Raw genomic sequence first — 57,671 nt, 5'->3', positions numbered from 1 at the left:
ACATATTAAGCTAACAAAGTATGTTTTTTATAATATCTAAGTGGAATGAATATAAGGAAAATATGAAAAGATAGAGATTGAATACGTATACTTGATGAAGAAAAAGTTTACATTATATTCAATTATCGAAATATTACTTAGAAATCAAAAAAATGTAAGTTAAAAAATATGTTCTTGCAACTTTCGACATAATCTGCTATTATATTCATAAATATAACTTCATAAGTGAATAAATAATAGTATTAAAAATTCAATAAGGAGGGAAATAAAATGGCTAAAAGAGAGAATTGGGGATCTAAATTAGGACTTATTCTTGCAATGGCAGGTAATGCTGTAGGTCTTGGAAATTTTTGGAGATTTCCTTATCAAGCAGCTAAACACGGTGGGGGAGCTTTTATGGTTCCATACATTGCTGCATTACTTCTATTAGGTATTCCAATAATTATAATAGAATGGATGCAAGGACGTTATGGAGGTAAAATTGGGCGTGGAACAGTAGGACATATGATTTATCTTCAATCAAAAGAAAAGTTGGGACCTAAGGGGTCTGCAATATTAGGTTCAATATGTGGGGCTATTATCATAGGTGTTGTTACCTTAGTTAATTCTTATTATCTGCACATTATAGGTTGGTCTTTAGGATACAGTGTACTTTCAATTACAGGCGGATATATGGATAAGAGTGTGTCTACAGGACAATTTTTTGTAAATTATATTCAATCACCAGAAAAAGTTATAGTATTTTGGGTTATATCAGTAGCATTCTTAGGGTTTGCTTTAGCAAGAGGAGTACAAAAAGGAATAGAAGCATGGGCGAAAGTATTAATGCCGCTATTATATATATTTGGATTTTTATTAATTTTCAAAGCTATTACTTTAGGTTCTCCAGTTAAACCAGAATGGTCATCTCTAAAAGGACTTAGTTATATATGGACACCAAGGTGGAGTGAGCTAAATTTTAAAACAGTGCTAGCAGCTTGCGGTCAGATATTCTTTACTTTATCTATAGGTATGGGTATAGTTCAAAATTATGCTTCATATTTAAAAGAAGATGATGATTTAGTTGTTTCAGGATTATGTACAGTATCATTAAATGAATTTGCAGAAGTTATATTAGGTGGTACTATAGTTATACCAATAACTTATGCATTTATGGGTATGGATGGATTGCAATCAGGAGTAGGACTTACTTTTATAGCTCTTCCAAATATATTTAGAGCTATGGGTGGAGGGCAATTCATGGGAACAATGTGGTTCTTTATGTTCTTCTTTGCCGGTGTAACATCTGCTATAGCAATGTATAATTATGTTGTTGCTATATTAGAAGAAGAAATGAATGTGTCAAGAAAAAATGCATCAATTGCGGTATTCTTTTTATACATGATAGTTGGTCTCCCTGTAATGTTAGAACCAATTTTAACTAAAACTTCTGAACTTGTATATCTATCAGAGTTAGATAACTGGGTTGGTAGCTATTTATTAATAGTTGTTGGGCTCATAGAGGTTATAGTTGCAGGTTGGTTATTTGGAACAGAAAAATCTTTAGAAGAAACTAATAGAGGGGCTTATATAAAGGTACCAAGATGGTTCTATTCTGTTATAGTTAAATTTGTAACTCCAATTATAATGATAGTTGTATTAATAGGGTCTACTATGGACTATATAAAGGAAGGATATTTTAAAGTAGTGCCATCCTTTGTTGAAAAATTCCCAAATTTAATTCCTTGGGTTAATGGTGCAAGGGTAGTATTGGTTACAGTGCTTGTTATAGGTTTTGTTATAACATATAATGCTATAATGAAAGCTCACAAACAGGATTTTGTATAATATAAATAATATTATATAAGGGTGTAAAAACCCTTATAAGGAGGTATAATATGTCTAGTTCAGGATTAATATTTATGATAACTGTATGGTTAATTATATTTATTTCAGCAATAAGTACTTTAAGGATTATAGCTAAAAATCAAAAATAAGTGTGGTGATTAAATGAAACAGGCTAAGATAGTTAGAAAAGATAAAATGGCTAGAGAAAGTAAAATAGTCAAAGATGATAAAATATTGAAAGACGTTAAAGTGATTAGAGAAGTATCATTTTACTATGCTTTAGTTAGTGCATTGTTTTTAGGGTTGGCTCCTCAATTTTTAGGATATATGTTTCCTATATTATTTATACTTCCTATATACTTAGGGCTTACAGGAATAAAAAGCAGGAAGAAAGTGGGTTACTATATAGCAATGGGATTAGTTCCACTATCAACTTCTGTAGCAGTACTTTGGATTAGATATGTATATTCTATAAAAGAAAATTTCAAAGGAGAATTTCTATCTATTGCCAGTAAATTTAGTATAGATATTTCTATGATAAAGACGATTACATTCATAGGCACTGTTTTTAGCTTTATACTTTTGATTTTAGCAATAATTCTGTTCGTAAAATTAATAAAAAATAGGCAAGTATTCGTAAATTATAAATAGAATATAAAAATAAAAAATGGACAAAATAATTCTATAACTTCCTCTGAAGGGAGATGAAAGTTATGGGAAGAAAAATGAAAAAAAGAACAGTAGAAAAAGCAGTAAACAATATGATGGATAGTGTAGAAAAAGGTTTCAAGAAAATTAATAAAGAAATGAAGAAGAAATAGAAAGAGTGTAGTACCAAGTAGATATTATATATTTGCTTGGTATATTTTTATGAGTTTAATAGAAATAATTTTGAAAATATAAATATAATGATAATGATTATTAAATAATTTAGTTGAAAAATAAAAAAACTCTTTTAAAAAACTTTGTTTAAGGGTACAATTAGAACAGAGGAAAAAAGGAGGTGAAGATCCTGGTAATTATTATCAGGAGATTTTATGAAAGATGAAAAAATAAATAGTTGTGGTTGCGGTTGTGGCCACGAAGAAGAAATAGAAAAAGATACTTGCGGTTGTGGTTGTGGTGATAACCATGAAGATCACTGCGGTTGCGGTTGTACAGATAGCCATGAGGATAATTGTGGTTGCGGATGCGAAGATGAAGAATGCGGTGATACAATTCTTGTAGACTTACAAGATGAAAATGGAAATGCTGTTACTTGTGAAGTAATAGAAGAATTTGAATATAAAGACAGCGTATATGCATTAGTACAAAATCCAGAAAATAATTCAGTATACTTATTCAGAGAAGAAGGTCAAGGGGATGAAGTTGAACTTGTTAACCCAGATGAAAAAGAATTTGAAGAAGTAACTGCTTACTACGAAAATTTACAATAATATTATAAAGGGAGTCTCTGTTATTTCAGAGACTCTTTTTAGATTTAGTAGTTTTTATTGTAATGCATATAATATAAGCAAATGATTAATTTGCATGAAGTTTATATTTACTATATTTAGGTAATTGTTATTAGGTATATGATTAAAAACATAATGGATTTTAGCTATATAACTAATAATAATTTTACAAATGATTATATACATATGTTTGTAATTATTTAAAATAAAGTTAAATTATTTTAAATTTTATATAGTTAATAATGTAATTTATAAGATTATAATAAATAAAAAGTGAATATATTATAAAAAATCACAAAATATATAGTATAATATAATAATACAGCTTATAAAAGAGGTGGTATATTGGAAAAGTTGGCAATATTTGATGTTGATTATACACTTACAAAGAAAGAAACGCTAATACAATTTTATAAATTTATGATTAAGAAGAAACCCTCTCTTATATTTCATGCTCCTAAAATAGTTATATCTGGACTTTTTTATGCTTTAAAAATATTTCAGGCAGGAAAGGCTAAAGAAATATTTATAGGGTTCATAGATGGCATAACTGAGGATGAAATGCAGAAATATGTAAAAGAGTTTTATGACCAAAAGTTAAGTAAAATACTATACAAAGATGCAATAAATACAATGAAAAAATTAAAGAATGAAGGATATAAGGTATATCTTATATCTGCATCTGCAGAATTTTATTTAAAAGAACTTTATAATATAAAAGAAGTAGATAAAGTAATTGGAACTGTATTTACACTTAAACAAGGAGCCTATAGACGAAAAATAATCGGGCAAAATTGTAAGGGAGAAGAAAAGGTAAGGAGACTTATGGAAGTTTTAAAAGAAGAAAATATAAAAGTAGACTTTAAGGCGTCTTATATGTTTTCAGATTCTTTAGCTGATTTACCCTTATTTAAATTGGTAGGTAAGCCTTATCTTATAAATGCAAAGAAAAAGTATAATAATATAGAAATACTTAATTGGAAGTAAAGTAAGCATTAATTTACAATGGATTTTTACTCCCTGTGGATTTAACATAAAAATATTTAAACAATTAATTTAATAGATAACATAAATATTATGCTATTTATAATAGATATAAATAGGGGGATGTATTAATGGAATGTTTTAATAATTTTTTTATAGAAGATAATAAAATAAAAGAAAGTAATTTATTTGAAGAAAAATGGATTAAAGAAGGTAAGTCTCTTTATGAAGTAATAAGAATAATAGATGGAGCGCCTTTATTTTTGAAAAGTCATCTAACTAGATTTTATAATTCTGCTAAGTTAGAGGGATTAAGTCTATGGTTAGATGAAAAAGACATAAGAGAAAAAATAAATAAGCTTATAGAAGTAAATAAAGTATCTATAGGCAACATAAAACTAATATTCAATTTTAATAAAACTAATAAATTTTTATGCTATTTTTTAAAACATAATTATCCAAAAGAATTAGATTATAAGGAGGGAGTAAAAACTATACTTTATCATGGAGAAAGAGAAAATCCAAATGCAAAAGTTATTAATATGGATTTTAGAAAAGTTGTAGGAGAAAAGATAAAAGAAGAAAAGGTATATGAAGCAATACTAGTTGATAGAAATGGATACATAACAGAAGGAAGTAAATCTAATATATTTATGATAAAAGATGGTAAGGTAATAACAGCCCCAGTAGAAAAAGTATTACCAGGAATAACAAGACAAAATATAATAGATGTATGCAAAAAATTGAATTTAAAAATTAAGGAAGAAAAAGTTTATTATAAAGACATAGATAAATTAGATGGATTATTCATATCAGGAACATCACCAAAAGTTTTACCTATAAAGTCTGTAGATAACATACAGTTTAAATCTTCAGAAAACCAACTAATAGTAAGAATTATGAAAGGCTACAATGATGCTATGGAGAAGGATGTAAAAGATTACAAAAAATAAATGGTACTAATTAAAAATTAAATTGATATTAATATTTTGTTAGTAAAATAATATAAAAAAACATGAATATATTGATAAAATATTTAATAGAAAATATAATTCTAAATTAGAATACATTATATTTGAAGATTTTGTAGTATATAAGCAAATAAATTATAAATTACAACATAGAATTAGGAGTAGAAAGTTTAAGATTATGTTAAATATAAGTTTGGAAAGAATAAGGTTTGGAGTGTTAAGATTTGGAGAACTATACAGTAAAAAAGGTTCTTAATAATAATGTAATAATAGCAAATTGGCGAGATGAAGATGCAATACTAGTAGGAAAAGGTATAGGTTTTAATTGTAAAAAAGGAGAAATACTTTCTAAGGACAAAATAGAAAAGGTTTATATAAAAACTACTTCAAAAATGGCAGAAAACTATAATAAAGTTTTAGATAACATAGATAATAAAATAGTTGGTATTTCCGAAGAAATAATAAGTTTTTCCGAAAAATATTTAAATACAAAATTAAATGAAGGAGTCCATATCTCTTTACCAGATCATATAAATTTTGCATTAAGAAGAATAGAAAAAGGAATAAACATAGAAAATCCTTTTTTAGAAGAGTTAGGTATAATTTATCCTAAAGAATATAAAATAGCTATGAAAGCTCTTCAAATGATAAATAACAGATTAAGTGTTAATCTCCCTAAAGATGAAGCTGGTTTTATATGTCTTCATATAAGGGCCGGTATTACCAAACAACAAGTTTCAGAATCATTAGCATATACTAAAAAAATAAGTAAAGTAATGGAACTTATCTCTAAGTTAAAGGGTAGACCTTTAGACAAAAACTCACTTTCTTATGTAAGAACTTTAACTCATTTAAACTTTATGATAGAAAGAGTTAAAGAAAATAAAACTATAAAAAATGAACTATTAGATAGTATAAAAGAAGAGATGAAAAGTGAGTTTGGTATTGCAATAAAAGTAGCCATGCTTATAGAAAAATTATTTCAGATAAACATACCAGAAGACGAAATAGGATATATTGCATTGCATTTAAAAAGGATAGGGCAATATTAATATATATTAAATATATAGTTTAAAAACCTTGCAAAAGCAAGGTTTTTAAACTATAAGCTGGCTTAAGGATGGTGTATAAAGATGAAAAATGTTTTAACTATTCTTCAAAAGATAGGCAAGTCTTTAATGCTTCCAGTATCTGTACTACCTGCAGCAGCTTTGCTTTTAAGATTAGGGTATCCAGATCTTTTAAATAATTTATATATGTTAAAAGCTGGGGATGCTATATTTAGCAATCTTCCCTTAATATTTGCTATAGGAGTTGCTATAGGAATTTCAGATGGAGAAGGAATAGCTGCATTAGCTGCAGTAGTAGGTCAATTAATATTACAAGGCATATTAAATGTGGGAAGCTCAAAGGCAGCTAAAGAAGTAGCTTCAAGAATAGCAGCTGATAGAAATATGACCTTACAAAGTTTTATGAATACTAAATACTATGAAGAAGTATTAAGAAATACTAATATAGACCTGGGGGTTTTTGGTGGTATAGTAATAGGAATAATAGCAGCTATAATATACAATAAATATAAAAATATAAAATTACCTAATACTATAGGATTTTTTGGTGGGAAAAGATTTGTTCTTATTTTTACAGCAATAATATCCTTTGCTTTTGGCATGATGAATTTAGTAATATGGCCAGAGATACAAAAAAATATTGATACTTTTGCTAGGTTTGCGACTACGTCTCCGCTAGGACCAGCATTTTATGCGGCGGGAAAAAGACTTTTAATTCCACTGGGACTGCATCATATGTATTATCCACCTTTCTTGTATCAATTCGGAAACTATGTAGACCCTAGTGGAGTTAAATATTTTGGGGATTTTTCAAGGTATTTTCATGGAGACCCTACTGCAGGAGTTTTTATGGCATCAGAATTTCCCATATTAATGTTTGGACTTCCAGGAGCGGCAATAGCTATGATTTTTGCAGCAAAAAAAGAAAATAGAAGAAAAACTTGCAGTATAATGTTATCTGCTGCGTTAGTATCATTTCTTACAGGAATTACAGAGCCTATAGAATTTGCTTTTATATTTGTAGCGCCTATGTTATTTGTATTTCATGTTGTGGCTGCTTTTACTTCTGGAATCATAACAAGTATTTTTAATATAAGATTAGGATACACTTTTTCTGCTTCTTTTATAGACTATGTTTTAGGATATAAATTTTCACACAATGGTATTTTAATATTTCCTATTGGTTTATTTTATTTTTTTATATATTTCATAGTATTTAATTATGTGATAAATAAAAGAGATATAAAGACTCTAGGTAGAGATGGTATAATATTGAAAGAAAATAAGGAAATAAAAAGTAATGAGAAAGCAGCTATGATATTACAAGCATTAGGAGGAGAAAAAAATATAAAAAACTTGGACTGTTGCATAACTAGACTTAGAATAGCTTTAAATAATGAAAAAAAATTAGATAGGACATATTTAGAAAAAATAAATTTACCGGGACTGGTACAAACAGGCAGTGTAGTACAAATAATATTAGGTACAGAAGCTGAAAATATAAAATATAATATAGAACAAATAATTAAAAATGGAGTAAATCCTAAACAAGTAATAGAATATGAGAGAGCACTTAAATTAATAAACCCAATTGATGGAGAAATACTTCCTTTAGAGCAAGTTCCAGATGAAGTTTTTTCAGAAAGGCTTTTAGGAGATGGATTTGCTATAAGACCGTGTAAAAATAAAGTGTATGCTCCTATTGATGGGACTATAAAATTTTTATTTCCTAGTAATCATGCTATTGTAATAGAAAATGAAGAAGGTATAGAAATTTTACTACATATAGGTATAGATACAGTAGATCTTAATGGAAAGGGATTTAAAGCTTATATAGAAGAAAAACAAAAGGTTAAAAAAGGAGAACTTTTATTAAGCTATGATAAAGATTTTTTAGAAAGAGAAGCCAAGAGTTTAATATCTCCTATAATAATAACAAATTTGAATGAAAATGGAGAAATAAAAATAGAGTATGGTTATAAAAAAGAAAAAGAAATAGTAGCTTATATTAAAAATTAACATAAAAATTATTAAATTTATATACAATATAATAATTATTTTATAATTATTGTCTATATTATTTATTAAATATTACGAAAATAATAAAAGAATACATTTGAGACGCAGGTATATTATTGTCATTGTAAATAATTGAAATAAATTGTAATAAATTATTACATGATATAAAATATAGATATATAACTGTATTTTAAATCTTTATATTCCTTAAAATAGGGGGCGGATAATAAATTTAAGGGGGATTATTATGAAAAAGACAATCTACAGTTGTTCCACATTGGATAAATGTATAAACAAAGCTTGTAAGGAATTAGGAATAGAAGAAGAAAATTTAAATTATGAAATTATAGAAGAGAAGCAAGGATTTTTCATGAAGAAGACAACCATATTAGTTGATGGAAAAGAAGAAGTGATTAATGAAAAACATATGAATTCTCATATAGAAAATAATGAACAAGAAGATATAAAAGTTAACGAAATAGAAAAAAATGAAGAAGTGAAGAAAAATAATGGGAAGGTAAAAGTAGTTCATAACAAAGTGATAGTTACCAACCCTAAAGATGGCGGGAACCCAGCAGTTATAGCTCCAGGAGATAATATAATAATATTAGTGGATGGAGAAAGAATAAAATCTAAGGAAGCAGTATTTGAACAAAATAAAATAGAATTGATTTTTGAAGAAATTAAAGCTCATAGAGAACTAAATATTGAAACAAATAAAGATAATATGGAAGCTTATATTTCAGTAACTTATAGACCAGAGATAAAGTATGAAGTAAAGGATATAGAGGAAAAAGATTATTTAATATTAAGTTCTTTTAAGATAGAAGAAAATGATCCGCCACATTATACAAAAGAAGAAATTAAAGAAGCTTTGGGGAAAATGGGTATAGTTTATGGAATAGTAGAAGAGAACTTACAACAATGTACAAAAAATAATTGTATAGAATTATTAATAGCTAGAGGAAAAGAAACTATTAATGAAGAGGACGAAATTATAGAGATAAAATTCACCACAGACAGTAAAGAATTAAAATTAGAAGAGGATAAAACCGGAAATGTAGATTTTAAAAGTATAGGATCTATAGAATCTGTTAAACCAGGAGATGTATTGGCTGTAAGAAAAAAAGGTAAAGAAGGACAAGATGGAATTGATATAAAAGGCATAATAAAAAAATATAAACCAGGAAAGAGAATTATATTAAAGCCTGGTCAAGGCAGTACTTTAATAGACCAGGATACCATAGTAGCTGTTATAGAAGGAAAGCCCTGCGTAAAATCTAATGTATTTTATGTATATCAAGTTCATGAAGTTAAAGGTGATGTAGATATAAGTACAGGAAATATAAAATTTATAGGAGATGTAGTGGTACAAGGCTCCGTAAAAGAAGGCATGAAAGTAGAAGCAGGGAACTCTGTAGAAATAAAGAAACATGTAGAAAGAGCAGAAATTATTTCTAAGAGTAATTTAAATATACAAGGTAATATAATAAATTCTAATATATATGGTGGTGGAGAAGATACCGTAAAAGTAATGGTGGTAAATAAATTAGAAAAACTAAGAGGAATTCTTACAGAATTAATTTCAGCTGTGGAGGAAATAAAAAGATTTAATCTACTTGGAGAAGGAAAAAAAGATGGAGAGATAATAAAAATATTAATAGAGAATAAATTTAAGGGATTAACTAAGGTATGTATAGCCATAATGGCTAATATAAACATGTGTAGAATTGATGATAAAGAAGATGAAATCGTAGGAGTCATAAGAAAAAAATTAATAGGACTAGGTCCTGTTCATATAAAGAATTATGGAGAATTAGAAAAAATAGTAAGTCTTATAGATGAAAAAATAAAGATGTGTAAAGAAAGAATATCATTACCTGTTAATGTTAACATTAGTTATTGCCAAGATTCTAAGATACAAAGTACAGGAGATATTTACATAACAGGTAAGGGTGAATATATATCGAAACTAACAAGTAATAATAATATTTACTTTACTAAAGAGGATAGTGTAGCAAGAGGCGGGCACATAATAGCTAGAAATGAAATAAGATGTAAAGAGGTAGGTAGCGAAGCTGGAGTTATTACCAAACTACAAACTTTACAAAAGGGACATATATATGTGGATGTAGCATATCAAAATACCATATTTATTATATGGGATAGAGAGTATTTGTTAGAGACACCAAGCAGAAATATACACGCTTATTTAGATAAAAAAGGAGAGATTCTAGTAGAAAAGTTTGTATTATAGGAGGTTATTTTAGTAATGGATATAAATGAAGCTAAAGTATTAATATTTAAAGTAAATAAAGAATATTATGCAGCAGATATAATGGAGATAGAAAGAATACTAGGTTATGAAGAACCTACAAATTTGCCTGATGCTGCAAGTTTTGTTAAGGGAGTTATAAACTATGAGGGCAAAATATTACCTGTAGTTTCTCTTAGTAGAAAATTTAATTTAAAAGAAGAAGAAATTAAAAATGAAGCTAAAATAATAGTAGTTAAAGAAGAAGAAAATAAATTAGGCATAATAGTTGATGTAGTTTCAGAGGTTAAAGATATAAAAGCTGATAATATAGAGGAACCACCAGAAATTGTATCAGATATATCAAGGAGATATATAAAAGGATTAATAAAAATAGAAAATCAAATAATAATATTTTTAAATTTATCAACTATACTAACAGAAGAAGAAAAATCAATGATATAGTTGAGGGAGTAATTGTATGGATATGAAAGATATAAAAGTGGGTATTGCAGATTTAAATGTAGGTAAGAATCCAGATAAGATAATAACTGTAGGACTAGGTTCCTGCATAGGCATAGCCTTATATGATGGGGGAAAATGTGTAGGAGGACTTTCACATATAATGCTACCAGACAGTACCCAGTTTAATAAGGTTACAAACCCTATGAAATTCGCAGATTTAGCCATACCTATATTGATAGAGAAAATGACAAAATTAGGAGCAAGGAAAAATGGATTAAAAGCTAAAATATGTGGTGGAGCTTCTATGTTTAATTTTTCAGATAAAAGTATGGTTATGGATATAGGAAATAGAAATGGTAAAGCAGTAAAAGAAAAATTAAAAGAGCTATCTATACCTTTGATGGGGGAAGATATAGGAGGTAACAAAGGAAGAACCATGATATTTGATACCTCTACGGGAAAAGTATATATAAAAACTGTAGGCTTAGGAACAAAGGAAATATAGATAAGTTATTGGAGTGATTCATTTGAATAAAATTAGAGTTTTAGTTGTAGATGACTCAGCTTTAATGAGAAAAATAATATCAGATATGATAAATGAAGAGAATGATTTGGAAGTAATAGATACTGCCAAGAATGGAGAGGATCTTTTAGAAAAACTAAAAAAAATAGAACCAGATGTAATAACATTAGATGTAGAAATGCCTAAAATGGATGGAATAGAAGCTTTAGTAAACATTAAAAAACTTTATAAAGATATACCAGTAATTATGCTTAGTAGTTTATCTAAAAAAGGTGCAGGTTTAACTATGGATTGTCTTCAAAGGGGAGCTTTTGATTTTGTCCCTAAGCCATCAGGCGTTATATCATTAGATATAAATAAAGTAAAAGAAGAGTTAATAGAGAAAATAAGAGCAGCTAATAATATTATAAAAAATAATTATACTTCAGATATATTAAAAGTAGACGAAAAAAATAATGTTAAAAAAGAGGAAGAAAAAAGATATTCTATAAAAAATATTTCTTCTTCAAAAAAAATAGAAGCTGTAGTTATAGGAGCTTCCACAGGTGGACCCAAAGCTCTATATTCTGTAATAACAGCTTTGCCGGAAAAAATAGATGTTCCAGTGTTTGTAGTTCAACATATGCCAAAAGGATTTACAAAAGCTTTTTCAGAAAGGTTGAATTCTAATAGTAAATTGAAAGTTGTAGAAGCAGAGGATTTACAAACTATAGAAAAAAACACTGTTTATGTAGCTCCAGGAGGCTTCCACATGGAAGTAGGAAAAGATAAAAGAATTCATTTAAATTTAGAACCAACCCTTTGGGGTGTAAGACCTGCTGTGGATAAGTTGTTTAAGTCAGCATCTAAGGTTTATGGCAGTGCCCTAATAAGTGTAGTTTTAACTGGTATGGGAAGAGACGGAGCAGATGGGACAGCCTACATAAAAGATAGAGGGGGTATAACTATATCAGAGGATGAATCTACTTGCACTATATATGGTATGCCTAAAGCAACTTATGAAACAGGAAAGGTGGATTTTGTGGTACCACTTTATGATGTTGCAGATACAATACTGAAAAATATTTAATTTTGGAGGTAACTATGGATTTAGAATATTTTCAAGAGTGGGTATTAAAGGATTTTGGAATAAATCTAAAGGCTTATAAGCAAAATCAACTTCAAAGAAGAATATTGAGTTTAATGTCAAGGGTTGGAGTGAATTCTGTAGAAGAATATATCAGTCTTTTAAAAAAAGATAAAGATCAAAGAATAAAATTCTTAGATTTTATTACTATAAATGTATCTGAATTTTTTAGAAATCCAGAAATATTCGATGAATTAGAGAAAAAAATAAAGTCAGAACTTTTAAATAAAACATCAGGAACTTTAAAAATCTGGAGTGCAGCTTGCTCTATTGGTGCAGAGCCTTATTCTTTAGCTATGATAATGGATGAACTATCACCTAGTAAAAAGCATAAAATAATAGCTACAGACTTAGATATGACTATACTTAAAAGGGCCAAAGAAGGTATATACACTCAGGCTGAAATTAAGAATGTAAAACGAGAAAGATTAGAAAAGTACTTTGAAAAAGCAGAAGAAAAATATAAAATAAAATCATCTGTAAAAAGTGTGGTTACATTTAAAAAACATGACTTAATATTGGACAATTATGAAAGAGATTTTGATCTCATAGTTTGTAGAAATGTAGTTATATATTTTAATCAAGATATAAAGGATGATATATATAGGAAGTTTTCAGAGTCACTAAAAAAGGGAGGATTACTTTTTGTAGGAGCCACAGAAAGTATATATAACTATAAAGACTATGGTTTTGACAAGGTATCTACATTTATATATAGAAAAATATAAGGGGGAGATAACATGGATACATCACAATATATGTCAATGTTCTTAGAAGAATCTATGGACAATTTACAAACATTAAATGACTCCTTACTTCAGTTAGAACAAGAGCCTGATGATATAGATAAGTTAAATGAAATATTTAGAGTTGCTCACACAATAAAAGGAATGGCAGCTACTATGGGTTTTAATGAAATGGCAGAGTTAACTCATAAAATGGAAGATGTACTTTCTAATTTTAGAGAGGGAGATTTAAAAGTAACTCAAGATGTAGTTACTGTACTTTTTAAATGCCTAGACACTTTAGAACAAATGGTAAATAATATATCAGAAGAAGTAGATGAAAAAGTGCCTATAGATCATATAATAGAAGAATTAGAAAGGGCAGCAAATGGAGATATAGCTACAGATGAGCAAAAAAAAGAATCTGTAGAAGAAAAAGAACTTGAAAAAAATATAATTATACCACTTAATGAGTATGACTTAAATGTAATAAAACAAGCAGAAGATAAGGGATTTAATGCTTATGAAATAAAAATAGTACTAAGTGAAGCTACACTTTTAAAATCTGCCAGAGCTTTTTTAATATTTAAAAACTTAGAAGAATATGGAGAAATAATAAAATCTATACCTGGAGCAGAAGATATAGAAAATGAAAACTTTGATTTTGAAATAGATTTAGTATATTTAACTACTAAAGATAAGCAGGAAATTTATGATATTTTAACAAATATATCTGAAGTAGATAATATTATGATCGATAATGTAAATATGCAATCAAAAAGAGAAGAAAAAATAGAAAGTAAAGAAGTAGAAGAAAAAGTAAAGGAACAAATAAATAATATAAATACAAAAAAGAGAGAAGAAGATATTGTAAATAGAAATGATAAAGCAGATGGAAATAAATTAAAAGCTAATAAAAACACAGAAAAACCAAGGGAAAATAATCATAAGAAGGCTCATCAATCTGTAAGAGTAGATTTAGAAAGACTAGATAAATTTATGAATATGGTTTCAGAACTTGTAATCCATAGAACTAGATTGGAGCAAATAAGTACTAATCATAAATTAACAGATTTAAATGAAACCTTGGAACAAGTAGCAAGAACTACTTCAGATTTACAAGATCTAGTTATGAAAATAAGAATGCTTCCTTTAGATATAGTATTTAACAGATTCCCAAGAATGGTTAGAGACCTTTCTGTGGAATTAGATAAAGAAATGGAACTTATAGTACAAGGAGCAGACACAGAACTAGACAGAACAGTAATAGATGAAATTGGAGAACCTCTAATTCATTTAATAAGAAATGCAGCGGATCATGGTGTAGAACCAAGAGAAGAGAGAATAAAAAAAGGAAAAGATCCTGTAGGTAAAATAAGATTAATAGCCTATCAAGAAGGAACAAAGGCTGTTATAAAAGTAGAAGATGATGGTAGCGGAATACCTTTAGAAAAAGTCAAAGCTAAAGCAGAAAAAGTAGGTATAAATACTGAAGGAATGTCAGATAATGATATAAAAAATTTAATATTTGCCCAAGGATTTAGCACCAACGAAGCTGTAACAGACATATCCGGCAGAGGAGTTGGTATGGATGTAGTTAAAACTAAGATTACTGCTTTAGGTGGTACTGTAGATCTTATAAGTGAAGAAGGAAAAGGATCTTCTTTTATCATAAGACTCCCTTTAACATTACAAATAATACAAGCCCTTTTAGTTAAAGTAGGTAGTGAAACTATGGCTATATCCTTAGGATATATAGATAGAGTAATAGATTATGATAAAGATATAGTAAAGAAAACCAATAATAAGGAAGTTATAATATATAGAGGTAATGTTATACCTTTTGTTAGAGTAAATGAAAAATTAGGTTTAGAAGAATCACAGGATGATAAAAAGTATATAGTAATAGTTAAATCTGGTGAAAAAACTGTAGGACTTTTAGTAGATGGTCTTTTAGGTCAAAAAGAAATAGTTATAAAGCCATTTGGAAAGACATTACAAGGTCTGAAAGAATATATAGGAGCAACTATATTAGGAGATGGACTTGTAACATTAATCTTAGACGTGGCAGCGTTAGTATGATAAAATCTCATAGGAGGGCTTATATATATGGATTACAATAGTATGACTCCTCTTCAGTTAGATGCACTTAAGGAAGTATCTAATATAGGTACAGGAAATGCGGCTACAGCATTATCACAACTTTTAGGTAGAAAGATAGATATGAATGTACCTGATATAAATATAGTTCCTTTTGAAGAGGTAATGTCAGAAATAGGAGATGAGAAAGTAGCTGTAGGGGTATTAGTAAGAGTATTAGGGGATACTCCAGGCAATATATTATTTGTATTTGAAAAAAGTACAGCATTAGATTTAGTTCATAGATTAACTGGCATGCAAGAAGAAGAATTAAGTGAGATGGGAAATTCAGTAATGTGTGAAATAGGAAATATAATATCCGCTTCATATATGAATGCTATATCCAAATTCACTAATTTAACCATAACACCATCCGTTCCAGCAATATCCTATGATATGCTAGGGGCAATATTGTCCACTACTTTTATAGAAGCAGGACAATACAATGAGCATGTTTTGGATATTGAAACTGTATTCAAAGAGGACGGCTCAGAAATAAGTGGGCATTTTTATTATATACCAATGCCTGGTTCATTAGAAAAAATATTAAATACATTAGGAGTAAGTTAATTTGTATTAATTTGGAGGGAAAAGAAAGATGGCAAAAGTATTAATCGTTGATGACGCTGCATTTATGAGAATGATGATAAAAGATATATTAGAGAAAAATGGATTTGAAGTGGTAGGAGAAGCTAATAATGGATTAAAAGCTGTAGAACTATATAAAAAAGAGCAACCAGATGTAGTAACTATGGATATAACTATGCCAGATATGGATGGAATAGAAGCAGTAAAGGCCATAAGAGAATTTGATGCTTCTGCAAAAATAATAATGTGTAGTGCTATGGGACAACAAACTATGGTTATGGATGCAATAAAGGCAGGAGCAAAAGATTTTATAGTAAAACCATTCCAAGCAGATAGAGTTTTAGAAGCTATAAAAAAGGTTGTAGGATAGTATATTAAATTAAACAGATATAATTTTTTAGGAATTTAAAATTATAAGTGCATTAGGCCAGTATCTTAATGCACTAATAATTTATTTTGAAAGGAGGATTTCCTTTGCAAGTTGTAATATTTAAATTAAATAATGAACAGTTTGCAGTTCAAACTGATAAAATTCAAAGTATAAATGATTCTATGGAAATAACCAAGGTTCCTAAGGCTCCAAGTCATATAAAGGGTCTTATAAATTTAAGAGGGAATATTATATCACTTTTGGATATAAATCTTTTATTGGATATACCAAAGGAAGATGAGGGACAAAATAATATAATAATATTAGAAATGGAAGATGAATTAGTAGGAATATCTGTAGATGATGTATACGAAGTTTTAGATGTGGAAGAGAATTTAATAGAAAGATCCTCAGATGAAAGAAAAAAAGAATATATAGAAGGAATAATTAATTTTCAAGATAGAATAGTAACATTAATAGATATAGATAAACTATTATAATTCTGAAAAAGGAAATGAGGGAAATATATGGCAGAAGTATTATCCCAGGGTGAAATAGATGCCCTTTTATCTGCTCTATCTTCAGGAGAAATAACACCAGACGAGGTTCCCAAAGAAGAGGAAAAACAAAAAGTAAAACCTTATGATTTTAAAAGGCCTCAAAAGTTCTCAAAGGATCACATAAGAACTTTAGAGCTTATACATGATAATTATGCAAGAATAATATCAAATTATTTAACAGCTCAAGTTAGAAGTAATGTGAAAGTTAAGATAGAATCAGTTCAGCAGATAACTTATGAAGAATTTATTCACTCTGTGCCAAATCCAACAATTTTAACTATATTTAAGATGCCACCTTTAAATGGTTCTATATTATTTGAGACAAATCCCCAATTTGTATTTCAAATGATAGATGTACTTTTAGGCGGTACTGGTAATGGAAACTACAAAATGAGAGAGTTTACAGATATAGATAAAAATATAATGAAACAAATAAACACAGGACTTATAACAAATTTAAAATTAGCTTGGGAAGATGTAATGGAAGTAGATGTTGAAATAGAAAGCTTAGAAACCAATCCAGCTTTAAATCAAACATTAGCTCCAACAGAACCTGTAGCTTTAATAACTTTCTCTGTAGAAATGGGAAAAAGCAATACGTTTATAAATATTTGTATACCATATTTGAGCATAGAAAAAGTTTTAGATAAGCTAGTAGTTCAATACTGGTTTAGAGAAAATGATGAAGAATCCATGGAAGAATCTTCATCTAAAATAAAAGAAAGAATAAATATAGTTAATATGGAACTAACTGCTGAGCTAGGAAGAGCTTTAGTTACAGTAGAAGAATTTTTAAGATTGTCTGTAGGAGATGTGGTAACCTTAGATAGCAAGGCTGAGGAACCTGTCCGCTTATTAATAGAAAAAGAACCAGCGTATTATGCTAAACCAGGAATTGTAGGCAAGAATATAGGGCTACAGATACTAGATCAAATAGATAAGGATGTGGAAAGTTATGAGTAACGGGTTTCTTTCACAGGAAGAAATAAATGCTCTTCTAAATGGAGAGGGAAGCCAAGAGGAGGAAGAAAAAAAAGAAACAACAGATAATGAATTACCTGATCTTACAGATCTTGAAAAGGATCTTTTAGGAGAAGTAGGAAATATATCTATGGGTTCAGCCTCCACAGCGCTTTCAACTATAATAAATCAGCAGGTAAATATAACAACACCTGTAGTAAGTGTAACAACTTTAAAAAAATTAAAAAATTCTTTTGAAATTCCTAATATAGCCTTAGAAGTTAAATATACTAGTGGTATAGTAGGAGAAAACCTATTAGTCATGAAAATTGACGATGCCTCAGTAATATCAAACTTAATGATGGGTGGAAATGGGATTGTTGAAGGAGAAATAAAAGAACTATCAGAAATAGAAATAAGTGCTGTATCAGAAGCTATGAACCAAATGATAGGTTCAGCAGCTACATCTATGGCTACTATGTTTGCAAGAGAAGTTAATATATCACCACCACTATCAAAGATTTGGTCAGATTTAACAGCCCCTCTAGCTGAGGGAATAAGCGATGATGAACCGGTGGTTCTAGTATCTTTTTCTTTAAATATAGGAGAATTAGTAGATAGTAATATAATGCAACTATTACCTATGAAAACAGCTAAAAAAATAGTTGGAATTATGATGGGAGAAGAAGACATCGAAGAATCAGAAGAACAAAATAACCCAACTCCAGCACCAGCTGTAGAAGAAAAAAAATCCACTAAAGTAGAGGCGGCAACAAAATCAGCTCCAAAACAAGAAATTGTATATGAAAAACCAATAGAAAGAGAAGCACCAAAGGTAGAAGTAAAGCAAGCTTCTTTTGAACCGTTATCTACAATGGAATCTGCAACTACTATGCCTAATAACATAGACTTAATACTAGATGTACCACTTCAAATATCTGTGGTATTAGGAAGAACAAAAATGAATGTAAAAGATATATTAAATTTAGGTAATGGCTCACTAATAGAATTAGATAAATTGGCAGAGGAACCAGTAGAAATACAAGTCAATGGTAAAAAAGTAGCCTATGGAGAAGTGGTTGTAGTAGATGAAAACTTTGGTGTAAGAATAACTAGTATAGTTAGTAATAAAGAAAGAATAAAATCTTTAGGAAAATAAAAAAATATAAATTATTCTAGTTAAGAGAAAGTATTATTAAAATAATTGGAATATAAAAGCTATGAATTTATAAATATTATATTTGTAAATTCATAGCTTTTTTATTTAAATAAGAGTGCAAATTATATTAAATTTTTATGTTTGTTTATTCATTAATCTATACTTTGGCATAAAAAATATAATATAATAAGCTGTGTGTTTGTAGGAGTTTCATTAGAAATAAATTTGTATATAATGATAATAATATAAATGAAAGATAGATAGAGTATATTACTGAAATTTTAATACGATTAATTTTACAATTAAAGCAGAAAAATAGAGGGACATTGATGAATAAAAAGCCAATTTATTAGATCTAAAGGGTATAAACCTTAATACAACCTTTTCGATAATAGTAATACAACAAGGGAGACGCATAATAAAACCACAGTTGATTGTAGGTTAAAAATATATTTGGGAGTGTATATATATGAAAATAAAGGGTGTAGGTATAACAAATAGTATAAATGCTTACAATGCTAACAAAAAAATAAATGGAAAAGAAGAAGTAAAAGCAATAAAAGATAAAATAGAAATATCAAAACTGGGTAAAAGTCTAATTACTTATTCTTTAAATGATAAATTTTTAAATGAAAAGGAAAGATTAGATAGAATAAATGAAATAAAACATAAAATACAAAAGGGTACTTATAAAGTTGATTCAAAACTAGTAGCAGAAAAATTATTAAAGAATATTAAGGAGAAGCTTTGATGGAAGATAAAATAAAAGAGTCATTAATAGAAGAAATAAAAGTGCTAAAGGAACTTTTATTTCTTCTAGAGGATCAACATAAATTTGTTTCATATAAGAAAACTTTTGAAATGGACAAAATAGCTATAGATATAGAAGAAAAATGCAAAGAATTAGCTAAAAAAGAAATGAATAGACGTAATCTAATAGGAGATAAATCTATGAAGGAAATTATAACTAATACAAAAGATGAAGAGTTAAAAGGTGTATATAAAGAAGCTACAAATATATTAGATGAGATAAAACTTCAAAAAGATAGTAATGATATGTTAATAAGGCAGGCTATATCATTAACCACTAATATATTAACTATACTGAATCCAGATAGGACACCTAAAACCTATGGACCCTATGGGACACGATAAAATAGGCAGGACAAAAGGCTATAAGCCTTAAATAGTCTTTGCCTATTTTTATACAAAATATTAATAAATATTAATTCCCTATAGATAGTTATTATACATTAACTTTCCATAAAGATTTACAAATATTCACCACATATAATTAATAGATATATGGCACATATGTAGAAGTTTTAATTTTTGTTAAAGTATTTTGAACTAAATAATTATGAATAGATAATATTAAAGCTTTTACAGTGCAATTACGAAAATAAAGATAGAAAGAAATAGACAGGGAGATGAGAGAAATGTCCGGATTATTCGGAACTTTGAATATAGGTAAAAGTGGTATGTTTGCACAACAAGGAGCAATAAATACCACATCCCATAATATAGCTAATGCAAACACAGAAGGATACTCAAGACAAAGGGTAGAACTTCAAACCACAAGACCTTATTGTAAACCAAGCATGAATAGTGCTGCAGGCCCAGGACAAGTAGGTACAGGAGTTCAAATTGCAGCCATAAATAGAGTGAGAGATAGCTTTTTAGATTATCAAACAAGAGTAGAGTTAGGAATACAAGGTCACTTTTCAAGCAGAAACAAATTTTTATCTCAAATAGAGAATATATTAAAAGAACCCACAGATGTAGGGATATCAACCCTATTTGGAAAGTTTTTTAGTTCATGGTATGATTTAGGGATTAATGCTCAAACTTCTAATGCCAGATCTGTAGTAATGGAGCAAGCATCAGCTTTAGCCAATGAATTAAACCATACTTTTAATGAGCTTTCACAATTAAAAGGAAATACTCAAATGGAAATACAACAAACAACATTTGAGATTAACAGTATGATAGATCAAATAAATCAAATAAATCAGGAAATAACACAGGTTAAAGTAGCTGGACAGCAACCAAATGATCTAATGGATAGAAGAGATTTATTATTAGACAAGTTAAGTGAAAAGTTTGGTATAGAAATAGAAAAAGAAAACTTTCAAGGAATAGATTTAACTACTTCAAACCATGCAATGGACTATCAAGATAGAACATCTACATATGGTGGTGAACCACCTATAGTAGATGGGAGTAGTGCTAATCTAGTACAAAGAATGAATCCAGAAAGCGTGTACAGATTTTCTTATATAAAAGATATTAAACCAAGTGCATCAAATCCAAATCCTATTAAATTAGGTGAGCCAGGTAAATATGAAATAACATATTATGTGGGAGCAGATACAAAATCTGAAAGTAATAAGAGGACAATTACAGTTGAAATAGGAGGAAAACTTTCAAACCCACCAACTGATGGAGAATTGGAAGAAGCACAGAAACAATATAGAAGATTAGATGAAGGAAGAGTTCTTTGGACAGATAAAGATGGCAATCCTATAGTTGTTAATAATAAAAATGAATTAGAAAAAAAATGTACCACAGATAAAACTACAGGAAATGTTAGTTGGACTGGAGGGACAATATATCTAGACAAAGATTCGGGCTTAAAATTATTTGAACCACCTTCAGGAGAATTAAGAGGGCAAATGTCTGTACAGCAGGACATAGATGCTTATCAAGATCAATTAAATAGACTTGCAAAAGGCTTAGCTCTTTCTGTAAATGCTATTTATACCCAAAGCTTAGATGCCAATGCTCCTAAAGATGGAACAGTTAATTTCTTTGTCAATAATAATGATAGTGATCAAAAGAATCCAACAACCAGTGAAATGGAAATTGAAGCAGGAAATATAACAGTAAATAAAATTATAAAAGAAGATCCTATGAAAATAATTACAGGAGTATCTCCAACTTCTGGAGAGGGAGACGGAAATAGAGCTTTAGCAATAGCACAACTAAAAGATATATTTATGGGTATACAAGGAATAGATAAAAATACAGATAGACAAAGTTTCTTAAAAAATGGAAATGAAAGTTTATTTAAAGAAAATGAAGAATTTCAGTTTAATGGAAAGAATTTATACACAATACAGAAAAACACCAAAGGAATGACCATAGATACTTATTTTAATGATATTATAGGTGGCCTTGGAGTAGATGAAGGAGAGGCTCAAAGAATGGTTAAAAATCAAGCAGTAGTATTAGCTGGATTTCAACAATCTAGAGATTCTGTATCAGGTGTATCTTTAGATGAAGAGTTCTCTAATTTAGTACAGTTTAATCATTGTTATCAAGCAAATGCAAAAATAATAAGTACTGTAGATCAATTGTTAGATGTAGTAATAAATGGATTGAAAAGATAAAGGGGAAGGTGTTAAGTTTTGAGAATAACAAATAGAATGATGGCAAATTCATTTTTAACAGATATGAATAATAATTTGCAAAATCTAGATAAAATTAGAAAGCAATCTACTTCAGGTAAGAACTTTTCTAAGCCATCTGATGATCCATCAGGAGTTATAAGGAGTATGCAACTCTATACAGGTATAGATGCTAATAAGCAATATAATAAAAATATAAATAATGTAATAAATTGGTTGGATGTTACGGATACAGCACTAGGGCAAGTAGAAAACCAAATAGGGTCAATAAGAGATAAATTATTTGGTGGAGGTAATCCAGGATATGGACCAACAGAAAGAAAAGCTTTGAAAGACGAGATAAATGGGATTATAGGCAGTATGTCTCAAAGCTTAAATACTACATTTGATGGTAAATATATATTTTCAGGCACAAGAGTTACAGCAAAACCTACAAATATACAGCAGAATGGCGGAAATAATGAAATAATATATTTGAGTAAAGATGGTAAGACTGAGATAAAAAAAGGTGATAATGAATATATTCAAATACAAGCCGATTTAAAGACTGAAATATCCGAAGGGGTAATTATGGAATATAATGTAGGGGCTACAGAAATTCTAGAAGGTGGAGGCGTAAATTTAATACAAGTCTTAAAAGATATAGTAACTCATTTAGATAGTAACGATGAAAAAGAAGTAAGTAAATTATATAATGAAGATTTAGGAAATATAGATAAAGCTTTAAATAATGTACTCAAAATAAGATCAGAAGTAGGGGCTAAGCAAAATAGAATGGATTCAGCTAAAAAAATGAATGAAGAGACTAATTTTAATATGACAGAAATTTTATCAAGTGTAGAGGACATTGATATTGTGGAAAAAAACATGGAATACGCAGTACTGCAATCTGTATATATATCATCTCTTCAGATGAGTGCAAAAGTATTACAACCTACACTTATGGATTATTTAAGATAAAACAGAAGTTATTCAAATAATATATTTGTGTAAAATGATGAATTTTCCTATTGAAAGTGAGGTAAATATGAATTTAAATACTAAATATTATGGGTGCATAAACTATGAAAAAAAAGATGTGATCCATTTTGAAAAAGGTATACCAGGATTTGAAGAATTAAGAAACTTTATATTGTTTCCTGTAGAAGATAATGAAGTGTTTTCAGTTTTTCATTCTATAGAAAGAGAAGATATAAGTATTATAGTGACTTCTCCTTTTAATATAAAAGAAGACTATGAGATCAACTTAGAAGAAGAACAAAGAAAAAATCTTAAAATAGAAAATGAAAAAGATGTGTTAGTTTTAAATACAGTTACCTTAAATTCGGATATAGACAAAATAACAGCAAATTTAAGAGCGCCAATTATTATAAATATAAAAGAAAATATAGGGGAACAAATAATAATAAATAGTGATAAATATTCTATAAAATATCCACTATTTAAGGAGGAAACTCAATGCTAGTTATAACTAGAAAAAAAGGAGAATCTATCTTAATAGGAGACGACATAGAAATAACTGTGGTCAAATTAGATGATGGTTCTGCAAAATTAGCTATAGATGCCCCTAAAAAATTAACTATACTAAGAAAAGAGCTTTATAATGAAATTCAGGAAGAAAATAAAAAAGCTACTAATTTTAATCCTTCTATTTTAAAAGATTTAAAAAATAAATAAAAGGAAGTGTAACACATGGAAGTAAAAGTTATAGGTCAAGGAAGACCGCAATTAGACAATCTTGAAAATATAGTTATGGGCACAGATTCGGATATAAATTCTGAAAATGTAAAATTAAGTGATAGCGATAATAATTTAGATAAAGTGAGTACAGAACATGTTAAAGATTCTGTGGATAAATTAAACAAATTATTAGAGGAAAAAGATATACGATTAGAATATGAAATATATGGTAAATTCAGAGACTTAACCATAAGATTAATAGATAACAAAACACAGGAAGTAATAAAAGAGATACCACCTAGAAAAATAATTGATATGGTAGCAAAACTATGTGAAATGGCCGGAGTATTAATAGATGAGAAAGCATAGTATTTCTAAATGGAAAATCACATTATTTTAAATTTTACAAGGTGGTGTATTTATGGAATTTAAATTAAATAAAATAGATTTACAAGTAAGAGATAGAATTAAAGAACAAACCAAAGAGGGGAAAGTTCATTCGAAAAAAAATATAACCATAAATAAACAACACAGAGATAATAATTCAAAGGATAAAAGCTTCTATGAACAACTAAAAAAGCAAAGAGAAAATAAGAACAAAAATATAAAAGTAAAAGCAACAAAATATGTTAAAAGTGAAAACTTGGATATAGAAGCTACAAAAGAAGAAATGGAAGGAAAACCAATCATAGTAGGAACTATAATAGATGCAAAAAAATAATTTTCAATTTTCCAATATAAGAGGAAGGTGTATTTAATGTATACAGCTAATGCATACAATACTTATAAAAATAACAGTGTTAATTTTGCTTCAAAGGATCAACTGCTTTTAATGCTAGTGGATGGGGCTGCAAAATTTTCTAAGATAGCAAGACAAGCTATTTTAGATAAAGATGTAGTAAAGGTTCATGAAAACTTAATAAAAACTCAGGATATATTTTATGAATTAATGACTACTTTAGATGTAACCCAGGCAGGAACTTGGGGAGAACAGCTTATGTCAATTTACGAATTTATAGTTAGAAGGCTTGGAGATGCTAATGTAAAAAAGGATATAGATATAGTGGATGAAGTTATTCCATTAATAGAAGATATAAGGGATACATGGTACCAAGCTTATAGATTATCTAAAGAAAGTAAATAAAGGGGTGTAATTATGGGTAATGATTTATTAGGAGTAAGTGCAAGTAATAGATTAAGAATTACAGGAATGGCGTCAGGACTTGATGTAGATGGTACAATTAAGAAAATGTTAGAGGTAGATAAAATTAAAATAAATAGAGTTGAGCAAGATAAACAGATATTAACTTGGAAACAAGATATATACCAAAAAATAATATCAGAGGCAAAAGAAGTTCAAAACTCATATTTTGATATTTTAAAAGAAAATTCTATGCTGAAATCTAGTAATTTTTTTGACTTTAATACTAAAATTTCTGACCAAGACCAAGGTTATGTAAAAGCAGTGGCTGGTAAAGGTGCCAAGGAAGGAACTTATAGTATACAAATTTCAAGAGTTGCTAAAAGTGCTCTAAAACAGGGAAGAACTTTAAATACACAAGTAGAAGTTAATGATGTTTTAAATTTGGCTAGTAAAACTATAAAAATAAATGGTGAAAATATAACAATACCATCTAAATCAACACAAACCAATCCAACTGAAATTGAAAATACATCAGATGTGGCAGCGTATTTAAATAATCAAATAAGTAGTAATTCAAATTTGGCAGGAAAAGTTTCAGTATCTTATATAAAGCAAGATGGGAAAGAATATATAAAATTTAATAATTTAACCTCTAATAGTGTGACTATAGATGGAACTTCTATAGATCCAAATTTAAGTGGAAGGATAAAAAGTGTATCATCCTCTGAAAAATTAGGTTCAAATGGTGATTTTACAATAACATATAAAAACGAAACAGGAAAAGAGATAAATAAAGCTATTCATGTAGATACGGATGATAGTATAGAAGATGTTATAGATAAAATAAAACAAGATGAAGATTTAAACGGAAAAGTTATAGCAGGATTTGATTCCTATACAGGAAAATTCAGCATATCAACATCAAAAACGGGAAGTTCTCAACAAATAAAAATTACAGGAGATAAGAATGTTTTAGATTCTTTCGGAATGGTAGAGGATACTGGATTTAACATGGGGGAGAGTGCATCAGTAAAAGTTACAGATCCAGAAGGAACTGTCATATCCACAATATCAGAAAGTAATGTTATAGAAATGTCTGGAGTTACTTATACAATATCATCTAAAACACCGTCAGAAGTTAAAATAAGTGTAACCAGAGATATAGATAAAACCTTTAATAGAATAAATGAATTTAGAGAAAAATATAACAAATTGGTAGGAAATATACAAGATAAAATTTCTCAAAGAAGACAGTATGATTATAAGCCATTAACAGAAGAACAAAAAAAAGACATGACAGAAGATCAAATAAAGGCCTGGGAGGAAAAAGCTAAAGAAGGAATATTAAAAAATGATGATAACTTACAAAGAATGCTTAGAGATTTAAGAGGAGGATTTTTTGATAAAATTGAAAACTCACCTATGTCATTTAATAGAAAAGATTTAGGACTTGATACAAGTAGTTCTTTAAAAGAGTATGGACAAATTAAGTTTACTTTAGGGGGAGAAGAAAAATTAAAAAAAGCCCTAAAGGAAAGACCAGAAGATGTTTTTGAATTGTTTAATAAAACCTATGAACTTACAGAAGAAGATAGTAAGAAAACCCTAAAGGAACAAAAAGAAATAATTTATAATAATTCTGGAATATTTCAAAGAATAAATAATATATTACAAGATAATATTGGGAAACCTGGAAGTGTACTAAATGATGCTATACTTACTAAATATGCTAATAAGCAAGAGGATAAAAGTTATTCTGGAACAGCAGGAGGGGACAGCATTCCGGATCAAATATATAGAAAAGATAAAGTAATAAAGAGTCTTGAAGAAAAGATGAAAGATAAACAAGAACAACTATATATGAAATTTTCAAGGCTTGAAAGTGTTATGAATAACTATAATTCACAAATGGCATGGCTTTCTCAACAATTTGGTGGAGGAACAATGTAAAGTAAGGAGAACATAACATGGAATGTTTAGATATATATTTGAAAGAGTTTAAAGAAATAACTTTAAACCTTATAGACAATTTAAACAAAGAAAATTATGATGACATAGACAGATTAATGAATGATAGACAACGCTTAATAGAAAGCATAAATAAACTTCAATATAAAAAAGAAGAATTTGAGAATCTAGTAAAAGAATTAGATATCATAAAATGCAATGAAGACTTTGGAATTTTAATGAAAACAAAAAAAGAAGAGTATAAAAAAGAAATAAAAAAATACGCACTTAAAAGAAATGCAAGCAGAATATATAATAAAGATATATATGGTGGTTGTGCTATATTTAGTAAGAAAATATAAGGTATATTAGGATATTTATTAATGGCTCATTAAATTTACTATTTTATATTTAAAATCATATAAGTTTTAATAATAAAAAGAGATCATATATAAAGGGTAGTATGGTACCTATAGATTGGACACTAAAAAAGTGTGTAGTTTATAGGTTCTTTTTTATTTTATTATAAAAATATTTTATTATAAAATAAAAATAAATAAAAATCATTAAGATAAGCATAAAGATAAACGATAATATTGTATAAAAAAGTAATAAAAGCACAAAAAAAGCAAGGATGCTTACTAAATTCAAGGAGGAATTAAAATGATAATCAATCACAACATGAATGCAATGAATGCTCACAGAAATATGATGAGCAACGTAAGAAGCGCAGGAAAATCCATGGAAAAATTAAGTTCAGGACTTCGAATAAACAGAGCTGGGGATGATGCGGCAGGACTTGCTATATCAGAAAAAATGAGAGCACAAGTTAGGGGGCTTGATCAAGCATCAAGAAATGCACAAGATGGTATTTCAATGATACAGACAGCAGAAGGTGCATTAAACGAAACTCATTCAATACTTCAAAGGATGAGAGAACTTGCAACTCAAGGGGCAAATGATACAAATACAAAAGAGGATAGGCAACAAATACAAAAAGAAATTAATCAATTGACTTCAGAAATAAACAGAATAGGAAATACAACTGAATTCAACACACAAAAGGTGCTAGATGGATCTTTAGGATCAGGATCATCAACTAAACAAGAAAAAGAAGATGTGCTAAAAGCATTAAAAAGTTGGTGGATTCAAGGAGGGTCTAAACTTGTAGAAGATAGTTATGGAATAAAAGTTCCCAATGGCACTAAAATAAAAGTAGTATTAGATGAAGGATTAGGAAATACAGCAGCTCTTGTAAATGCATCTTATGTAAAAGATCCTACAAGTCCAACTGGACTAACAGGAAAGGGAGCTTTGTTAGAGTTACATATAAACATGGATGCTATGAAACCTTTAAATCTAAATACAAACAAAGATGGTGGAAAGGGTCCAGTTTATAATGACAGAATTATAGCTCATGAGCTTACTCATGCTATAATGTCTCAGACTATGAACTTTGGAGAACTGGAAACTTGGTTTAAAGAAGGTACAGCAGAATTTGTGCATGGTGCAGATGAAAGATTGGATCAAAGTATAAAATCACTAGGAAGTGTAGCTGCTGTAGTAGCTAAAATAGGAAATGGTATAAATTGGCCTCAAAATGCTGGAAGTGACGAATACTCTGCAGCTTACTTAGCGGTTAGGTATTTAGATAAACAACTTGATGCTGCAGGAGGAATTAAAGCTATATTTGATTATTTAAAGGATCTTAATAATCAAGACAAAACATTAAGTGATGCACTACAAGATGTTACTAAAGCAACAGTAACTAAATTTAATGATGTAGCAGATTTTATAGCTAAATTTAAAGCAGCAGTAAAAGATATAGCTACTATGAAAACAGAAGCAGATGTGGACTTAACCAATGTGGATACAGGATCAGTTCTTGGAAAAGATAGTGGTGGAGCAAATGAAATAAGTGCACAAGATATCATTAAAGAAGTGAGTAATGTAGGAAATCTTCCAGTAGGCATAGAAAATTTAGCAGGTTTTGAAATAGAATGGGATGATCCATCAAGATTAAAAGGAATAAATCTACAAATAGGTGCGAATAAAGGACAAGCATTTAGTATGTTAATTGGAGATATGAGGGCAGAATCTTTAGGAATATCTCAAAAAGGAGCAGGCATTGTAGGGGGAGCCTTTACTACTAAAGCAGAAGTTACAAATGGAAATGATAATAATCAGATTGAAAGCGCATTAGATTTATCAAATCATGAAAATGGAACCAATGCAATAGATATAATAAACAATGCTATAAATAAGGTATCCTCAGAAAGAGCAAAGCTTGGTGCTTACCAAAATAGATTAGAACATACAATAAACAATTTAGGAACATCAAGTGAAAACTTACAAGCATCTGAAAGTAGAATAAGAGATGTTGATATGGCACAAGAAATGATGACATTCTCTAAAAATAATATTCTTCAACAAGCTGCACAAGCAATGCTTGCACAAGCTAATCAACAACCACAAGGAATACTTCAATTATTGAGATAAATAAATTTATAGATTTTAAAATTTATTTAATTAATCTTTTTAACTTGAATTAAAAAGAGAAGTTGCTTTGTTTTAAATATTTGTAGAGTTTGGGTAGTTTAGTATATGGAATTTAGCATATAAATTTTAATACATTTATGTAAAATTTTTTAATTTTAATGTAAAGTATTATAGTGATATATCGATATATATAATGTATTTAATTTAAAGTAATTTATCATATTATAATTATATTAAAAATATAATATTTTAGATATTAAAAAGCATATGAGAAATTTAAGGTTATATATAAAGGGTATTTAATATGAATTAATTTATGAACACAATGTTTTAGGTATTTTAAAAATATATAAGAAATTTCAGTTTAAATATAAAGTATTGTTTTTATATTCCGATATAAAAAATATGATTAGTATAAACTAATTTATAAATATTATATTTTAATCATATCTAAGAGTTATGTTTTAATATAGTATTATAATATGAACAAAGAAATTGCAATTAAGCTATATGCTTAAAATAAAAAAATGAGCAAGGATGCTCATTTCAATTTAAAACTCAAGGAGGAATTTAAAATGATAATCAATCATAACATGAATGCAATGAACGCTCATAGAAATATGATGGGTAATGTAAGAAGCGCAGGAAAATCAATGGAAAAATTAAGCTCAGGTTTAAGAATAAACAGAGCTGGAGATGATGCAGCAGGACTAGCTATCTCAGAAAAAATGAGAGCACAAGTTAGAGGTCTTGATCAAGCATCAAGAAATGCTCAAGATGGTATATCAATGATACAAACTGCAGAAGGTGCATTAAACGAAACTCACTCAATTCTTCAAAGAATGAGAGAACTTGCAACTCAAGCATCAAATGATACAAACACAACAGAAGATAGAGATCAAATACAAAAAGAAATAAATCAATTAACTTCTGAAATAAACAGAGTAGGAAACACTACTGAATTTAATACTCAAAAAATGTTAAATGGTGGAGTTAAAAAAGCAACAGCAGCTGATGTAGTTGCAGCAAAAGCAGGAGAATATAAAGTAGCAATTGCAGATGCTACAAAAGACTTTACATTAGATGGTGAAACTATAAAAGGAGCTGGGGATTTAGCAGATTTAGTTACAAAATTAGGTAATAATGCTACTTTAAAAGCTAAATATGATATTGTTGCGGATGGTACTAAAGGTATAACTGTAAAACAAAAAGCAGGACACGAAGATTCTATTCAACCAACATCTTCAGGTACGGTAACTGTAACAACAGCTGGAGTAAAAGAGATAAAAATAGGAGATGACATGCCAAGCACAGAATTCTCAGCTACATTACAAATTGGTGCAAACAAAGGTCAAGCTTTCACAATGACAATTGAAGATATGAGATCAGAAGCTTTAAAAATATCTTTAGGAACAGGAAAAACAGGAGCAGCAGGTGTTGTTTTCACTGCAAAAGAAGGAGTTACAAATGGAACAGACTCTAATGAATCAGAAAGTGCTCTTGATGTGTCAAATCATGATAATGCTACAAATGCTATAGAAGTTTTAAATAATGCTATAAACACAGTATCAACTGAAAGATCTAAACTTGGTGCTTACCAAAATAGATTAGAACATACAATAAATAATTTAGGAACATCAAGCGAGAACTTACAAGCAGCTGAATCAAGAGTAAGAGACGTTGACATGGCAAATGAAATGATGACATTCTCTAAAAATAACATTCTTCAACAAGCTGCACAAGCAATGCTTGCACAAGCTAATCAACAACCACAAGGTGTTTTACAATTATTAAGATAATTAATTTATTTAAAAAAGTCGAAGAAATATTCTTCGGCTTTTTTTATTTCCTATTTTAAAATAAAGTATTAAAGAAATATATCGATAAAGTATTAAATGTTTTTATACAAAAGAAAAAATGGAGGTATTATAAATGGAGGGACATAAATTTCATAAAGTATTGCTACCCCAATATATGAAAGATTTTAAATGTATAGGGAAAGAATGTAGTGAAAGTTGTTGTGTTAAATGGAGTATATCTATAGATAAAGATACTTACAAAAAATATAAGGAGACTAAAAATCAAAAGTTAAAAGATTTGTTTTCAACTAATATAACCAGATGGAGAAGCAAAGGCGATTATGCTAATTATGCAAAGATAATATTAAGAGAAAATGGAGAATGTCCTTTTTTAGATGAAAATAAACTTTGCAATATACATAAACATTTAGGAGAAGATGGACTAAGTGTAACCTGCACTATATATCCAAGAAATTATAATAATATAGATGATTGTTTGGAGATATCAGCTACTATGTCCTGTCCAGAGGCAGCTAGACGTGCACTATTAAATAAAGAGCCTATGGAATTTGATGTTATAGAAGAAGAAAAACAAATAAAGGGTGGATTAAGAAAGACAATAGATACAAGTAAAGTGGATTTTAAAAACAAAGTAAATAGATATTTATGGGACTTTAGAATTTTTACCATATCTCTTTTGCAAAACAGAGATTATAGATTGTGGGAAAGGGTAACTATATTAGGTTTATTTTACAATAAAGTTAGTAAATCAAAGCTTATTGATTCAATTAATATAATAGCAAACTACAATTCAAATATCCAGAAAGGATTGTATAAAGAGGAATTATTAAAAATACCATGTAATATGGAAGTTCAATCTTTAATAACTACTGCTTTAACTAATAAAAGAGTTTCTATGGGCATAAATAATGAAAAATATATAAATATGCTACAAGAATCCATGGAAGGCATGGAGTTTAATAATGAAGGAGAAAAGAAAGACAAATTAAAATCCTATGAAAAAGCATATGATTATTATAATAAAAATTTTGAAGAAAAATATGAATATATACTAGAAAATTATTTGGTGAATGATGTTTTTAAAGATGTATTTCCTTTAAAGAGAAAAGATTTATTTGAGAATTATGAAATACTAGTAGTTAAATATGCAATAATTAGGATGCATCTTATAGGATTGGCTTCATTTTACAAAGAGGAATTTAATGAGGAAAAAGTAGTAAGCACTATACAAAGTTTTAGTAGAGTAGTTGAACATAGTGATTCATTTATAGAAAATGTTTATGAAATATTAAAGGATAATAATATGAATACTATGGCTTACATGGCAATGCTTATAAAGTAATAATAAATCTATAGCTCCTAATGGAATAATTATAAAACAAAAATAAATTTATAATCATCAAAAGAAGTGAGTTCATACTTCACCTTTTACATATTGAATATAAATTTTAGAGGGAATCATACGATAATAAAATGTATAAACTATGATTTTACACAAGGAGGTGGAAGCGTGATAGTTAACGATGAAAATGTGTTGAATTTATTTAGCAAAGTAAGAGAAAATAAAACAAAAAGTGCTAAGTTAATGAAAGGTATAAGCTCAGGGAAGAGGGTAAACAATGGAGCAGATGTTGCTATCCAAGAAAGCTTTAAAGCACAAGTTAGGAGTATTTCTAGAGCACAAAGAAATACTGAGGAAGGTATATCCATGCTTCAAACTGTAGATGGAGCCCTTTCTAATATATCAAATCAACTTATGAGAATGGAAAAGATCTCTATACAAGCAGCGAATGATACTTTAGAAGATAAAGATAGAAAACTTTTAGATAAAGAATTCCAAAGTATAAAGACATCTATAAGCGAAATAATGGAGAACACTTCTTTTAATGATATAAAATTATTAAGTGGAGCTGAAAAGATAAATATACAAACAGGAGATAACCCATATACTACATATACCATTGATTTAAAATCTGTAGATTTATCATATATAGGTTTAGATAATAGTTCTGTAACAAATTTATCTAATGCAGTAGATTCCATAGATAATATAAAAAATGCTGTTTCTAAAATAGCAGACTATAGAAATCAATTAGGTGGAGATTATAATAATTTGTATCATTCCTATAATCATTGTAATAATTCTGAGTATAGTACCACTGCTGCTTTATCAAAGATAGAGGATACTGATATGGCTATGTCAGCTATAGATTTAATTAAGGGACAGATTTTAGAAAAATGTAGTTATTCTATATTAGTAAGCTCAAGAACAGAGCAACAATCTTTAGCTTCTGTTGTAAATAAATTATTATTTAGCTAGATCTTAAATAAATTACTATATAAATATAAACAGATTATAATATAAAAGCTTTTGTTATTTGGTAAAAAAGGTTTACTATAAACAAGAGCTTTTGTTTTAATAAATATAGAAGCAATGTTGAACAAAGGAAAATTTGGAAAAGGGAGAGTAATAAATGGATAGAAGTGGAATGTTTAAAAGTAATGAAGAGATATTAGAAGCCTTTAAAATAGTATTACCTTACATAAATAAAATTGTTCATGAAGATATAGTTTTAGCTATTACAGATTTAGACAAATATATTGGGTTTAGCAAATCTAAAGAGCTTCAATTGGAACTATCAGAGGGTAAAAGTATAACTGGCATAAAACCTATAGAAGAATGTATTAGATATAAAAAGGATATATGTGAAGATGTCCCTAAAGATGTATATGGAAGAGCTATAAAAAGCACACTGACTCCTATTTATGGTATAAACAATGAGGTTATAGGTACTTTTAGCTCTGGAATAGATGTAGAAAATAATCATAAATTAATAGAGGGTGTTCAAAGGTTAGCAGATAATATTAAGCTTGTAACCGAGAATACTGCTCAGGTGTCAGAATCAGCAGAAAGCTTAGCAAAATCCGGACAAAATGCTATTGCTATGGTAGAAGAATTAAATAATAAGAAAAATGATACTTCTGAAATTTTAGAGTTTATAAAGGGTATAGCTACTCAAACTAATTTGTTAGGACTTAATGCAGCTATAGAGGCTGCAAGGGCAGGAGAATCTGGTCGTGGCTTCGCGGTAGTTGCAGGACAAGTTAGAAAATTATCAGACCAATCTCAAGAGGCTGTAAAAAATATAGAAAAAATATTAGCTGAAATGAACAATAGTGTAAATGAGATCAATAACACCATAGGAAGCGTAGGAGCCATTAGCCAAGAACAAGCAGCTTCTACGGAAGAGATTTTATCTAGAATAGAAACTCTTAATGAAACTATTAAAAATCTACAAAAATTTGTAGAAAACCACAAATAAAAGATATAATAAAATAGTAGACTGTACTCTGTAAAATAACACAGTTTCTTTCTGTGAATATCATGCAGGGTACAGTTTATTATTTTTATAATACTTTAAGTAATAAAATTAAAAGATTAATTTTATTGTCTTTTGATAATAATATACATAATTTAAAAATTAGAGAATTGAAACTTGGTAAATTAAATGATTCTAATATGTAATAAAGAATTTCAAACGAAAAATAAAAATTAAGATAAAAATTTAAGGGAATGTTGCACTAAAGAATTTAATCATAATATATTGATTTACAAGTTTAAAGCAATATATTGTAGGATTTATTGTTAGTGAGACACCCCAATTATATATTCACCTAATATTTAACAAAAAATATAATTTATATATAAAAGTTTCCAGTATAGTAACGATATTTATAATATTAATTAAATTTGTATTTTACTTACAGTATATGGGAGAGTGGAGACTGATTGAAAACTAGGGAGAGTTTATTTGAAGAAATGAGTGAATTAAGGCAAGATTTATATGAAATAAGTATTACATTAGAAGAGAAGGATAGGGATGAAGAGAAAATATTAGATTTAAGTAGAGAAATGGATGAATTAATAGTACAGTATATGAAAAACGAATATAAATAAACATATAAACATTTAAACAGAGAGGCTGTCGTATTAAAGAATTTAAGTACAATATATTGTTTTACAGTTTAAAGTTAACACAATATATTGTAGGATTTATTCTTAGTGCGACAGCTCCTATTTTAATATCTAAGAAAATATTGGAATATGTTAAAAAGCATTAAATTAACTTGTAATACAATGATAAATATATATGTATAAATGCATAGAAATAGTTGTCGAAAATAATTATATTAACAAAAAAATGTCTATAAGTTTATTTAAATAATAAAAGAACTCAGCATAATATTAAATTTTGTATAAAGAATAATAGCAAATAATCGATAAAATAATTATTAGAAACAGAAAGTAATGTAGGAAAATACTTTATCTTTAATATAATATTATATTTTATGTTCATATATGGTATTATTATTAATAGATTTGTTTTGAAAGGAGCTATTATATGAAAGGTAAAAAAAGCAAATTAATATTGGTAGTAGTCACAATAATTGTGCTTATAGGGGCAATAGGAACATTATATGCTTATAATCAACTTAGCAAGGTTAAAAAAATATCAATATCTAAGAATACTAAAGAACTAAAAATAGATAAAAGTGCAGATAAATATGGAGAAGATGTTATAAATATGGCTTTTTTTGGATTGGATAGAAGAAAAAAAGATGAACCTTCAAGATCTGATGCCATTATGATAGTTTCTTTAGATAAAAAGCATAACAAGGTAAAGATATCATCTATAATGAGGGATTCCTATGTAAATATAGATGAACATGGAAAAACTAAATTAAATCATGCTTATGCCTATGGAGGACCAGAGCTAGCCATAAAAACTATAAATAAAAATTATAAATTAAATATTAGAGATTTTGTAGCGGTAGATTTTTATGGATTAGAAAAAATAATAGATACCGTTGGAGGAATACAAATACCTGTAAGAGCGGATGAAATAAAGTATATAAATGATTATATGCAAGAAACTTCTAAGATTGAAGGAAAAACCGTACAAGTAGTAGAAAACTCAGGACTTCAAAATTTAAGCGGTATGCAAGCAGTTGCATATGCAAGAATAAGATACACTAATGGTGGAGATTATGAGAGAACAGAAAGACAAAGGACTGTTTTAACAGCTATTATGAATAAAGTTAAGAAGTTGGGACCTACACAATTACCTAAAGTAATTACTGCTTTATTACCTAATGTAGAAACTAGTCTTTCTTCTACAGAAATCATGAAAAAAGGTACTTCAGCTTTTTCTTTGGGAGGAGATAATATAGAACAACAAAGATTTCCTTTAGATGATTATTGCGAAGGAAAGCTTATAGATGGTGTTTATTATCTATTATACAATGAAAATAAGACTATAGAACAAATGCATAAATATATATTTGAAGATATAAAACCTAATTAATTATTTATTTTATTTACCAATGGAGGAGATTCTTAAAATGAATGAAGAAGTAAACTTAGATTTACAAGGGATTTTTAATGTGCTGAAAAATAAAAAGAAAATGATTTTAATAACAATATTAGTATTTGGCATAGTATCTGCAGCGTTAAGTTTTTTTGTTATTCCACCTACCTATGAAGTAAAAGCTAGTGTGGTTATAGGTAAAGCCGCAGAAGAGAAAAATGATAATAAAAATAACTATAATGATGTAATGATGTACCAAAAATTAGTTAAAACATATGCTCAGATCGCTAATTCCAGAACTGTATCAGAAAATGTAGTAGCTAAAACAGGAAAATTAAAACCAGAGGAGCTACAAAAAAAATTAAGTATAACACCTCAAGCTGATACACAAATTATAGACTTAAAAATAGAAGATAAGGATGCTCAATTTGCATATAATGTACTTACAACAGTATGTAACGAATTTATATCTCAGAGCAAGAAGATATATCCAAACAATACTATAGAATTATTAGATAAGCCAGTAATACCAGATAAGCCAATAAAACCCAAAAAATTGCTTAATATAGCTATAGCCTTATTTTTAGGTCTTTTAATATCTGTAGGAATAGCTTTTATACAAGAATACATGGATAAAACAATAAAGACAGAAAATGATATAGACAAATACTTAGAACTTCCAGTAATAGCTGTAATACCTAAAATAAAATAAGGAGAGAATTTATATGATAGATATTCATAGTCATATAATACCTAACATAGATGATGGTTCTAAAGATTTAGAGTATTGTTTGCATATGTTAAAAATAGCAGAAAAAGGTGGAACAAAAAAGATAGTTGCTACACCTCATTATTATATAGGAAGATATGAAGAAGAATATTCTAAGGTAAAAGAACAGGTGGAGTATTTAAATAATGTTGCTAAAAACAATAATATTCATATAGAAATATTATGGGGTCAAGAAGTTCTTATACATAAAAAAACTATAGAATTATATGAAAAAGGATATATAGGGACTATAAATAATACAAGCTATATGTTAGTGGAGTTCCCTATGACTGTTTGGAAAGATTATTATATGGATGTACTGTATGAATTAAAGGTAAGAGGAATAAAACCTATAATAGCACATCCAGAAAGATATAAATTCATATATGAAGATATTTTAAATATAAATAAATTTATAGAAGAAGGTTATTTATTCCAGATAAATACAGGAAGTATAGAAGGTATATTTGGAAAACAGGTTCAGAAAATATCAAAGAAACTTATAGAAAATAGAATATGTAACTTTATAGGTTCAGATGCTCATAGTATAAATAGGAGAAACCCTAATATGTGGGAAGCTGCAAGGATTTTACAAACTATAGATGAAGATCTTTATAATGAAATAATTGATAACTCAAAGAGTATTCTTAAAAATGAAGAGGTTAGTACAAGCTATAGGATAATAGAAAAGAAAAAAGGAATTTTTAGCTTTCTAAAAATATAATTTAACATTGGAGTGATTACAAGTTGAATAAAAATCTAGATTTAATAACTATAAAGGAACCTAAATCACCAATATCAGAGGCATATAGAACTTTAAGAACTAATATTCAATTTTCATCCTTTGATAAAGAAATAAAAGTGATTTTTGTTACTAGTTCTACGCCAGGAGAGGGAAAATCCACAACTTCAGCAAATTTAGCTATAACTATGGCACAAAACGGAGCTAAAACTATTTTAGTAGATTGTGATCTTAGAAAGCCTAATGTACATAGATTATTTAATATATCAAACACAAGAGGATTATCTAATCTTTTAATAGAGGAAAATGGTATAGATAAAATTGTACAACAAAGTGGAATAGAAGATTTACATATATTAACCTCAGGGTTAAAACCACCAAATCCTTCAGAATTGCTATCATCTACAAAGATGAAAAAATTTATAGAAATGAGCAAGAACTACTATGATTACATAATATTGGATACCCCTCCTGTTGGAGTTGTAACAGATGCACAATTAGTATCTCAATATTCAGATGGAGGAGTTTTAGTAACAGCATCTGGACAAGTAGAAATAGAATCAGCCATAAAAGCAAAGCAACTTCTAGAAAAAGTAAATGCGAAAATATTAGGGGTAGTATTAAATAAGGTGGATACAGATTCTGGAAACGGATATAGATATTATAATTATTATTACGAAGAAGATGGAAATAAGAATAAAAGAAGTAAAAAATAAGGTAAAAATAGTAAAAGTGGCAATATGATCACTTAAAAAAACAGAAATAATATAAAGATTATATTAAGCAAAACTTTTATTTAAAATTAAATATAACAAAAAATCATATATTATTAGTTTTTTTATTAAATACCATAATATATGATTTTATATTAAAAAGCATATAAAAATCAGGATATATTTAATGAGTTTTATAATAGTATTAAAAAATGATAATGAACTCTTAATAAAGTAAAAAATACTATATACTATTAAAAAATGAGGCATTTATAGAAAACTATAGGCATTAATTCATATTTTTACATTAATCAATTTATATGAATTGGAACTATGCAATATTTTTATTGTAATATAATTGTGAACAAATATTTAATAAAATATTTACTAAAGTAATATCTATAATAAATTCAAAAGGAGGAAACTTATGCAGGAATTACAAAGAGATATGATTACTAAAAGTATACAACAAAAAGAAATTGAAAGAATAGAAAATAAACTTTTTTATAATTTTTTAAAAAGAATTTTTGATTTGATAAGTTCCTTATGTGCATTAATAGTTTTTTTTCCCTTGTTTTTAATTTTTTCAATAGTAATTAAGATAGATTCTAAAGGACCTATATTTTTTGCTCACACAAGATTAGGTTTAAAAGGTAAAAAGATAAAGGTATATAAATTTAGAACAATGAAATCAAATGCAGAGGATTTATTGAAAAGTTTGACTGTGGATCAAAAAAAAGAATTTGAAGAAAATTTCAAGTTGGAATTTGATCCTAGAATAACTAATATAGGAAATTTTTTAAGGACAACTAGTCTAGATGAGTTACCTCAATTATTAAATATATTTATAGGAAATATGAGCGTGGTGGGACCAAGGCCTATAGTGGAAAAGGAAATAGAAAAGTATGGTGTCCATGGAGTCAAGCTTTTAATGATTAAACCAGGACTTACAGGATTATGGCAGGCTAATGGTAGAAGCGACACTACATATGAAGAAAGAGTACAAATGGATATGAAGTATATAGATAATAGAAGCTTTTTGTTAGATATTAAAATTATATTTCAAACAATAATATCTGTTCTTAATAAAAAAGGGGCACGATAATACCAAAGTTTATATAATCATAATTTTTATAATGGAGATAAGATAAGATGAATGTTAGTATAATTTGTCCTATATATAATGGAGAAAAGTATATAGAAAGCTTAAATGAAAGTTTAGAAAAACAAAAGAATGTATGCATAAAAGACATAACCTATATTCTTACAGAAAGTAAAGATAATTCAGAGATCATTCTGAAAAATTTCAGTTTAAATTATTCAAAAATAAGTAAAAAGGATTTTTCACATAGCTTAACTAGAGAAAAATTTGCAATGAAGGCAAAGGGACAAATAATAGTATTTATAACTCAAGATATAATTATACAAGATGATGTTTGGCTATACGAATTGACTAAAGATATATCTAATGGAATTTGTCATGCTAGCTTTAGTAGGCAAGTGTCAAACTCCAAAGGAATAGAGCATTACATAAGACCTAAAAATTATCCTAATAAGTCTAGAATAGTATCCAATAAGGATATTGATAGATATGGGCTAATGACATTCTTTTTTTCAGATGCTTCTGCTGCTATAAGGAAAGATATTTTTGTGAAATTAAATGGATACGATAATAAAAATTTAATAATAAGTGAGGATATGTATATAGCCTATAAATTGATTAAAAATGGTTATAAGATAAAGTATTGTTCTAATTCTGTGGTTATTCATTCTCATGAATTTACTTTGAAGCAGCTGTTTAATAGATATTTTGATACGGGAGTATTTTTTGCAAACAATAATTATTTAAATAAATATGGAGAAAATAAAAGCGGATTTTCTTTACTTAAAGATGTTGCTAAAAATTCATTAGCTTCCAGGGAATATAGAATATTTTTCAATATATTACCTAATTTTGCGTCAAGATTTATTGGAATGAAGTTAGGGAAAAATTACAAAAAAATATCTAAGAATTTAATTAAAAAGTTTTCACTTAATAAGTTGTATTGGGATAATAAAATGATGGATTCGGAGGAATAAACTATGAAAGGAATAATTTTAGCTGGTGGATCTGGGACAAGATTGTATCCTGTAACAAAGGCAATGTCAAAACAAATGGCCCCAATTTATGATAAGCCAATGATATATTATCCAATGTCTGTTCTTATGCTTGCAGGTATAAAAGATATATTAATAATATCTACAGGAAGAGATATTATTGGGTTTAAGGAATTATTCAAAGATGGTTCACATTTAGGGTTGAATATTAAATATGAAGTTCAACAAGAGCCAAATGGCTTATCAGAGGCTTTTATTATAGGTGAAAAATTCATAGGTAAAGATAGTGTCGCTATGATTTTAGGAGATAATATATTTTATGGACAAAGCTTCAGTAACCATTTAGGTAAAGCTTCTAGATTAGAAAAGGGTGCTTATGTTTTTGGCTACTATGTACAAAATCCAAAAGCTTTTGGAGTAGTTGAATTTGATCAAAATGATAAAGTGATATCATTAGAAGAAAAACCAGAACATCCAAAATCAAAATACGCTGTTCCGGGATTATATTTTTATGATAACTCAGTAATAGAAAAAGCAAAATCTTTAAAACCGTCCCCTAGAGGTGAATTAGAAATAACAGATTTGAATAGATTATATATGGAAGAGGGTACATTAAAAGTTAATCTTTTAGGAAGAGGAATGGCATGGCTTGATACAGGGACTCATACATCGATGCTTAAAGCATCTAATTTCGTAGAAGCTATTCAAAGCACTCAAGGAACATATATAGCTTGCTTAGAAGAAATTGCGTATAGAAAAGATTGGATAAATGCAGAAAATGTTATAGAACTAGCTAAGCCATTAATGAAAACAGGGTATGGTAAATACTTGGTAGATGTAGTAGAAGAATTGGAAATGAAAAAAAGCAAGAAAGAGGTAGCTGCTACTAGATAGAAAGGTGAGTATTATGGGAAATTTTAAATTTAAAGAAACTAAAATAGATGGGGTATATATAATTGAATCTAAAGTATTTGGAGATAATAGAGGATACTTTATGGAAACATATAATAAGAATGACTTTTTTGAGGCAGGACTCAATATGGAGTTTGTACAAGATAATGAATCACGATCTAAAAAAGGAGTACTTAGAGGTTTGCATTTCCAAACAAAACATAGTCAAGGGAAGTTAGTAAGAGTTACAGAAGGGAAAGTGTTTGATGTTGCTGTGGATTTAAGAAAAGGATCACCTACATTTGGGAAGTGGGAAGGTGTTATTTTGACAGATGAGAATAAAAAGCAATTTTATATACCAGAGGGGTTTGCACATGGATTTTTAGTATTATCAGATACTGCAACTTTTAATTATAAATGTACAGATTTTTATTCTCCAGAATATGATGGAGGAGTTTTATGGAATGATAAAGATATTAATATTCATTGGCCATTAGAGGGAATAGATGAAATATTATTATCTGATAAAGATAAAGTTCAAAAAACATTAAAAGAAATAGATATTCCGTTTAAATATATAAAATAAGGTGGAATTAATATGATTGTTTTAGTAATAGGATCAAAAGGACAATTAGGAAATGAAATAAAATCAATTGTTGAAACTGGAAAAGCTGAAATTGGACAAGTATCTAAAAATATTATAAATTCAAAATTTCAATTTATGGATGTAGAGGATTTAGATATAGTTGATCAAAATCAAGTGGATGAAGCTTTAACAAAAGCCAATCCAGATGTAGTTATAAACTGTGCAGCATTTACAAATGTAGATGCCTGTGAAAGCAATGAAGAAGTATCATTTAAAGTTAATTCAATTGGAGCTAGGAATTTGGCCATAGTGTGTGAAAAAATAGAAGCAAAGCTTGTACAAGTTTCTACAGATTATGTTTTTTCAGGAATAGGAGTAAATCCACTAAAGGAATATGATGAAACTAATCCTTATAGTGTATATGGTAAAACAAAACTTATGGGAGAAGATTTTGTAAGGAATTTTTGCTCTAAATATTTTATAGTAAGAACTGCTTGGCTATATGGTTATGTAGGAAAAAATTTTGTTTATACAATGATGAAGTTAGCTAAAGAAAAGGAAAGCTTAAATGTAGTTAATGATCAAAAAGGCAATCCAACTAATGCTAATGATTTAGCTTATCATATCTTGAAACTCATAGAAACAAATGAATATGGTGTTTATCATTGCACGGGAAAAGGAGAATGTACTTGGTATGATTTTGCTTCAGAAATAATAAGACTAAGTGGAGAAAAATGCATAGTAAATCCATGTACTTCAGAAGAATTCAAAACAGCAGCTAAAAGACCAGAATATTCATCACTAGATAATATGATGTTAAGATGCACTGTTGGAGATGAAATGAGAGATTGGGAAAAGGCTTTAAATAGTTTTATAAAAAATATAAACAAATAAACCTAAGATTAAGGAGAATAAAAATGAAGACATATTTAGTTACTGGTGGAGCAGGGTTTATAGGATCTAATTTTGTTCTATATATGCTAAAAAAATATAATGATATAAAAATAATAAATTTAGATAAATTAACGTATGCAGGAAACTTAGAAAACTTAAGATCAGTAGAAAATGATGAAAGATATGTATTTATTCAGGGAGATATATGTGATAAAGAATTAGTTTCAAAATTATTTGAAAAATATGATATAAATTATGTAGTTCATTTTGCAGCGGAATCCCATGTGGATAGAAGTATAAAAGAGCCAGAAGTATTTGCTAAAACAAATATAATTGGAACAGTAAACTTACTAAATTGTTCTAAAAATGCATGGTTTAAAGAAAATAAATGGGAAAAAGGAGTTAAATATCTTCAAGTTTCAACTGATGAAGTTTATGGTTCATTAGGAGAAACAGGATATTTTACAGAAAATACTTCATTAGATCCTCATAGTCCATATTCAGCAAGTAAAGCAGGGGCAGATTTAATGGTTAAAGCTTATTTTGATACATATAAGATGCCTGTAAATATAACAAGATGCTCAAATAATTATGGGCCATATCAGTTTCCAGAAAAATTAATACCACTTTTGATAAATAATTGCTTAAATCATAAAGAACTTCCTGTATACGGAGATGGATTAAATATAAGAGATTGGCTTTATGTAGAAGATCACTGTAAGGCTATTGATATAGTTATAAACAGCGGTAAAATAGGTGAAGTTTATAATGTTGGTGGTCATAATGAAAAAACTAATATAGAAATAGTTAAAGAAGTTATAGGATACATAAATGAGAATGTAGATAAAAAAGTTACAGAAAGTTTAATAAAATTTGTTGAAGATAGAAAAGGTCACGATAGAAGATACGGTATAGATCCTGAAAAAATAAAAAATGATCTTGGATGGTATCCAGAAACTTGTTTTGAAATTGGAATAAAGAAAACAATTAAGTGGTATTTAGATAATAAGGAATGGGTGAGTAATATAATTGTGGAAACCATAAAAAAATATAAAATAAAAATATAAGAGGTGGATGTAATGAATATTATATGCTTTTCCAATATAGATTGGGGATTTATTAAACAAAGACACCAACATATGATGGAAAATTTCTCTGAAAGAAGTTGCATTGATAAAATAATATATGTGGAGACTATTGGAACTAGAAAGATTAAGCTTAATAAAGAGGATGTATTTAGAGTTTTAAATAAGATAAAGGGGTTGTTTAAAAAAAATTCACATAATCGTCCAGTTGAAGTGCCAGAAAAAATAGTAATACTTTCTCCTAAGTTTTTTTTACCTTTCTTTAATAAGGTTAGTATAAGAATAAATAAGATTATTTTAAAAAAACAGTTAAATTATATATTAAAAAAAAACAAAATAGACATAGCTAATACCATATCATGGACTATGTTACAACACCCAGTGATTTATCAAATATTAGGTGAATATAATTTTAAACTTAAAATTTTTGATTGTATAGATGACATAAAGTCAATACCTAATGTAGAAAAAGTGATTGTAAATACTGAAAAAAATTTAATTAAGGATAGTGATATAGTATTTACTACATCAAAAAAACTATTTAAGTATTGTAAAGTGATTAACGATAATACGTTCACACTAAAAAATGCAACTAGAAATAGCTTTATAAAAACTGAAAGTAATAATAGACCTAATTTGAAAAATTCAAAAAAAGTAGGATATGTAGGAACTATCTATGAATGGTTTGATGTTTCACAAATATTAAATTTAGCTAGAAAATGTAGGAATATAGAAATAATATTAGCGGGTCCTATACGAATAGATAAAAATATTTTTAAACAATTTGATAACATAAAAATTTTAGGAAGTATTAATCATAAGAAGGTTGGAGAATTAATAGAAACTTTGGATGTTTGTCTTATACCATTTAAATTAAATGATTTGATATTAAACACAAATCCAGTAAAGTTATATGAATATTTTGCATTCGGAAAACCAGTAGTGTGTTCTAGAATTCCTGAGATTTTTGAATTTGAAGAATTAGTATATTTTTATGATAACAATTCATTTATAGATATGGTTGAAGAAGCACTTAAAGAGGAGAATAATATAAAATATATTAAACGAATAGAAGTTGCTAAAAATAATACTTGGCACAATAGAGTTGATGTGGCTATGAATTTGATTAGGAGATATGAGAATGAGTAAGCTTATATCTGTTGTTATTATCAACTATAATTCTTCTAAATATATTAAGCAACTGATCTCTTCATTAGTTGAAAATGAAAGAGAAATAATAAGTGATAAAAAAATAGAAGTAATTATAGTTGACAATAATTCGACAAAAATGGACTTAATTGAATTAAAAAAGCTTCAAAATATATATGAATTTATAAAAATAATAGAAACCAAAAATAATAATGGATTTGGTGTAGGAAATAACATAGGTGTTGCAAATTGTAAATCAGAAAATATATTATTTTTAAATGCAGATACATATATAATAGGAAAGTTTATAGAAGATTGCTTAATTAGCCTAAATAAATATAATATAGGATGTGTTGGTGTTAAATTGTTAAATCAAGATTTAACTAATCAGCCTAGTTGTGGGAATTTTCCTTGCTTACCTCAGTATATTTTTGAAATATTAGGGTTATATAAAATTAAAATGTTATTTAAAATAACAAAGCCATTAGTATTTTCTATTCAAGATAATATTAAGAAACAAGAAGTAGATTATGTTTCCGGTGCATGTTTATTTATTAAAAAGAAAACATTTAATATCATTGGAGGATTTGATAACAAATTCTTTTTATATTTTGAGGAAACTGATTTATGTAGAAGGGTAAAAAAAATAGGAAAGAAAAATATTATTATTAATAGTAATTCAATTGTTCATTTAGGAAGTCAAGTTATTGGAGAGTTCTCTGAATTCAAAGCAAAATGTTTTTTTGAAAGCTATCTTATGTTTATAGATAAATTTAAATATAAAGATTTATATTTAAATTTATATAAAATTATAATAATTGAAAAGTTATTTTTGGCAAAAATAAAGAAACAAATCTACAAAGAGAAATATTATGAATATGGATTTAAGTTAATTAAAAGTACATGTATGAACAATAAGAATAATCTAGTTTAAAATAAATTTAACAAGAGAATGTAATAAACTTAGCTTGAAGTTTTATTATATCAATAAATTGTAGAATATTCAGTTAGGAGATAACATAATGATAGTTTATTTTAGTTTGCTAATTTATACAATTATTATAATGAAATTAAATATAAGCAATAAAAGATTAAGGTCTATAATATATTTTATTCCATTATGGTTGGTAAATGGTCTAAGATCAGGAATTGGAACAGATTATTCTATGTATGAAGAATATTTTTATCTTATTAATCAATTTAATATTAAAGACATAATTTCGAGTGATTCATTTAGAATGGAGAATGGATATAATATATTAAATAAATTTGTTAGTTATATATGTAATGATGCTCAAATAATATTCCTTGTATCATCATTTTTCATTTTGTTTTTAATTATAAAATCTTCAAAGGATTATTTTTCTAAATATGATTATAATATAATTTTATTCATTATGTTGGGGTATTATCATTCATCATTTAATGGAATAAGGCAATATATAGCTATAGCAATATTTATATATTCTGTTAGGTATATATTTTCTAAGAATATGTTTAAATATATTATATTAATAATAATTGCTACTAGTTTTCATAGAACTGCTATTTGTTTATTACCCATATATTTTATTACAAATAAAATATATTCTAAATTATTTCTGATTCTAGGAGTTATAATATCGCTCTTTTCTAATTATGCATATGAAATCATTTTAAATAAAATACTGCCGGTAATTAATTCTTCTTATTATTATACTTATATTGACAGTAAATATGTAAATGAAGGTATAGGTGGAGCAGGAAATGAAATTCTTTTAATTTTATTAGTTCTTTTAATAATTATTTCTATAGTATTTAGAGAGCACTTAATCAGGTTGGATTCAAAGAATAATTTTTACATAAACATTTTAATAATAGGTTTATTTCTAAGAGTTTTAGGGTTTCAGTCTCAACTTTTTTTTAGAATGTCTTTATATTTTTTGATCTTTACTATTTATTTATTGCCATATATTTATGAATATATGTTTAAAAAATATTATATTATAAGTAAGGCATGTATAATTATGTTTCTAATATTTTGTTTTTGTTTTACATTAGTAACAAGGGATCAAGTAATTCCTTATAAAATGAACCTTGAATTTCTAAAACATGTTTTTTAAATAGTTAACGAGTATATAATTAAGAGTTATTTTATTGGAAATGAGATGATTTTATGATAAGTGTAATAATACCAACATTTAACAGAGGGTACGCAATAAAGAAGTCTGTGGAAAGTGTTCTAAATCAAGGAAATATGATTTCAGAGGTTATAATTGTGGATGATAATTCTACTGATGATACTAGAAATGTTATTTGTTCTATAAATGATAGTAGAATCAAATATATAAAGAGCAACGTTTCTATAGGTGCATGTAAGGCAAGAAATATTGGTATTGATATAAGTAAAGGAGAGTTAATAGCATTTCATGATAGTGATGATATATGGCATAAAAATAAAATAAAAAAGCAATTTCAAATATTACAACAAGAAAATTGTGATATAGTATGTTCAGGATATAATCAAATCTATAATGAAAATACAACTTATATAGGTAAAAATGTACTCAGTGAGCATATTTATCATGAATTAATTAAAGAAAATTTTATTGGTACTCCGACCATATTTGGTAAAAAGGAATGTTTTATAAAAAATAAATTTGATGATAATATGCCCAGACTTCAAGATTGGGAATTGATGCTTAGACTAGCTAAAGAATATAAAATATATTTTTTCAATAAACCACTAGTAGACGCTTATATACAAGAAAATAGCATTACCAAGAGTAAAGTAAAAGCCTTGAAAGCTTTGAAAATTATATTAGAAAAAAATAAAGATTTTATAAATGGTAATAAAGAATTATTAGAGCTATATTATAGAAAAATAGCAGTATTTTCCTTATACTGTGATGAGAAAGATGTAATGTATTTTAAAAAAGCTTTTAAAGTAAATAAAAATTATAAAACATTTATAGATTATATATTAATTAATTTGAATTTAAAAAAAATATTGAAGATGATACATAAATGTTAGAATAATTATATATTTTACTAAACTATATTAGTTTTGTTAAGTAATAAAATAAGTTATTCTTATTACTTTAGAAGGTTATAAGCCACGTAGTGACTAGTGTGGACAGAGAAAAATAAACATTGATATTAGTTGGGTAGCACTATCAAAGGAACTAAGTCTCTATACCATGATTTAAATAGTTTATTAAAGGATTCAAGAATATTAGTAGATATATTAGCATCTCTAAATGATGGAACTCTTATGTGGATAGTATCTTCAAATGTTCATTTCATTGGCAAATTATAAGATGCAACCTTATTAATAACTATAGTTTAGGTAGAAGAAAATTTCTTAGCATAATTGAATGAAGTAAATAATTGTTTTACATCTATGTAGGATGATAAATGATAAGAAATAATTAATCTACTTTCAGAGTTAATAACGTTGCCTATTTATAAATATAACAGTTTCATCTGTGTACTATTCATGAGAATCCCATAGAACAACATTTTCTAGGAACTTAAATATTTATAAGGAGTAGTTTAATGAAAAACAAATTAAATAGTAATTTAAATGAATTTAAAAAAGACTCTATGATTTATTTGTTTGGAAATATAAGTGTAGGATTAAGTAGTGTAGTACTAACTTCAATGTATACTAATTTTTTTTCAACAGAAAGTTATGGTGAATATTCTTTAGTTTTTGGCATAATTACTTTGATGATAGGAATATTAGTGGGGTGGCTATCAGAATCAACAATAAGATTTTCAGATAGTTATTCAAGAGCTCATGAAAAATCAAAATTATATAGTACTATATTTATTAGTATTATTTTTATAGATATATTATTCACAGTGTTAATGTTGTTGTTTATATTTAATCATAATCTCTCTAATCATATGAACAATCTATATTTGAGTTCCCTTATAATGTTTATTTCTCAGGGATTTCATGATGTTTCTAAAGCTATTCTTAGGGCTAATCGAAAATCAGGCATATTTAGTTTAGGAAACATTATTTTAGTTATATGCAAAATAGTACTTATATATGTGTTTGCTAAAGTATTAAATTTTAAAGTAGAGAGCATATTTTATACTATTTCAATAGCAAATACAATTGTTTTTTTGTTTAATATTAAGTATATTAATGCACTACCATATATAAAATTCAAGTATTTTTCTAAGAGTACATTACACCAACTTTTTAAATATGGAATGCCACTAGTAGGTGTATCTATAACCGTATGGATATTATCCACTTCAGATAAATATATAATAAAAATTTTTGGATCAGCTTCACAAGTTGGAATTTATTCAGTATGCTATTCATTAGGAACAGGAATTTTTAATATGATAATAACGTTTATGATGTTAAGTGCATTTCCTATAATAGTAAAGACCTGGAATGAAGAAGGAAAAGAAAAAACAGAACAGTTAATAAGTAAATTAATAAGGTATTATTTTATTGTTACGATACCTAGTTTCTGGGGGATATGTTCTTTATCAAAAGAAATTTTAGCTTTAGTTAGTAATTCCCAATATGTAGGGGGGAATAAAATATTTTGTTTATCATCATTAGCAATATTATTATTTGGACTAGCTCAATATACTAATAAAGCTTGGGAATTAACTAAAAATACAAAGGTAACTTTAATATTAATCGGAATATCTTCTATGTTAAATATAATATTAAATTTTATATTTATACCCATATATGGATATGAAATCGCAGCTATGACAACGGTAGTTTCTTATTTGATTTATTTGATGTTATCAATATACAAGTCTAGAAAAATACTATTAATAAAGTTCAACGTTATTTCTATTGTTAGGAGTATTATAGCTTCTTCAATAATGGCAGTAGTTATAAAATATCTTATAACTACCATTTACAATAGAATATGGGGTATTGTTATATCATTTATTATTGGTATAATTACATATTTCTTTGTTTTAGCTATAACAGGAGAATTAAATAAAGAAATAAGACTTATACTGGGAGATTTAAATAGTAAAAAATTATAGAATTAGTATTTTAATTATTAAAATATTATTTTTTAGTATATTTCAAAATCTTATAGGTATTAACTAAAGATGCTATTTATAATATATTCAAATTATTATTCAAATATAATCTATAGTATAAAAAAATATTTATGTAAGCAATACATGAGGTAGTGGTCTTGTAAGTAAGAGAATGCTATATATTAGAAAAGTAAATTCTCAACTATAATTAAAGGGTAATAAACTCAGGAATAGAAGAAATATTAATTATAACAGGTATAAATAAAAGATCAATAGAAGATCATTTTGATAAATCTGTAGAATTAGAAAATGACCTTGAAAGAAAGAATAAAAATGAAATGCTTAGCATGGTAAAAGATATATCTAATATGGCAAATATTTATTTTATAAGACAAAAAGAACCCAAAGGATTAGGAGATGCTATAAGTTGTGTTAAAAGTTTTGTAGGCAAAGAGCCTTTTGCAATACTATTAGGAGATGATGTAGTAGATAGTAAAGTTCCTTGTCTAAAACAACTCATGGATTGCTATTATGAATATAAGACAACTGTATTAGGTGTGCAAACTATACCTAAAGAAGATGTTTCTAAGTACGGTATAGTTAAAGGATTAAATATTGAAGATAGAGTATATAAAGTAAAAGATTTAGTGGAAAAACCATCTATAGAAAAAGCTCCTTCAAATGTAGCCATATTAGGAAGGTATATTGTGACTCCAACAATATTTAATATTTTACAAAATACACTGCCTGGTAAAGGTGGAGAAATTCAGTTAACAGATGCTTTGAAAACTTTAATTTCAAAGGAAGCTATGTATGCCTATGATTTTGAGGGTACAAGATATGATGTAGGAAACAAACTTGGATATTTACAAGCAACTGTAGATTTTGCTCTTAAACGTAAAGACCTTAAAAATCCATTCATTGAATACCTTTTAAGTTTAGATGTTTTATCTAATAGGGAAAAACAAAATTTACAAAGTATAACTCAAAAAGAAGTTGTTGCAGATAAAAACTAAATTATTTTTAGTAATATTATACTGTACATATTAAAAATACGGGAGGAATATTAATATGTCAATTTTAGTATGTGGTGGAGCAGGATATATAGGAAGTCATATGGTATCTAAGATTTTAGAAAATGGACAAGATGTTGTTATATTAGATAATCTTCAAAAAGGTCATAAGGATGCTATTTTATCAGATAAAGTATATATAGGTGATCTTAGAGATAGAAAAATATTAGATAAAATTTTTACTGAAAATAATATTGAAGCTGTTATAGATTTTGCTGCAGATTCTTTAGTTGGAGAAAGTATGGAAGATCCATTAAAATATTTTAATAATAATGTAGGTGGCACTATTAGTTTGCTAACTGCTATGAAAGATTATAAAGTTAATTACATAGTATTTTCTTCTACTGCTGCAACTTATGGTGAACCAGAAAACATACCTATTTTAGAAGAAGATGCAACTATACCTACAAATCCCTATGGTGAAACAAAGTTAACAGTAGAAAAAATATTAAAATGGTGTGATAAAGCATATGGAATAAAATATACTGCACTTAGATATTTTAATGCTGCTGGTGCACATATGGATGGTAATATAGGAGAGGATCATAAACCAGAAAGTCACTTAATACCAATAATACTTCAAGTTGCATTAGGACAAAGAGAAAAAATAATGATTTTTGGAGATGATTATCCTACAGAAGATGGAACTTGTGTTAGGGATTATATACATGTTACAGATTTAGCAGATGCTCATCTGTGTGCTTTAAATAGACTTAAAAATGGAGGTAATAGTTCTTCGTATAACTTAGGAAATGGCAAAGGTTTTTCAGTAAAACAGGTTATAGATGTAGCAAGAAAGGTCACTGAAGTAGATATAAAAGCTCAAATAGCTCCAAGACGACCTGGAGATCCTGCAATTCTTATAGCTTCTTCGGATAAAGCAATAAAAGAATTAAATTGGCAACTCAAATATAACTCATTGGAAAAAATTATAGAAACAGCATGGAAATGGCATAAGAATCACCCTAATGGTTATAAAGGGTAAGTATAGAAAAAGGTAGTATGAAAATTTTAAAATATAATTTGGTTATTAAAGGTAGTGAATTTTTATACTCATCTGCTATAATATAAACATATTTAAATTTAAAGCCATATATAAAAGGAGACATTGTAGTGAATAAAAATATGTTTATTAAAAAGGGTAAATATTTTATACCAGCTATAATATGGATGATAGTTATTTTTTCTTTTTCTTGCCAAGTGGGAAGTGAATCTGATAAGAATAATCACTTTGTTGTTACTATTTTAAATGAATTAAAGTTAGAAGTGGTAAATCATATGGATTATAATCTTTTGAATTTTTTAATAAGAAAAGCAGCTCATATAACAGAATACTTCATACTTTTTATGTTGTTATATTTTGCTCTAAAAAAAACTTTTTACAAAAGTCCTAAACTTAAAGCAAGTATTATAACAGTATTATATGCTTGTACTGATGAATTTCATCAATTATTTACTACAGGGAGAGAAGGACGAGTAAGAGATGTATTTATAGATTCTATAGGTATAATTATAGGATTATTTATAATATATATTTTTCATACAATAAAAAAACATAGAAAAAAGCAATAGGATGGTATATATTTTATTCTAATATTCTATATTAGGAGGATAATATAATGAAAGAACGTAAATATAATTTAACTATATTTTTTTTAATAGTAATATTTATAGCTGTAATGGTTACGGGAACTATAATGGACAAAAGAAAATATAGGAATAAAGAAGAAAATAAATTTACTCAGGTTATAAATGAAACTAAAAGATCTCTTAACAGTGAAAATATAAAACAAAATAAAGATATGTCTTTATATGAAAAAATAAAGAATAAAAAAGACATATCCATGTTAAGCATTGGAGATGATATTGCAAATAGTATGCCTATTAAAGACGAAGCTAAATGGTATAATAATATAAAGGCATATTTGGAAGATACATATAAATTAAAAGTGGATACAAAAGTAATTTGGAAAGAAAAAAGTAAGATAAATGAAGCTTTGGATGGCTATAAAAAAGAAGAAACTAAAAAATATGATTTGATATTTATAACTTTAGGAGAATATAATATAGGATACGAACCTACAGAAAAGTTGGCAGAAAAATACGAGGAGTTAATAAGAGAAGTATTAAAAAATAATCCTAAAAGTGATTTATATTTAATAGTAGAAAGTTCTATAAGATTAGATAAAAACTATCCAGATGCAGTAATAAAGATAGCCAATCATTATAACTTAAATATAGTAGATATGAGATCTGTCTTCAAAAATTCTAATGAAGCTTATAATGCATTGACTACAGATGGTATACTACCAAACAAAAAAGGTTATGATTTATATAAAGAAGAAATAATAAGATTGTTAGAGAATAATATAAAAAATCAAAAACAAATAAATCATAAAGAAAAGCAGTCGTTATATATAAAAAGCTAGAACTTTTTAGAATAATTAAATAAAAAACAGTTTTAAAGGCTAAATTACCTATAAAGTTAGATATAAAAAATATCTTATTTATAGGTGTTTTTTTATGATTAAAAGTAAATTTTAATAACACAGGACTTTGAATATTTCATTTTCATAGATGATTTCACAATACAATAAATATTAAACTTTATTGTATAAATATAATAAAACAATTAAACTGTATAGTAATTAAAACAAAGGGAAAAATAAAATTATTAAAATCCTATTTAGTATTTTTTATAAAAACAATATGTAGTGGGATTAGTTACAACATAAGCATTAAAAATAAAAACCAAATTTATAATATTTATAAAAATAATTGTTTTTTATGAGTATTATAACTATATATAGGAGGTATTACAAATGAATGAGTTACAAATGATGCATGTAGCAAATGTATGTGACGGATATGATAGTATAGATGCAGGGTTTGTTTCAGCAATAGGAGCAGAAAACAGTAAGAGCTGTACAAATTGTAAGAACTTACAAAATGGAGTATGTGTAAAAAACTTATACGATAGAGTATTAACAAGTTTAGATCAAACTTAAATATAGTATATAAACTCAGATATATTGTATTTTAAAAGAATATGTAGGTAAAAATAAAGGTTAGTTAAATAAGAGGTTCTTATTTAGTTTCTATTAATATATAATTATAAATAACGATAATCTAAATGATAAAATAATAATTTGTAATTATATATTTAAAGAAATAAATAGAATCTCTTATTTTTAATTTAATATTTTTAATTTGCTTTCTTTATATTCTTTTTTTAAGCTTTCTAGATTATAAATTATTTTAGATACATGGTAGTTATATACTACATTTAAATTATTTTCATCATATTTATGAGGTTCTTCAGGTAGATGATACAAATTTTTAAATTTCTCATAATTTTTATGATTTAATTCACATTTACTATTGATGTCAGACACAAAAGATAAATGGGTATATGTTTGATTAAATATTTTTATTAAAGTATCTATATAATTTTCATTTAAATTTTTACTTTTTAATATCTCGTTTTTATATGCACTAAAATTATTTTCTAAGCTATTTATTTGGTTTTTAAGCTTTTTTATATCTACTTTATGGTGAAAATAGATTGCTTCTGAAGGTATTTTTGAAAAATGTTTTACTATAGTTTTGCATACGGATATTATTTGCTTTTCATAATTAGGAGGCTTAATAAGTCTGTTTACTAGAACTGATACTATTATACCTATAAGTGTATCTAAAGTTCTATGTATACTATAGTATAATGGAGTTTTGTCTGTAAGATTTACCATTATACCTGTGCAAACGATACATGCAATACTTGTGGATTTATCCCATTTTAGTAGATTACATATATATATTACAACCATGACTCCTATTCCGGACAAAAAAGCATTATTTTGTGAAATACTAGAAACTATTAAACCTACAAGTGCACCGGTCATAGTACCTAATATTCTGTTTTTACCTGCTTTGTAGGAACCTGTTACAGAATTTTGCATAGAAATAATTGCTGCAATGCCTGCATAAAAAGGTGAATCTAGTTTAAAAAATTGTACTATTAATATAGAAATAGTAACTGCTATGGCAGTTTTGATATTTCTCATACCTATGGGTTTCATAGTCTACCTCGCTTTGAATATTTGTAAATTGTAATTTAGCTTTTGTTAAATTTATATATAAATAAAACTAAATTAATAAAATCTTAGTAATTAATATGTTAAGTAAATTATTTTAACATATATTAATATTCTTTAAAATAATTATACAAAAATAAAAAAAATTACTCAACATTAAAACAATGTTTATTAATAAATAAAATATATTTATAATAATATATGCGTGCTTAACTCATAGTAATTTTAAATTTATTATAGTATAATATATCTATTATGTGAAGATTCTTATGAAAATACAATTTAAAGGGGAGATTTTAGTGTCCTTTAAAAACTTGTTCTCCTTATTTTTTATTATAAATATAATTATATCTATAATATTAATAGTAATAGAGAGAAAGAAGCCAGAGAAGACTATAGCATGGCTCCTTATATTTTTTATTTTTCCTCCTTTAGGATTATTTTTATATGTTTTTTTAGGGCGAAATTGGAAAAAACATAAATTGCACGATACTACTAATATAGAAATAGAACAATTAGTACTTGAAGCTATGGGAAAAGTTAAAAATGAAGAATATTATTCTTTAATAGAGTTACTGTCCAAAAATAGTGAATCTCCTTTATTTCGAGACAATAGTATTAAGATATTTAGGGATGGAAATGAGAAATTTGAATATCTAAAAGAAGAACTTTTAAAAGCTAAGCATCACATACATTTGGAATACTATATAGTAAAAAGTGATGGACTGGGTAATGAAATAAAAGATATACTTATAAAGAAAGCCAAAGAGGGTGTAGAAGTAAGATTTATAATGGATAGAGTGGGATCTATAGGTATAAAAAGATCCTATATAAAAGAACTTAAAGATAATGGTATAGACGTGGTTCAATATTCTTATTTCTTAGCACCATTTTTAAGGCATATAAATACTCAGATAAACTATAGAAATCATAGAAAAATAGTAGTTATAGATGGTAGAGTTGGATTTATTGGCGGTATTAATATAGGAGATGAATATTTAGGAAAAAGTAAATTAGGTTATTGGCGAGATACCCATCTTATGATAAAGGGTGATTTTGTTATGGGTCTTCAAGCAGTGTTTATGGATGATTTTGCTACTATAAAAGCTGTAAATGATGAAATGTTTACTTACGGCCATAATTTTAATGTTTACTTTCCTAAAATGAATGAGCATGATGGGAAAGTTATGCAGTTAGTAAAAAGTGGACCGGATTCTAAATTTCAATCTATAATGCAAGCGGCATTTAAGATGATAACTTTAGCTAAGGACCACATATATATTACTACTCCTTATTTTGTGCCTAATGATAGTATAATGAATGCTATAAAAGTAGCATCATTGAGTGGTATAGATGTAAGAATATTATTTCCAGGGAGATATGATCATTTAGTAGTATATTATGCATCTAGAACCTATTTAGAGGAACTTATAAAATATGGAGTTAAAATTTATTTTTACGATGAAAAATCTTTTATCCATGCTAAAACTATTATGGTA

The 57,671-nt window shown here is 27.2% G+C and carries 56 protein-coding genes and 3 pseudogenes (1 of these 59 cut by a window edge); 57 read left to right on the top strand and 2 right to left on the bottom strand.

Annotation, left to right across the window (positions count from 1 at the left end):
* Nucleotides 1-270: 270 nt before the first annotated feature.
* The 50 genes and pseudogenes from NGI68_RS05880 (at nt 271) to NGI68_RS05640 (ending at nt 49,002) form a co-directional block, all read left to right on the top strand.
* Complete coding sequence (locus tag NGI68_RS05880) at nt 271-1,827, top strand: sodium:neurotransmitter symporter family protein (protein WP_251860558.1); 1,557 nt, start codon at nt 271-273, stop codon at nt 1,825-1,827.
* 162 nt (nt 1,828-1,989) lie between these two features.
* Nucleotides 1,990-2,478 carry a hypothetical protein gene (locus NGI68_RS05875; RefSeq protein WP_251860557.1) on the top strand — a complete coding sequence of 163 codons (489 nt, stop codon included), beginning with the start codon at nt 1,990-1,992 and terminating at the stop codon, nt 2,476-2,478.
* 386 nt (nt 2,479-2,864) lie between these two features.
* Nucleotides 2,865-3,263: a DUF1292 domain-containing protein gene (locus NGI68_RS05870; protein ID WP_251860556.1), complete on the top strand. Its 399-nt coding sequence runs from the start codon at nt 2,865-2,867 to the stop codon at nt 3,261-3,263.
* A gap of 363 nt (nt 3,264-3,626) precedes the next feature.
* Nucleotides 3,627-4,268 (top strand): HAD-IB family hydrolase, encoded by a 642-nt coding sequence (locus tag NGI68_RS05865; RefSeq protein ID WP_251860555.1) that lies wholly within the window; start codon nt 3,627-3,629, stop codon nt 4,266-4,268.
* A gap of 128 nt (nt 4,269-4,396) precedes the next feature.
* Nucleotides 4,397-5,218, top strand: a complete 822-nt coding sequence (locus NGI68_RS05860) for an aminotransferase class IV (protein ID WP_251860554.1) — start codon at nt 4,397-4,399, stop codon at nt 5,216-5,218.
* A gap of 242 nt (nt 5,219-5,460) precedes the next feature.
* Nucleotides 5,461-6,288, top strand: a complete 828-nt coding sequence (locus tag NGI68_RS05855) for a PRD domain-containing protein (protein ID WP_251860553.1) — start codon at nt 5,461-5,463, stop codon at nt 6,286-6,288.
* A gap of 81 nt (nt 6,289-6,369) precedes the next feature.
* On the top strand, nt 6,370-8,325 hold the full coding sequence (locus tag NGI68_RS05850) for a glucose PTS transporter subunit IIA (protein WP_251860552.1): 1,956 nt from the start codon (nt 6,370-6,372) through the stop codon (nt 8,323-8,325).
* A 247-nt stretch (nt 8,326-8,572) separates the two neighbouring features.
* Nucleotides 8,573-10,582, top strand: coding sequence for a flagellar assembly protein A (locus NGI68_RS05845; RefSeq protein ID WP_251860551.1), 2,010 nt, complete (start codon nt 8,573-8,575; stop codon nt 10,580-10,582).
* 15 nt (nt 10,583-10,597) lie between these two features.
* Nucleotides 10,598-11,044 carry a chemotaxis protein CheW gene (locus NGI68_RS05840; RefSeq protein WP_251860550.1) on the top strand — a complete coding sequence of 149 codons (447 nt, stop codon included), beginning with the start codon at nt 10,598-10,600 and terminating at the stop codon, nt 11,042-11,044.
* Nucleotides 11,045-11,060: 16 nt separating this feature from the next.
* A complete protein-coding gene (locus NGI68_RS05835) occupies nt 11,061-11,549 on the top strand; it encodes a chemotaxis protein CheD (protein WP_251860549.1) in 489 nt (162 codons plus the stop codon).
* A gap of 22 nt (nt 11,550-11,571) precedes the next feature.
* Entirely contained in the window at nt 11,572-12,636 is a 1,065-nt protein-coding gene (locus tag NGI68_RS05830; protein ID WP_251860548.1) for a protein-glutamate methylesterase/protein-glutamine glutaminase, read from the top strand.
* 14 nt (nt 12,637-12,650) lie between these two features.
* On the top strand, nt 12,651-13,421 hold the full coding sequence (locus tag NGI68_RS05825) for a CheR family methyltransferase (protein WP_251860546.1): 771 nt from the start codon (nt 12,651-12,653) through the stop codon (nt 13,419-13,421).
* A gap of 12 nt (nt 13,422-13,433) precedes the next feature.
* On the top strand, nt 13,434-15,500 hold the full coding sequence (locus tag NGI68_RS05820) for a chemotaxis protein CheA (RefSeq protein WP_251860544.1): 2,067 nt from the start codon (nt 13,434-13,436) through the stop codon (nt 15,498-15,500).
* A gap of 27 nt (nt 15,501-15,527) precedes the next feature.
* Nucleotides 15,528-16,127: a chemotaxis protein CheC gene (locus tag NGI68_RS05815; RefSeq protein WP_251860542.1), complete on the top strand. Its 600-nt coding sequence runs from the start codon at nt 15,528-15,530 to the stop codon at nt 16,125-16,127.
* A gap of 28 nt (nt 16,128-16,155) precedes the next feature.
* Nucleotides 16,156-16,515 (top strand): response regulator, encoded by a 360-nt coding sequence (locus NGI68_RS05810; RefSeq protein WP_251860540.1) that lies wholly within the window; start codon nt 16,156-16,158, stop codon nt 16,513-16,515.
* A gap of 104 nt (nt 16,516-16,619) precedes the next feature.
* Nucleotides 16,620-17,015: a chemotaxis protein CheW gene (locus tag NGI68_RS05805; protein WP_251860538.1), complete on the top strand. Its 396-nt coding sequence runs from the start codon at nt 16,620-16,622 to the stop codon at nt 17,013-17,015.
* A 27-nt stretch (nt 17,016-17,042) separates the two neighbouring features.
* Nucleotides 17,043-18,038 (top strand): flagellar motor switch protein FliM, encoded by a 996-nt coding sequence (gene fliM, locus NGI68_RS05800; protein WP_251860536.1) that lies wholly within the window; start codon nt 17,043-17,045, stop codon nt 18,036-18,038.
* Complete coding sequence (gene fliY / locus NGI68_RS05795; protein WP_251860535.1) at nt 18,031-19,194, top strand: flagellar motor switch phosphatase FliY; 1,164 nt, start codon at nt 18,031-18,033, stop codon at nt 19,192-19,194. The genes fliM and fliY overlap by 8 nt, the downstream gene beginning before the upstream one ends.
* 469 nt (nt 19,195-19,663) lie before the next feature.
* Nucleotides 19,664-19,945 carry a flagellar biosynthesis anti-sigma factor FlgM gene (locus tag NGI68_RS05790; protein ID WP_251860533.1) on the top strand — a complete coding sequence of 94 codons (282 nt, stop codon included), beginning with the start codon at nt 19,664-19,666 and terminating at the stop codon, nt 19,943-19,945.
* A complete protein-coding gene (locus NGI68_RS05785) occupies nt 19,945-20,349 on the top strand; it encodes a flagellar protein FlgN (RefSeq protein WP_251860532.1) in 405 nt (134 codons plus the stop codon). The genes NGI68_RS05790 and NGI68_RS05785 overlap by 1 nt, the downstream gene beginning before the upstream one ends.
* A 284-nt stretch (nt 20,350-20,633) precedes the next feature.
* Complete coding sequence (gene flgK / locus NGI68_RS05780; protein WP_251860531.1) at nt 20,634-22,586, top strand: flagellar hook-associated protein FlgK; 1,953 nt, start codon at nt 20,634-20,636, stop codon at nt 22,584-22,586.
* Between the two features lie 18 nt (nt 22,587-22,604).
* The gene (gene flgL / locus NGI68_RS05775; RefSeq protein ID WP_251860530.1) at nt 22,605-23,564 is read left to right on the top strand and encodes a flagellar hook-associated protein FlgL; all 960 of its coding nucleotides are present in this window, start codon (nt 22,605-22,607) and stop codon (nt 23,562-23,564) included.
* Between the two features lie 67 nt (nt 23,565-23,631).
* Nucleotides 23,632-24,069 carry a flagellar assembly protein FliW gene (gene fliW, locus NGI68_RS05770; RefSeq protein ID WP_251860529.1) on the top strand — a complete coding sequence of 146 codons (438 nt, stop codon included), beginning with the start codon at nt 23,632-23,634 and terminating at the stop codon, nt 24,067-24,069.
* Nucleotides 24,063-24,281, top strand: coding sequence for a carbon storage regulator CsrA (gene csrA / locus NGI68_RS05765; protein ID WP_251860528.1), 219 nt, complete (start codon nt 24,063-24,065; stop codon nt 24,279-24,281). The genes fliW and csrA overlap by 7 nt, the downstream gene beginning before the upstream one ends.
* A 15-nt stretch (nt 24,282-24,296) precedes the next feature.
* Nucleotides 24,297-24,653 carry a flagellar protein FlaG gene (locus tag NGI68_RS05760; RefSeq protein ID WP_251860527.1) on the top strand — a complete coding sequence of 119 codons (357 nt, stop codon included), beginning with the start codon at nt 24,297-24,299 and terminating at the stop codon, nt 24,651-24,653.
* Nucleotides 24,654-24,705: 52 nt separating this feature from the next.
* Nucleotides 24,706-25,005, top strand: coding sequence for a hypothetical protein (locus tag NGI68_RS05755; RefSeq protein ID WP_251860526.1), 300 nt, complete (start codon nt 24,706-24,708; stop codon nt 25,003-25,005).
* Between the two features lie 36 nt (nt 25,006-25,041).
* Nucleotides 25,042-25,428 (top strand): flagellar export chaperone FliS, encoded by a 387-nt coding sequence (fliS, locus tag NGI68_RS05750; protein ID WP_251860525.1) that lies wholly within the window; start codon nt 25,042-25,044, stop codon nt 25,426-25,428.
* Nucleotides 25,429-25,440: 12 nt separating this feature from the next.
* The gene (fliD, locus tag NGI68_RS05745) at nt 25,441-27,378 is read left to right on the top strand and encodes a flagellar filament capping protein FliD (protein ID WP_251860524.1); all 1,938 of its coding nucleotides are present in this window, start codon (nt 25,441-25,443) and stop codon (nt 27,376-27,378) included.
* Nucleotides 27,379-27,395: 17 nt separating this feature from the next.
* Nucleotides 27,396-27,737, top strand: coding sequence for a flagellar protein FliT (gene fliT, locus NGI68_RS05740; protein ID WP_251860523.1), 342 nt, complete (start codon nt 27,396-27,398; stop codon nt 27,735-27,737).
* Nucleotides 27,738-28,038: 301 nt separating this feature from the next.
* Nucleotides 28,039-28,395 (top strand): annotated as a pseudogene (locus NGI68_RS17235) (flagellin N-terminal helical domain-containing protein); the annotation flags it as partial.
* A complete protein-coding gene (locus tag NGI68_RS05730; RefSeq protein WP_251860596.1) occupies nt 28,387-29,874 on the top strand; it encodes a flagellinolysin in 1,488 nt (495 codons plus the stop codon). The pseudogene NGI68_RS17235 and the gene NGI68_RS05730, both read left to right, overlap by 9 nt.
* 575 nt (nt 29,875-30,449) lie before the next feature.
* Nucleotides 30,450-31,673, top strand: a complete 1,224-nt coding sequence (locus NGI68_RS05725; RefSeq protein ID WP_251860522.1) for a flagellin N-terminal helical domain-containing protein — start codon at nt 30,450-30,452, stop codon at nt 31,671-31,673.
* Between the two features lie 175 nt (nt 31,674-31,848).
* Nucleotides 31,849-33,036 (top strand): flagellin lysine-N-methylase, encoded by a 1,188-nt coding sequence (fliB, locus tag NGI68_RS05720; RefSeq protein ID WP_251860521.1) that lies wholly within the window; start codon nt 31,849-31,851, stop codon nt 33,034-33,036.
* Nucleotides 33,037-33,204: 168 nt separating this feature from the next.
* Nucleotides 33,205-34,014 carry a flagellin N-terminal helical domain-containing protein gene (locus NGI68_RS05715; protein WP_251860520.1) on the top strand — a complete coding sequence of 270 codons (810 nt, stop codon included), beginning with the start codon at nt 33,205-33,207 and terminating at the stop codon, nt 34,012-34,014.
* Between the two features lie 154 nt (nt 34,015-34,168).
* Entirely contained in the window at nt 34,169-35,017 is an 849-nt protein-coding gene (locus tag NGI68_RS05710; RefSeq protein WP_286010085.1) for a methyl-accepting chemotaxis protein, read from the top strand.
* 467 nt (nt 35,018-35,484) lie between these two features.
* Complete coding sequence (locus tag NGI68_RS05705; protein WP_251860519.1) at nt 35,485-35,652, top strand: aspartyl-phosphate phosphatase Spo0E family protein; 168 nt, start codon at nt 35,485-35,487, stop codon at nt 35,650-35,652.
* 445 nt (nt 35,653-36,097) lie between these two features.
* A complete protein-coding gene (locus NGI68_RS05700; RefSeq protein ID WP_251860518.1) occupies nt 36,098-37,060 on the top strand; it encodes an LCP family protein in 963 nt (320 codons plus the stop codon).
* A gap of 37 nt (nt 37,061-37,097) precedes the next feature.
* Nucleotides 37,098-37,775 (top strand): YveK family protein, encoded by a 678-nt coding sequence (locus NGI68_RS05695; protein WP_251860517.1) that lies wholly within the window; start codon nt 37,098-37,100, stop codon nt 37,773-37,775.
* A gap of 13 nt (nt 37,776-37,788) precedes the next feature.
* Entirely contained in the window at nt 37,789-38,556 is a 768-nt protein-coding gene (locus NGI68_RS05690) for a tyrosine-protein phosphatase (RefSeq protein ID WP_251860516.1), read from the top strand.
* Between the two features lie 23 nt (nt 38,557-38,579).
* Nucleotides 38,580-39,290: a CpsD/CapB family tyrosine-protein kinase gene (locus NGI68_RS05685; RefSeq protein ID WP_251860515.1), complete on the top strand. Its 711-nt coding sequence runs from the start codon at nt 38,580-38,582 to the stop codon at nt 39,288-39,290.
* A gap of 424 nt (nt 39,291-39,714) precedes the next feature.
* Nucleotides 39,715-40,392, top strand: coding sequence for a sugar transferase (locus NGI68_RS05680; protein ID WP_251860514.1), 678 nt, complete (start codon nt 39,715-39,717; stop codon nt 40,390-40,392).
* 47 nt (nt 40,393-40,439) lie between these two features.
* Complete coding sequence (locus tag NGI68_RS05675; protein ID WP_251860513.1) at nt 40,440-41,366, top strand: glycosyltransferase family 2 protein; 927 nt, start codon at nt 40,440-40,442, stop codon at nt 41,364-41,366.
* Between the two features lie 3 nt (nt 41,367-41,369).
* The gene (gene rfbA, locus NGI68_RS05670) at nt 41,370-42,278 is read left to right on the top strand and encodes a glucose-1-phosphate thymidylyltransferase RfbA (RefSeq protein WP_251860512.1); all 909 of its coding nucleotides are present in this window, start codon (nt 41,370-41,372) and stop codon (nt 42,276-42,278) included.
* 13 nt (nt 42,279-42,291) lie between these two features.
* Nucleotides 42,292-42,861, top strand: coding sequence for a dTDP-4-dehydrorhamnose 3,5-epimerase (gene rfbC, locus NGI68_RS05665; RefSeq protein WP_251860511.1), 570 nt, complete (start codon nt 42,292-42,294; stop codon nt 42,859-42,861).
* Nucleotides 42,862-42,873: 12 nt separating this feature from the next.
* Nucleotides 42,874-43,755, top strand: a complete 882-nt coding sequence (gene rfbD / locus NGI68_RS05660; protein ID WP_251860510.1) for a dTDP-4-dehydrorhamnose reductase — start codon at nt 42,874-42,876, stop codon at nt 43,753-43,755.
* A gap of 23 nt (nt 43,756-43,778) precedes the next feature.
* Nucleotides 43,779-44,822: a dTDP-glucose 4,6-dehydratase gene (gene rfbB / locus NGI68_RS05655; protein ID WP_251860509.1), complete on the top strand. Its 1,044-nt coding sequence runs from the start codon at nt 43,779-43,781 to the stop codon at nt 44,820-44,822.
* A 12-nt stretch (nt 44,823-44,834) separates the two neighbouring features.
* On the top strand, nt 44,835-45,989 hold the full coding sequence (locus tag NGI68_RS05650; protein ID WP_251860508.1) for a glycosyltransferase: 1,155 nt from the start codon (nt 44,835-44,837) through the stop codon (nt 45,987-45,989).
* On the top strand, nt 45,982-46,923 hold the full coding sequence (locus NGI68_RS05645) for a glycosyltransferase (protein WP_251860507.1): 942 nt from the start codon (nt 45,982-45,984) through the stop codon (nt 46,921-46,923). The genes NGI68_RS05650 and NGI68_RS05645 overlap by 8 nt, the downstream gene beginning before the upstream one ends.
* An 88-nt stretch (nt 46,924-47,011) precedes the next feature.
* Nucleotides 47,012-48,091: an EpsG family protein gene (locus tag NGI68_RS17065; RefSeq protein ID WP_353505356.1), complete on the top strand. Its 1,080-nt coding sequence runs from the start codon at nt 47,012-47,014 to the stop codon at nt 48,089-48,091.
* A 53-nt stretch (nt 48,092-48,144) separates the two neighbouring features.
* Complete coding sequence (locus NGI68_RS05640; RefSeq protein ID WP_251860506.1) at nt 48,145-49,002, top strand: glycosyltransferase family 2 protein; 858 nt, start codon at nt 48,145-48,147, stop codon at nt 49,000-49,002.
* Nucleotides 49,003-49,110: 108 nt separating this feature from the next.
* Here NGI68_RS05640 and NGI68_RS05635 read toward each other — a convergent pair.
* A pseudogene (locus NGI68_RS05635) lies at nt 49,111-49,461 on the bottom strand (transposase family protein); the annotation flags it as partial.
* 65 nt (nt 49,462-49,526) lie between these two features.
* Here NGI68_RS05635 and NGI68_RS05630 point away from each other — a divergent pair.
* From NGI68_RS05630 to NGI68_RS05605, 6 genes and pseudogenes are all read left to right on the top strand, one after another.
* Nucleotides 49,527-51,005, top strand: a complete 1,479-nt coding sequence (locus tag NGI68_RS05630) for a lipopolysaccharide biosynthesis protein (RefSeq protein WP_251860505.1) — start codon at nt 49,527-49,529, stop codon at nt 51,003-51,005.
* Nucleotides 51,006-51,223: 218 nt separating this feature from the next.
* Nucleotides 51,224-52,021, top strand: a pseudogene (locus NGI68_RS05625) (UTP--glucose-1-phosphate uridylyltransferase); the annotation flags it as partial.
* A gap of 55 nt (nt 52,022-52,076) precedes the next feature.
* Nucleotides 52,077-53,063 (top strand): UDP-glucose 4-epimerase GalE, encoded by a 987-nt coding sequence (gene galE, locus NGI68_RS05620; protein WP_251860504.1) that lies wholly within the window; start codon nt 52,077-52,079, stop codon nt 53,061-53,063.
* Between the two features lie 128 nt (nt 53,064-53,191).
* Nucleotides 53,192-53,650, top strand: a complete 459-nt coding sequence (locus NGI68_RS05615; protein ID WP_251860503.1) for a VanZ family protein — start codon at nt 53,192-53,194, stop codon at nt 53,648-53,650.
* Nucleotides 53,651-53,697: 47 nt separating this feature from the next.
* A complete protein-coding gene (locus NGI68_RS05610; protein ID WP_251860502.1) occupies nt 53,698-54,507 on the top strand; it encodes an SGNH/GDSL hydrolase family protein in 810 nt (269 codons plus the stop codon).
* Nucleotides 54,508-54,900: 393 nt separating this feature from the next.
* Nucleotides 54,901-55,086 (top strand): hypothetical protein, encoded by a 186-nt coding sequence (locus NGI68_RS05605; RefSeq protein WP_251860501.1) that lies wholly within the window; start codon nt 54,901-54,903, stop codon nt 55,084-55,086.
* Nucleotides 55,087-55,269: 183 nt separating this feature from the next.
* Here NGI68_RS05605 and NGI68_RS05600 read toward each other — a convergent pair whose 3' ends face one another.
* Nucleotides 55,270-56,157 (bottom strand): FUSC family protein, encoded by an 888-nt coding sequence (locus NGI68_RS05600; protein ID WP_251860500.1) that lies wholly within the window; start codon nt 56,155-56,157, stop codon nt 55,270-55,272.
* A 314-nt stretch (nt 56,158-56,471) separates the two neighbouring features.
* Between NGI68_RS05600 and cls the strand changes: the two genes are divergently transcribed.
* On the top strand, nt 56,472-57,671 hold the 5' portion of the coding sequence (gene cls / locus NGI68_RS05595) for a cardiolipin synthase (protein ID WP_251860499.1). 231 nt of this gene lie beyond the right edge of the window; only the first 1,200 of its 1,431 coding nucleotides appear in the window; it begins with the start codon at nt 56,472-56,474; its stop codon lies beyond the right edge, outside the window.

The organism is Clostridium sp. Marseille-Q2269 (genome assembly GCF_943736985.1).
Lineage (GTDB): Bacteria > Bacillota > Clostridia > Clostridiales > Clostridiaceae > Clostridium_F.
The sequence above is the reverse complement of the archived record's forward strand: the minus strand, read 5'-3'. Positions and strand labels throughout refer to the sequence as shown.

Excerpts from the sequence above, each read along its gene's own strand:
- NGI68_RS05880 (WP_251860558.1), top strand. The coding sequence starts at position 271 with ATGGCTAAAAGAGAGAATTGGGGATCTAAATTAGGACTTATTCTTGCA.
- NGI68_RS05875 (WP_251860557.1), top strand. The coding sequence starts at position 1,990 with ATGAAACAGGCTAAGATAGTTAGAAAAGATAAAATGGCTAGAGAAAGT.
- NGI68_RS05870 (WP_251860556.1), top strand. The coding sequence starts at position 2,865 with ATGAAAGATGAAAAAATAAATAGTTGTGGTTGCGGTTGTGGCCACGAA.
- NGI68_RS05860 (WP_251860554.1), top strand. The coding sequence starts at position 4,397 with ATGGAATGTTTTAATAATTTTTTTATAGAAGATAATAAAATAAAAGAA.
- NGI68_RS05850 (WP_251860552.1), top strand. The coding sequence starts at position 6,370 with ATGAAAAATGTTTTAACTATTCTTCAAAAGATAGGCAAGTCTTTAATG.
- NGI68_RS05845 (WP_251860551.1), top strand. The coding sequence starts at position 8,573 with ATGAAAAAGACAATCTACAGTTGTTCCACATTGGATAAATGTATAAAC.
- NGI68_RS05840 (WP_251860550.1), top strand. The coding sequence starts at position 10,598 with ATGGATATAAATGAAGCTAAAGTATTAATATTTAAAGTAAATAAAGAA.
- NGI68_RS05835 (WP_251860549.1), top strand. The coding sequence starts at position 11,061 with ATGGATATGAAAGATATAAAAGTGGGTATTGCAGATTTAAATGTAGGT.
- NGI68_RS05825 (WP_251860546.1), top strand. The coding sequence starts at position 12,651 with ATGGATTTAGAATATTTTCAAGAGTGGGTATTAAAGGATTTTGGAATA.
- NGI68_RS05820 (WP_251860544.1), top strand. The coding sequence starts at position 13,434 with ATGGATACATCACAATATATGTCAATGTTCTTAGAAGAATCTATGGAC.
- NGI68_RS05815 (WP_251860542.1), top strand. The coding sequence starts at position 15,528 with ATGGATTACAATAGTATGACTCCTCTTCAGTTAGATGCACTTAAGGAA.
- NGI68_RS05810 (WP_251860540.1), top strand. The coding sequence starts at position 16,156 with ATGGCAAAAGTATTAATCGTTGATGACGCTGCATTTATGAGAATGATG.
- fliM (WP_251860536.1), top strand. The coding sequence starts at position 17,043 with ATGGCAGAAGTATTATCCCAGGGTGAAATAGATGCCCTTTTATCTGCT.
- fliY (WP_251860535.1), top strand. The coding sequence starts at position 18,031 with ATGAGTAACGGGTTTCTTTCACAGGAAGAAATAAATGCTCTTCTAAAT.
- NGI68_RS05790 (WP_251860533.1), top strand. The coding sequence starts at position 19,664 with ATGAAAATAAAGGGTGTAGGTATAACAAATAGTATAAATGCTTACAAT.
- NGI68_RS05785 (WP_251860532.1), top strand. The coding sequence starts at position 19,945 with ATGGAAGATAAAATAAAAGAGTCATTAATAGAAGAAATAAAAGTGCTA.
- flgK (WP_251860531.1), top strand. The coding sequence starts at position 20,634 with ATGTCCGGATTATTCGGAACTTTGAATATAGGTAAAAGTGGTATGTTT.
- fliW (WP_251860529.1), top strand. The coding sequence starts at position 23,632 with ATGAATTTAAATACTAAATATTATGGGTGCATAAACTATGAAAAAAAA.
- csrA (WP_251860528.1), top strand. The coding sequence starts at position 24,063 with ATGCTAGTTATAACTAGAAAAAAAGGAGAATCTATCTTAATAGGAGAC.
- NGI68_RS05760 (WP_251860527.1), top strand. The coding sequence starts at position 24,297 with ATGGAAGTAAAAGTTATAGGTCAAGGAAGACCGCAATTAGACAATCTT.
- NGI68_RS05755 (WP_251860526.1), top strand. The coding sequence starts at position 24,706 with ATGGAATTTAAATTAAATAAAATAGATTTACAAGTAAGAGATAGAATT.
- fliS (WP_251860525.1), top strand. The coding sequence starts at position 25,042 with ATGTATACAGCTAATGCATACAATACTTATAAAAATAACAGTGTTAAT.
- fliD (WP_251860524.1), top strand. The coding sequence starts at position 25,441 with ATGGGTAATGATTTATTAGGAGTAAGTGCAAGTAATAGATTAAGAATT.
- fliT (WP_251860523.1), top strand. The coding sequence starts at position 27,396 with ATGGAATGTTTAGATATATATTTGAAAGAGTTTAAAGAAATAACTTTA.
- NGI68_RS05725 (WP_251860522.1), top strand. The coding sequence starts at position 30,450 with ATGATAATCAATCATAACATGAATGCAATGAACGCTCATAGAAATATG.
- fliB (WP_251860521.1), top strand. The coding sequence starts at position 31,849 with ATGAAAGATTTTAAATGTATAGGGAAAGAATGTAGTGAAAGTTGTTGT.
- NGI68_RS05710 (WP_286010085.1), top strand. The coding sequence starts at position 34,169 with ATGGATAGAAGTGGAATGTTTAAAAGTAATGAAGAGATATTAGAAGCC.
- NGI68_RS05700 (WP_251860518.1), top strand. The coding sequence starts at position 36,098 with ATGAAAGGTAAAAAAAGCAAATTAATATTGGTAGTAGTCACAATAATT.
- NGI68_RS05695 (WP_251860517.1), top strand. The coding sequence starts at position 37,098 with ATGAATGAAGAAGTAAACTTAGATTTACAAGGGATTTTTAATGTGCTG.
- NGI68_RS05690 (WP_251860516.1), top strand. The coding sequence starts at position 37,789 with ATGATAGATATTCATAGTCATATAATACCTAACATAGATGATGGTTCT.
- NGI68_RS05680 (WP_251860514.1), top strand. The coding sequence starts at position 39,715 with ATGCAGGAATTACAAAGAGATATGATTACTAAAAGTATACAACAAAAA.
- NGI68_RS05675 (WP_251860513.1), top strand. The coding sequence starts at position 40,440 with ATGAATGTTAGTATAATTTGTCCTATATATAATGGAGAAAAGTATATA.
- rfbA (WP_251860512.1), top strand. The coding sequence starts at position 41,370 with ATGAAAGGAATAATTTTAGCTGGTGGATCTGGGACAAGATTGTATCCT.
- rfbC (WP_251860511.1), top strand. The coding sequence starts at position 42,292 with ATGGGAAATTTTAAATTTAAAGAAACTAAAATAGATGGGGTATATATA.
- rfbD (WP_251860510.1), top strand. The coding sequence starts at position 42,874 with ATGATTGTTTTAGTAATAGGATCAAAAGGACAATTAGGAAATGAAATA.
- rfbB (WP_251860509.1), top strand. The coding sequence starts at position 43,779 with ATGAAGACATATTTAGTTACTGGTGGAGCAGGGTTTATAGGATCTAAT.
- NGI68_RS05650 (WP_251860508.1), top strand. The coding sequence starts at position 44,835 with ATGAATATTATATGCTTTTCCAATATAGATTGGGGATTTATTAAACAA.
- NGI68_RS05645 (WP_251860507.1), top strand. The coding sequence starts at position 45,982 with ATGAGTAAGCTTATATCTGTTGTTATTATCAACTATAATTCTTCTAAA.
- NGI68_RS17065 (WP_353505356.1), top strand. The coding sequence starts at position 47,012 with ATGATAGTTTATTTTAGTTTGCTAATTTATACAATTATTATAATGAAA.
- NGI68_RS05640 (WP_251860506.1), top strand. The coding sequence starts at position 48,145 with ATGATAAGTGTAATAATACCAACATTTAACAGAGGGTACGCAATAAAG.
- NGI68_RS05630 (WP_251860505.1), top strand. The coding sequence starts at position 49,527 with ATGAAAAACAAATTAAATAGTAATTTAAATGAATTTAAAAAAGACTCT.
- galE (WP_251860504.1), top strand. The coding sequence starts at position 52,077 with ATGTCAATTTTAGTATGTGGTGGAGCAGGATATATAGGAAGTCATATG.
- NGI68_RS05610 (WP_251860502.1), top strand. The coding sequence starts at position 53,698 with ATGAAAGAACGTAAATATAATTTAACTATATTTTTTTTAATAGTAATA.
- NGI68_RS05605 (WP_251860501.1), top strand. The coding sequence starts at position 54,901 with ATGAATGAGTTACAAATGATGCATGTAGCAAATGTATGTGACGGATAT.
- NGI68_RS05600 (WP_251860500.1), bottom strand. The coding sequence starts at position 56,157 with ATGAAACCCATAGGTATGAGAAATATCAAAACTGCCATAGCAGTTACT.